45 protein-coding genes (1 of these 45 running past the window's edge) are annotated in these 57671 nt (G+C 36.8%); 16 read left to right on the top strand and 29 right to left on the bottom strand.

The window, feature by feature from the left end; translation table 11 throughout:
- Window positions 1–539, bottom strand: partial view of a 3-deoxy-8-phosphooctulonate synthase gene (kdsA, locus tag BLW28_RS05580; protein ID WP_073218601.1) — the 5' portion only. 280 nt of this gene lie to the left of the window's left edge; 539 of the gene's 819 nt are visible here — the first part of the coding sequence; its start codon is at window positions 537–539; its stop codon lies beyond the left edge, outside the window.
- 177 nt (window positions 540–716) lie between these two features.
- Between kdsA and typA the strand changes: the two genes are divergently transcribed.
- From typA to BLW28_RS05525, 11 genes are all read left to right on the top strand, one after another.
- The gene (typA, locus tag BLW28_RS05575) at window positions 717–2510 is read left to right on the top strand and encodes a translational GTPase TypA (RefSeq protein ID WP_073218598.1); all 1794 of its coding nucleotides are present in this window, start codon (window positions 717–719) and stop codon (window positions 2508–2510) included.
- A 162-nt stretch (window positions 2511–2672) separates the two neighbouring features.
- On the top strand, window positions 2673–2876 hold the full coding sequence (locus tag BLW28_RS05570; protein WP_073218595.1) for a hypothetical protein: 204 nt from the start codon (window positions 2673–2675) through the stop codon (window positions 2874–2876).
- Complete coding sequence (locus tag BLW28_RS05565) at window positions 2860–4245, top strand: nodulation protein NoeA (RefSeq protein WP_073218593.1); 1386 nt, start codon at window positions 2860–2862, stop codon at window positions 4243–4245. The genes BLW28_RS05570 and BLW28_RS05565 overlap by 17 nt, the downstream gene beginning before the upstream one ends.
- A 362-nt stretch (window positions 4246–4607) precedes the next feature.
- Window positions 4608–5165, top strand: a complete 558-nt coding sequence (locus BLW28_RS05560) for a LemA family protein (RefSeq protein WP_073218590.1) — start codon at window positions 4608–4610, stop codon at window positions 5163–5165.
- 24 nt (window positions 5166–5189) lie between these two features.
- Window positions 5190–6875, top strand: coding sequence for a DUF2207 domain-containing protein (locus BLW28_RS05555; RefSeq protein WP_073218586.1), 1686 nt, complete (start codon window positions 5190–5192; stop codon window positions 6873–6875).
- A 269-nt stretch (window positions 6876–7144) separates the two neighbouring features.
- On the top strand, window positions 7145–8764 hold the full coding sequence (locus tag BLW28_RS05550; protein ID WP_073218584.1) for a CTP synthase: 1620 nt from the start codon (window positions 7145–7147) through the stop codon (window positions 8762–8764).
- 210 nt (window positions 8765–8974) lie between these two features.
- On the top strand, window positions 8975–10861 hold the full coding sequence (gene yidC, locus BLW28_RS05545) for a membrane protein insertase YidC (protein WP_073218581.1): 1887 nt from the start codon (window positions 8975–8977) through the stop codon (window positions 10859–10861).
- Between the two features lie 163 nt (window positions 10862–11024).
- Complete coding sequence (locus BLW28_RS05540; RefSeq protein ID WP_073218578.1) at window positions 11025–11717, top strand: toxin-antitoxin system YwqK family antitoxin; 693 nt, start codon at window positions 11025–11027, stop codon at window positions 11715–11717.
- A gap of 161 nt (window positions 11718–11878) precedes the next feature.
- On the top strand, window positions 11879–13081 hold the full coding sequence (gene mnmA / locus BLW28_RS05535) for a tRNA 2-thiouridine(34) synthase MnmA (protein WP_073218575.1): 1203 nt from the start codon (window positions 11879–11881) through the stop codon (window positions 13079–13081).
- A gap of 9 nt (window positions 13082–13090) precedes the next feature.
- Window positions 13091–14719: a S8 family peptidase gene (locus tag BLW28_RS05530; protein ID WP_073218572.1), complete on the top strand. Its 1629-nt coding sequence runs from the start codon at window positions 13091–13093 to the stop codon at window positions 14717–14719.
- A complete protein-coding gene (locus BLW28_RS05525; protein WP_073218568.1) occupies window positions 14719–15660 on the top strand; it encodes an NAD(P)H-dependent flavin oxidoreductase in 942 nt (313 codons plus the stop codon). The genes BLW28_RS05530 and BLW28_RS05525 overlap by 1 nt, the downstream gene beginning before the upstream one ends.
- A gap of 134 nt (window positions 15661–15794) precedes the next feature.
- Here the strand turns inward: BLW28_RS05525 and BLW28_RS05520 are convergent, their stop codons facing one another.
- A complete protein-coding gene (locus tag BLW28_RS05520; protein ID WP_073218565.1) occupies window positions 15795–15986 on the bottom strand; it encodes a cold-shock protein in 192 nt (63 codons plus the stop codon).
- Window positions 15987–16361: 375 nt separating this feature from the next.
- Here BLW28_RS05520 and sucC point away from each other — a divergent pair, with 375 nt between their 5' ends.
- A complete protein-coding gene (gene sucC / locus BLW28_RS05515) occupies window positions 16362–17552 on the top strand; it encodes an ADP-forming succinate--CoA ligase subunit beta (RefSeq protein WP_073218562.1) in 1191 nt (396 codons plus the stop codon).
- Window positions 17553–17615: 63 nt separating this feature from the next.
- Window positions 17616–18011, top strand: coding sequence for a tellurite resistance TerB family protein (locus BLW28_RS05510; protein ID WP_073218557.1), 396 nt, complete (start codon window positions 17616–17618; stop codon window positions 18009–18011).
- Here the strand turns inward: BLW28_RS05510 and BLW28_RS05505 are convergent.
- Complete coding sequence (locus tag BLW28_RS05505; protein ID WP_073218554.1) at window positions 18008–19282, bottom strand: DUF2254 domain-containing protein; 1275 nt, start codon at window positions 19280–19282, stop codon at window positions 18008–18010. The genes BLW28_RS05510 and BLW28_RS05505 overlap by 4 nt on opposite strands.
- Window positions 19283–19484: 202 nt before the next feature.
- Between BLW28_RS05505 and BLW28_RS05500 the strand changes: the two genes are divergently transcribed.
- Window positions 19485–19919 carry an Hsp20/alpha crystallin family protein gene (locus BLW28_RS05500; RefSeq protein WP_073218551.1) on the top strand — a complete coding sequence of 145 codons (435 nt, stop codon included), beginning with the start codon at window positions 19485–19487 and terminating at the stop codon, window positions 19917–19919.
- A gap of 76 nt (window positions 19920–19995) precedes the next feature.
- Here BLW28_RS05500 and rluF read toward each other — a convergent pair whose 3' ends face one another.
- On the bottom strand, window positions 19996–20811 hold the full coding sequence (gene rluF / locus BLW28_RS05495) for a 23S rRNA pseudouridine(2604) synthase RluF (protein ID WP_083540717.1): 816 nt from the start codon (window positions 20809–20811) through the stop codon (window positions 19996–19998).
- A 116-nt stretch (window positions 20812–20927) separates the two neighbouring features.
- Between rluF and BLW28_RS05490 the strand changes: the two genes are divergently transcribed.
- The gene (locus tag BLW28_RS05490) at window positions 20928–22457 is read left to right on the top strand and encodes a GH3 family acyl-acid amido synthetase (protein ID WP_073218548.1); all 1530 of its coding nucleotides are present in this window, start codon (window positions 20928–20930) and stop codon (window positions 22455–22457) included.
- On the opposite strand, the gene BLW28_RS05485 is transcribed toward BLW28_RS05490, so the two are convergent.
- The 13 genes from BLW28_RS05485 to BLW28_RS05425 all read right to left on the bottom strand — a co-directional run bounded on the left by BLW28_RS05485 (window position 22458) and on the right by BLW28_RS05425 (window position 36808).
- Complete coding sequence (locus BLW28_RS05485) at window positions 22458–23060, bottom strand: hypothetical protein (protein ID WP_073218545.1); 603 nt, start codon at window positions 23058–23060, stop codon at window positions 22458–22460.
- Between the two features lie 118 nt (window positions 23061–23178).
- Window positions 23179–25176, bottom strand: coding sequence for an excinuclease ABC subunit UvrB (uvrB, locus tag BLW28_RS05480; protein ID WP_073218542.1), 1998 nt, complete (start codon window positions 25174–25176; stop codon window positions 23179–23181).
- A 251-nt stretch (window positions 25177–25427) separates the two neighbouring features.
- On the bottom strand, window positions 25428–25853 hold the full coding sequence (locus tag BLW28_RS05475; RefSeq protein ID WP_073218540.1) for a DUF5004 domain-containing protein: 426 nt from the start codon (window positions 25851–25853) through the stop codon (window positions 25428–25430).
- A gap of 82 nt (window positions 25854–25935) precedes the next feature.
- Complete coding sequence (locus BLW28_RS05470; protein WP_234946474.1) at window positions 25936–26469, bottom strand: hypothetical protein; 534 nt, start codon at window positions 26467–26469, stop codon at window positions 25936–25938.
- Window positions 26470–26785: 316 nt separating this feature from the next.
- Window positions 26786–27244 (bottom strand): hypothetical protein, encoded by a 459-nt coding sequence (locus BLW28_RS05465; protein WP_234946473.1) that lies wholly within the window; start codon window positions 27242–27244, stop codon window positions 26786–26788.
- Between the two features lie 127 nt (window positions 27245–27371).
- Window positions 27372–29228, bottom strand: a complete 1857-nt coding sequence (locus BLW28_RS05460; protein WP_073218537.1) for a MutS-related protein — start codon at window positions 29226–29228, stop codon at window positions 27372–27374.
- Window positions 29229–29582: 354 nt separating this feature from the next.
- A complete protein-coding gene (locus BLW28_RS05455) occupies window positions 29583–29765 on the bottom strand; it encodes a hypothetical protein (protein WP_073218534.1) in 183 nt (60 codons plus the stop codon).
- A gap of 202 nt (window positions 29766–29967) precedes the next feature.
- The gene (locus tag BLW28_RS05450; protein WP_143036842.1) at window positions 29968–30573 is read right to left on the bottom strand and encodes a hypothetical protein; all 606 of its coding nucleotides are present in this window, start codon (window positions 30571–30573) and stop codon (window positions 29968–29970) included.
- A gap of 75 nt (window positions 30574–30648) precedes the next feature.
- The gene (locus BLW28_RS05445; protein WP_073218529.1) at window positions 30649–31239 is read right to left on the bottom strand and encodes an HD domain-containing protein; all 591 of its coding nucleotides are present in this window, start codon (window positions 31237–31239) and stop codon (window positions 30649–30651) included.
- 206 nt (window positions 31240–31445) lie between these two features.
- Window positions 31446–32117, bottom strand: a complete 672-nt coding sequence (locus BLW28_RS05440; RefSeq protein WP_073218526.1) for a SanA/YdcF family protein — start codon at window positions 32115–32117, stop codon at window positions 31446–31448.
- An 87-nt stretch (window positions 32118–32204) separates the two neighbouring features.
- Window positions 32205–34631 (bottom strand): T9SS type B sorting domain-containing protein, encoded by a 2427-nt coding sequence (locus tag BLW28_RS05435; RefSeq protein WP_073218523.1) that lies wholly within the window; start codon window positions 34629–34631, stop codon window positions 32205–32207.
- A 439-nt stretch (window positions 34632–35070) separates the two neighbouring features.
- Entirely contained in the window at window positions 35071–35907 is an 837-nt protein-coding gene (locus BLW28_RS05430) for an ABC transporter permease (RefSeq protein WP_073218698.1), read from the bottom strand.
- 4 nt (window positions 35908–35911) lie between these two features.
- Window positions 35912–36808, bottom strand: a complete 897-nt coding sequence (locus tag BLW28_RS05425) for an ABC transporter ATP-binding protein (RefSeq protein ID WP_073218519.1) — start codon at window positions 36806–36808, stop codon at window positions 35912–35914.
- 262 nt (window positions 36809–37070) lie between these two features.
- On the opposite strand from BLW28_RS05425, the gene BLW28_RS05420 reads away from it, so the two are divergent.
- Window positions 37071–38003: a peptidylprolyl isomerase gene (locus BLW28_RS05420; protein WP_073218516.1), complete on the top strand. Its 933-nt coding sequence runs from the start codon at window positions 37071–37073 to the stop codon at window positions 38001–38003.
- A gap of 599 nt (window positions 38004–38602) precedes the next feature.
- Here BLW28_RS05420 and BLW28_RS05415 read toward each other — a convergent pair.
- From BLW28_RS05415 to BLW28_RS05360, 12 genes are all read right to left on the bottom strand, one after another.
- Entirely contained in the window at window positions 38603–39610 is a 1008-nt protein-coding gene (locus BLW28_RS05415) for a lipoate--protein ligase (protein ID WP_073218514.1), read from the bottom strand.
- A 119-nt stretch (window positions 39611–39729) separates the two neighbouring features.
- Window positions 39730–40401: an ATP-binding cassette domain-containing protein gene (locus tag BLW28_RS05410; RefSeq protein WP_073218512.1), complete on the bottom strand. Its 672-nt coding sequence runs from the start codon at window positions 40399–40401 to the stop codon at window positions 39730–39732.
- Window positions 40379–40687 (bottom strand): hypothetical protein, encoded by a 309-nt coding sequence (locus BLW28_RS05405; RefSeq protein WP_073218509.1) that lies wholly within the window; start codon window positions 40685–40687, stop codon window positions 40379–40381. Before BLW28_RS05405 ends, BLW28_RS05410 begins: the two co-directional genes overlap by 23 nt.
- 11 nt (window positions 40688–40698) lie before the next feature.
- Complete coding sequence (locus tag BLW28_RS05400; protein ID WP_073218507.1) at window positions 40699–43989, bottom strand: amidohydrolase family protein; 3291 nt, start codon at window positions 43987–43989, stop codon at window positions 40699–40701.
- 177 nt (window positions 43990–44166) lie between these two features.
- Complete coding sequence (locus BLW28_RS05395) at window positions 44167–45792, bottom strand: M1 family metallopeptidase (protein WP_073218506.1); 1626 nt, start codon at window positions 45790–45792, stop codon at window positions 44167–44169.
- Between the two features lie 10 nt (window positions 45793–45802).
- Window positions 45803–47155: a M28 family peptidase gene (locus tag BLW28_RS05390; protein WP_073218503.1), complete on the bottom strand. Its 1353-nt coding sequence runs from the start codon at window positions 47153–47155 to the stop codon at window positions 45803–45805.
- Between the two features lie 82 nt (window positions 47156–47237).
- Window positions 47238–48104: a TolB-like translocation protein gene (locus BLW28_RS05385; RefSeq protein ID WP_073218500.1), complete on the bottom strand. Its 867-nt coding sequence runs from the start codon at window positions 48102–48104 to the stop codon at window positions 47238–47240.
- 100 nt (window positions 48105–48204) lie between these two features.
- Window positions 48205–50673 (bottom strand): alpha-2-macroglobulin family protein, encoded by a 2469-nt coding sequence (locus tag BLW28_RS05380; protein WP_073218497.1) that lies wholly within the window; start codon window positions 50671–50673, stop codon window positions 48205–48207.
- Between the two features lie 335 nt (window positions 50674–51008).
- Window positions 51009–52811 (bottom strand): acyl-CoA dehydrogenase family protein, encoded by a 1803-nt coding sequence (locus BLW28_RS05375; RefSeq protein WP_073218494.1) that lies wholly within the window; start codon window positions 52809–52811, stop codon window positions 51009–51011.
- Between the two features lie 284 nt (window positions 52812–53095).
- Entirely contained in the window at window positions 53096–54292 is a 1197-nt protein-coding gene (locus BLW28_RS05370) for an acetyl-CoA C-acyltransferase (RefSeq protein WP_073218490.1), read from the bottom strand.
- Between the two features lie 89 nt (window positions 54293–54381).
- Window positions 54382–56790, bottom strand: a complete 2409-nt coding sequence (locus BLW28_RS05365) for a 3-hydroxyacyl-CoA dehydrogenase/enoyl-CoA hydratase family protein (protein WP_073218487.1) — start codon at window positions 56788–56790, stop codon at window positions 54382–54384.
- Window positions 56791–56844: 54 nt separating this feature from the next.
- A complete protein-coding gene (locus tag BLW28_RS05360; RefSeq protein WP_073218694.1) occupies window positions 56845–57285 on the bottom strand; it encodes a MarR family winged helix-turn-helix transcriptional regulator in 441 nt (146 codons plus the stop codon).
- Between the last annotated feature and the right edge of the window lie 386 nt (window positions 57286–57671).

The raw sequence follows: 57671 nt of genomic DNA, 5'->3' as shown, positions 1-57671 counted from the left end.
CTAAAATCTACAATCATGTCTTGATATCCAAACATAGTACCGCGATCTGTTACCAACACTTGTTCGTTGTTGCAATCGGTTACTTTGGTTACTGCGTGTTTCATGCTTTCTGGACTCATGAACTGTCCTTTTTTCAAGTTTACCACTTTTCCTGTTTTGGCGGCGGCAACTACTAAATCGGTTTGGCGAACCAAGAAAGCTGGTATTTGTAGCACATCTACATATTCGGCGGCTAATAATGCGTCGTTTACTTCATGAATATCAGTAACAGTGGGAACGTCAAAGGACTCAGAGACCTTTCGGAGGATTTTCAATGCTTTTTCGTCTCCAATCCCTGTAAAGCTATCGATTCTACTTCGATTTGCTTTTTTGAAACTTCCTTTAAAAACAAAAGGTATTTCAAGCTTATCAGTGATTTTTACAATCTTTTCGGCTATCTGCATCGCCATTTCTTCGCCTTCAATAGCGCATGGTCCTGCTAAAAGGAAAAAGTTGTTAGAGTTCGTGTGTTTTATTTTCGGAATTAATTCAAGTTTCATAATTTATTTTTAGGCAGCGTAAAGATAGTTATTTTACCATTCTATTTTAACTTCCAGTTTTTCTAGATAGTAACGTATAAAAAATTTCAAATTTTATTCAAAATAAAAATGACGACTTTTGTTTCTAATCCACTTAGAAACACTACTTTTGCACCCTCCAAAAAAAGGAGGGAATTTATGAAAATCAAAAATATCGCAATTATTGCCCACGTCGACCACGGTAAAACCACCTTGGTAGATAAAATTATGCACCACTGTAGTCTTTTTCGTGAAAACGAACAGTCTGGTGAACTTATCTTAGATAATAACGATCTAGAACGAGAGCGCGGAATTACTATTACTTCCAAGAATGTTTCTGTACAATATAAAGGAACAAAAATTAACATTATCGATACTCCTGGTCACGCCGATTTTGGTGGTGAAGTTGAACGGGTATTAAACATGGCCGATGGCGTTTTGCTATTGGTTGATGCCTTTGAAGGGCCAATGCCACAAACGCGTTTCGTGCTTCAAAAAGCAATAGATCTAGGTTTAAAACCTTGTGTAGTTGTTAATAAAGTCGATAAGGAAAACTGTACTCCAGATGAGGTACACGAATCTATTTTTGATTTAATGTTTGAATTGGGTGCCGAAGAATGGCAACTCGATTTCCCAGCGGTTTATGGTTCTGCAAAACAGAACTGGATGAGCACCGATTGGAGAAAACCAACCGATAGTATTGAACCATTATTAGATATGGTTTTAGAACATATTCCGTCTTTTAAAGTTGAAGAAGGATCATTACAAATGCTAATTACCTCATTAGACTTTTCATCTTTTACAGGAAGAATCGCTATTGGTCGTTTGCAAAGAGGAGTCCTGAAGGAAGGCTTGCAAGTAGCCCTTGTTAAAAGAGATGGGACTATTGTAAAAACTAAAATAAAAGAAATTCACACCTTTGAAGGAATGGGCCGTAAAAAAGTTACGGAAGTTCAACCGGGTGATATTTGTGCATTAGTAGGACTTGAAGGCTTTGAAATTGGCGATACCATTGCCGATCTTGAAAACCCAGAAGCGCTACAAACTATTTCTATTGATGAGCCTACAATGAGTATGCTTTTCACGATTAACGATTCTCCTTTCTTCGGTAAAGATGGAAAATTTGTTACATCGCGACATATTAAGGAAAGGCTTGAAAAGGAATTAGAGAAAAATCTTGCCTTGCGCATGCATCCAACAGATAGTGCTGATAAGTTTATGGTTTTTGGCCGTGGCGTTTTGCACCTTTCTGTTTTAATTGAAACTATGCGCCGTGAAGGTTACGAGCTTCAAATTGGTCAACCACAGGTAATTATCAAGGAAGTTGATGGTGTAAAATGTGAGCCAGTTGAAGAAATGACTATCGATCTGCCTGAAACCGTTAGTGGAACTGCCATTAATATGGTTACCATTCGTAAAGGCGAAATGATAAGCATGGAAGGTAAAGGAGACCGTATGGTTTGTAAATTTATAATCCCATCGCGTGGTATAATTGGTTTGCGTAATCAATTGCTTACTGCTACTGCAGGGGAAGCTATTATGACACACCGTTTTCTTGAGTATCAACCATTAAAAGGTGGAATTCCAGAAAGACAAAACGGATCTTTAGTTTCTATGGAAACGGGAACAGCAATTCCTTACTCTATTGATAAACTGCAGGATCGTGGACGTTTCTTCGTGCATCCAAACGAAGATATTTACGAAGGTCAAGTAATTGGAGAAAACTCGCGACAAGATGATATGACTGTAAATATCACTAAGACCAAGAAGCTTTCTAACGTACGTTCTTCGGGCGCAGATGATAAAGCTAAAATTATCCCTGCTATTAAATTTTCTTTGGAAGAAGCATTAGAGTATATCCAAAAGGACGAATATGTTGAGGTTACACCAAACCATTTACGCATTCGTAAAATATATTTAAAAGAAGTTGACCGTAAGCGAAACAAGTTATAATTGACATAAGGCTTTTTGACTTAAGACGTAGGACTAGGAAGTATTTTCTTAGTCTTACATCCTTTGTCATTTAAAACATTTTCATCATTCTGTCCTTTAAACTCGACGTTTTTTAGTTAATTTGCCACCGCCGATAGGTAAACGCGTATTAAAATAATAGATATGAATTTTCTTTATTTCGATCCAGGATTAGGAGCAATGTTGGTTCAAGCAATAGTGGCAGCTGCGGCTGGAATATTGCTTTTTTCAAAAGGGGTGATGTATAAGGTGAAATCTTTTTTCGGATTGGTAAAAGAAGAGGAAGATACTTACGATTCAATTGATTTTGATGAGCAAGACACCGAAAAAGATGATAGAAAAAACTAATACACACCAAGCTTCATTTCGAGATCCTTCTGGGTATGTGTTTCACGATGGTGATGTGCTTCGTAGGGCTATTAACCCTATTTATTTTCCACAATACAAAAAATTAAAGGAGTCTGGTTTTTTCAAAAATTTAATATCCAACGCACTTCTAATTCCGCACGAGGAGACTTCTGTTTCGGCTGAGCAAATTGTAATTACTCCAGAACCAATTCCGTTTATCACAAACCCGTACGAATGGAGTTTTGAACAATATAAACATGCTGCTTTACACACTTTAAAAATTCAGAAATATGCCCTTTCTAAAGGGTTTATATTGAAAGATGCTTCTGCCTACAATATTACATTTCACAAAGGAAAACCTGTATTTATCGACACACTGTCTTTCGATTTTTACGAAGAAGGCACCCCTTGGCGTGCATACAAACAGTTTGTCACCCACTTTTTAGGGCCATTAGCTTTAGCGAAATATCACGGCACCGAAGTTTTTAAGATGATGCAGACGCATATAGATGGAATTCCTGTAAAACTTATTTCATCATTACTTCCTACACGTACCAAATTAAGTTCGGTACTCTATCCAAACATACACTTGCTTGCAAAGATGGAAAGTAAGCATGGTGAGGATTACAAGGTCGAAACCAAAATTGCTTCACTTTCGAAAAAATCACAAGAAAATATTTTGGAGAGTCTTTTCGATTTCATAAAAGAGTTAAAACTAAAGGAAGTTAGCGAATGGGGTGATTACTACACCAAAACCAATTATGACGAAGCTGCTTTTGAAGCTAAAAAAAAGCTGGTTAAAGAGTGGATTAAACCTCTGAAACCGCAGAAATTAATTGATGTTGGTGGTAACGACGGCACATTTGCTCGCACTGTGATTGACAGCGTACCGGAGATTATTGTTACCGATATTGACAGCAATGCCGTGGATCACAACTACAAACAACTTCAGAAAAACAAGGAAACAAATATGTTGCCCTTTGTTTGTGATGTGCTGCAACCCGCACCTGGAGTTGGTTTTAACAACACGGAGCGGAATTCTTTAATCGAAAGATTGGTAAATTATCAACCAGACGTTACTATGGCTTTGGCGTTGATTCACCACATTACACTTTCAGGCAATGTTCCTTTTGATAAATCGGCTGAGTTTTTCGCTTCATTTTCCGAAACGCTCATCATAGAGTTCCCTACCCGTGAGGATTCTTGGGTGGGTTCATTATTACTTCGGAAGCGGGAGTTTATCAATCACTTCGATTTCTACAATGAAACGGAATTTGAGAACGGCTATTTGCAGTACTTCACCCTCGAGAAAAAGGAAGTAGTAAAAGGCACAAAACGCATACTCTATCTTTTAAAGAAAAGGGTGTAGCTATTCTTCATTTTTTTAATACTCAAAGTTTTTTAGTTCTATTTTTGGTTGATATTCTGTGTTTTCAATGCTTTTTTACAAGCTTAAAAACTCAGATTCCGATAATTTGATAGTGTGTTTCCACGTTTTTCTGTTAATTATCAATGCACTTTATACTTCAATTTGCTTTATAATTTTAAGTCGATAATTGAAAATATTATTTTAAACCCCGTTTTTTCTTAACGTCTTTTTATAGTATAAAGTACTTCTAATTCATCTTCAAAAACATCAATTCAAAAACAATAAAAATCACTACCTTAGTTCGTTATTTATTGGGTAATTTTATATAATCCAAAAACTACTAACCCTTAATTTTTGAAGCTATGTATTTACTGATTTTCCTCGCAATTGTTTTAGCATTGGGCTTTTTTCTTGTAAACATTTTCAACCGTTTTGCTAAAAATCGAAATCTCGTAAAGGATGCCTGGAGTAATATTGACGTTGCGCTGAAACGCAGATACGACCTGATTCCAAATCTTGTGGAAACCGTAAAAGGGTATGCCGCTCACGAAAAAACTACTTTGGAAAGTGTTATTAATGCTCGAAATGCTGCAATGGCTGTTCCTAGCGATGATATTAATGCGCAAATAAAAGCCGAAAACCAATTGCAACAAACGCTACGCAGTATTTTTGCATTGAGTGAAGCTTATCCAGATTTAAAGGCTAATTCCAACTTTTTGGATCTTCAACAAAAGCTTAATGAAATTGAAATTAACCTAGAGCGTAGTCGGCGCTATTACAACGGAACCGTTCGCGAAAATAATACCTATGGCGAAAGCTTTCCAGGTGTTGTGTTCGCTAGTATGTTTAAATATCAGCATTTCGACTTTTTTGAAACCGATGAGGCGAGTCGTGAAAATGTAAAGGTGAGTTTTGATTAACAAATTTCGATTGAATTATTTGAAATGAAAAACCTGATTCTTCTTCTATTAATGTTGTTGGGTATTCTGAAAGGATTTACCCAAGATTTCGAAGTGGATAGCGCCCAGGTTGATATCTTTATAAATGCCGATGGTTATTTTGATGTCGTAGAGAAATACGACCTTACTTTTACTGATTATAAACATGGAATTTATAGAAATATTCAGACTTCCTACGATTTAATAAACGAAGACGGAATTGAGGAGAATCGACGTATTAAAATAAGAAATGTCGAAGTTCCGAACTATAATTTTGAAGCCGACCCAGACTTTATTCAAAAACTCAGTGATTATTTGGAAATTAAAATAGGGGATAAGGATATTACGCTTATTGGCCCTCAGCATTATGAAATAAGATATAGGGTGTATGGTGCTTTTCTTTTTGAAAAAGATCAGGTTCTGTTTTATTGGAATGTAAAACCTGCCGACTGGAATACCGTTTTTAAACAATTAAACTTTACAATTCATGTACCCGAAAAGGTGAGTGTAAGTGACGATGATTTTTTCGTTTATTCAGGAGCTGTTGGTGAATCGGAAGAAAGTGATGAGTTTCAAATAAGTTACGGTAATGGCGTTTTTACAGTGGGTAGCCTTGACGGTTTCACTTCGTATAAAGGAGATAGCGTTACAGTTTTATTAAATCTTCCGCAGGGTGCTATAAAGGAAATTAAACCATTTTGGCCATTTTGGACAAATTATGGTTGGACGCTTATTCTCGCAACAATTTTGATTGTATTTTATAGAATTTGGGATAAGTATGGTAAGGACGATGATGTGGTAGCAACAATCAGTTATTTTCCACCAAGTGGGATAGATCCTGCCATGGCTGGTTTTTTAATTGATGACCGAGCAGATACTCCAGATTTAATAGCGTTAATTCCTTGTTGGGGTTCAAGGGGAATTATTAAAATGGAGCAAATTCCTAAAAACGGATGGTTTGGAAAAGATGATACCAAACTAACTATGCTTAAAACGCTACCTGCAGATTCCCCAGATTATGAAGAGCAGATTTTTAGAGGGCTTTTTGGAACTGAAGATGTTCCGGGAGTCGAGGTGCTTATCAGTAGCCTAAAGGATTCATTCTATACAACCATGAGTAGTGCCAAAGAAAAACTAAAGGACAAGGCACAGGTTTATTACGACCCAAAAGCGCGAAAGGTTAAGAATTATGTGACTATAGGCTTTTTACTCGGGAACGTTTTGTTGTTTTTTGTGTTTCTATTTACTTGGGGATTGATAGCGGCTATTGCTGTGGTTCCAGTAACTATTTTCTTGATGATTATGACCACTTATTTGGTTAAGAAAAACGCTATCGGGAACCGAGTGCTTTCAGATTTAAAAGGTTTTAAACAATTTATAAAAGTCGCTGAACAAAATAAGTTGAAGATGCTACTACAAGATAGTCCTAATTATTTTGAAACAACCATGGCTTATGCCGTTGCTTTTGGTTTATTCGACCAATGGGCAAAGAAGTTTGAATCGCTCAACTTGCAACCACCTAGTTGGTACACTTCCTCTACGGGTGCGTTTACAATGCACAATTTCGCAAATTCATTTTCAGGAGCCATGACGTCGGCTCAGTCTGTAATGGTTAGTTCGCCTTCGAGCAGCTCTTCGGGTGGCGGATCCTCCGGAGGTGGATTTGGCGGCGGTGGCGGCGGAAGTTGGTAGTGTTCTCAAGTAGAAATATTATTGTTTTTGCCTCAGAATTTTTTAGTGGATAATCTTATCTTTTCAAAAAAATAAATTTAGAGCTATATCGCTAAATTTGATAGCGATATTACAAAGTATAAGGTTCTGTTAGTGAGCTATAAAAGGATTTCATAACGCCCGAAACTTAATTTTTTGTTTCGGGGTCTTATTTTTAAATTTTCATCCTTTCCCTTCCACAATAAAATGTACCTTTGCACCCCGTATAGTCATTTTCAGTACACACATCCATGAATACTACAAAGTACATCTTCGTTACGGGCGGGGTTTCATCATCATTAGGTAAGGGAATCATTGCAGCGTCACTAGCCAAATTGCTACAAGCTAGAGGGTATCGCGTTACCATCCAAAAATTAGATCCATATATTAATGTAGATCCAGGCACCTTAAATCCTTATGAACATGGCGAATGTTATGTAACGGACGACGGGGCCGAAACCGACTTAGACTTGGGGCATTACGAGCGTTTTTTAAACATCACTACTTCTCAGGCAAATAGTGTTACTACTGGTAGGGTTTATCAAAGCGTTATTGAAAAAGAACGTCGCGGTGAGTTCTTAGGGAAAACAGTACAAGTAATTCCTCACATTACCAACGAGATAAAAGAACGAATTCAACTGCTCGGAAAAACGGGAGATTACGACATCGTAATTACCGAAATAGGAGGAACTGTTGGTGATATTGAATCTTTACCATACATAGAAGCTGTGCGACAAATGAAGTGGGAAATGGGCGATGATAATGCCCTTGTAATTCACCTTACGCTTATCCCGTATCTCGCGGCAGCTGGTGAATTGAAAACAAAACCAACGCAGCATTCCGTAAAAACTTTGATGGAAAGTGGAATACGCGCAGACATTTTGGTATGCAGAACAGAACACGAGCTTTCTCACGATCTTCGAAGAAAATTAGCATTGTTTTGCAATGTTAAAGAAGAAGCTGTAATTCAATCAATCGATGCATCAACAATTTATGATGTGCCGAATATGATGCTTGAAGAAGGATTGGATATTGTTACCCTTCAGAAATTAAATCTTAAAAATTACCTTGAACCCGATTTAAAACATTGGAACAATTTCCTTGATAGACATAAAAATCCAAAAGGAGAGGTTTGCATTGGTTTGATTGGGAAATATGTAGAATTGCAGGATAGTTATAAATCCATTTTAGAAGCCTTTATTCACGCAGGTGCTGAAAATGAAGTAAAGGTAAAAATAGAATTTATTCACTCCGAGCATATTAATGCTAAAACCATAGGAAAAAAACTTGCAAAATTAGATGGGATTTTGGTAGCACCAGGTTTCGGCGAACGAGGTGTTGAAGGTAAAATCGCTGCCGTGAAGTATGCGCGCGAAAACAATTTGCCTTTCTTAGGAATTTGTCTCGGAATGCAAATGGCAGTTATTGAATTTGCACGTGATGTTTTAAAGCTAAAAGATGCAAATAGTACTGAAATGGATTCTCAAACCAAGAATCCAATAATTAGTATAATGGAAGATCAAAAGAACATTACAGATATGGGCGGTACAATGCGCTTAGGGTCGTGGAAATGTGATTTAAAAGAAGGCAGTCTAGCAAAAAAGATTTATAAAACAGATACAATTGAAGAGCGCCACCGTCATCGATACGAGTTTAATAATGAATATCGCGAACAAATGGAGGAAGCAGGAATGATTGCAACTGGAATTAACCCAGACACAGGATTAATCGAAATTGTTGAAATTCCAAGTCATTCTTGGTTTATGGGGGTGCAATATCATCCAGAGTATAAAAGCACCGTCGCAAATCCTCATCCACTTTTTGTTGCATTTGTAAAAGCGGTACACGATCATTCGTTAGAAAGCCATTAGGACAATTTGGCGTAAGTAATAAAAAGGCGGGATTCTTGCAATTAGTTCCAAGTCTTTTTGCAAAGTCATAAGGGTGTTCTAAAAGGTCTCAAAATATTCTGCAAGGTTTTAAATAGCTTGTAGGTGTAATAAATAAATATTTTAAATCAAGCTTCCGAAACTACTTTCGGAGTTATTAAAAACAATCGCACATAAATTCGGCGACTGAATATGGAAAAGAAAAATTTCGACATTAACTCACTTTTAGGTTTTTTATTGATTGGTGGTATCTTAGTATGGATGCTTTATGCCAACCAACCTACCGAGGAAGAACTTCAGGAAAAAGCAAGAACTGAAGCTGCTGCAAAAGCGAATACAGAAGCTGCACAGGTTACAAATAATGATACCACTTTAGCACAGGGAATATCCGATTCTGTTGCTTCATTAAAATCAGGAGATTCACTCGCGCTGGATCAACTTAAGAATAGATTAGGATCTTTTGCTTATTCAGGAACGCTACCTTCAGCAAAAGATGATGTTACTGTTTTTGAAAACGATGTCCTTTTCTTAAAAGTTAGTAATAAAGGAGGGTATATCACTGAAGCTCGCTTAAAGAATATCACTAAATACGATTCTGTTCCGGTTTATCTGATTAAAGACGGAAATGCTTCATTAAACCTTCAGTTTACAGCAGAAAATAGAATTTTAAATACAGAAGAATTATACTTTCAACCAACGCTGAGTAAAAATGGTGAAGATAATGTGCTTACAATGAGGCTTAAAACTTCAGAAAATGCTTTTATCGAATACCGATATACGCTACATCCAGGTGAGTATATGATGGATTTTAGCATCAATAGCCAAGGATTAGACGGGGTTTTAAATACATCGCAACCAATGTATTTAGATTGGCAATTAAAAGGATATCGTCACGCAAAAAGTATTTCATACGAAAACCGATATACGCGTTTAACCTATGAATACGAAAACGGGAAACACTCTAAACTTTCACCATCTGGAGATGACCAAGAAGTAGAGAAAGATGTTACTTGGATGAACTTCCGTCAGCATTTCTTTAGTTCAATGCTACTTACAGATACTCCTTTCAAGGAAGTTGTTCTTAAATCTGAAGACCTTGTTCACGACGAAGAAATTGATACTGTTTACACCAAACGGTACGATGCAAGAATGCTCTTAGAGCCTAAAAACGGAGCTTTATCGTACAATATGAATATGTATTACGGTCCTTCCGATTACCAAATATTTAAAAAGTATGGTCGTAATCTTGATGAGGCTATGCCGCTAGGATGGGGTATCTTTGGAATGATAAACAAATATCTTATCATTCCACTTTTTGCTTTCCTATCAGACTTTTTACCTGCTGGAATTGCAATTATTGTACTTACCATTTTAATAAAACTCTTGCTTTCACCAGTCCAATACAAACAGTATTTGGCACAAGCTAAAATGAAGGTTCTCAAACCTGAAATGGACGCTATTAAGGAGAAGTACAAAGACAACAAAATCAAAATTCAGCAGGAAACTATGAAGTTGCAAAACTCTGCTGGTGCGAGTCCGCTTAAAGGATGCTTGCCGGCACTGCTTCAAATTCCTGTCTTTTACGCACTCTTTACGTTTTTCCCATCGGCTTTTGATTTACGTCAGAAAAGTTTCTTATGGGCGGACGATCTTTCTAGTTATGATACGATTTTAGAATTACCATTCCATATTCCATTTTATGGCGACCACGTAAGTTTGTTCCCGATTTTGGCTTCTATCGCTATTTTCATTTATATGATGATGACAACAGCACAAACCATGCAACAGCAACAACAGCCGGGAATGCCAAACATGAAATTTATAATGTATCTGTCACCGTTGTTTATGTTGGTGTTCTTCAATAACTATGCAAGTGGACTTTCGTTGTATTATTTTGTTTCTAACTTAATTACCATTGGTATTATGCTCGTGATTAAAAACTTCATTATAGATGAAGAAAAGATTCACGCAAAAATTCAAGTAAAGAAAGCACAACCTAGAAAACAGAACAAGTTTCAAAGAAAAATGGCCGAAATGATGGAGCAGGCTGAAGAGCAGAAAAGAGCAGGTAAAAAATAATTTTTGAATTAGCTTAACTTAAGTCATTTGTGAAATTGTCAGGAAATCATATATTAAGGTCCTGAATGTTGATCAGACTATGTTTTCAAAATTTCCTGTACGCCTTTTGGTGAAAATAGATTGTCAATTTCAGCGTTAATAGTGCAAGTAAACAATATACTCGATGAAACTAATTGCTTTTGTTTTTTTCTTAGGAATTACTTTGTTTCCCGTTGATGTTTTTTCACAGAATCAAGTTAATCAGCTAGACGATAATGGTAAGCCGCACGGTACTTGGAAGAAGTATTACGAAGGCACAGAGCAATTGCGATACGAAGGAAAATTTCATCACGGGAAGGAAATCGGCGAGTTTAAATTTTACTGTGAAGATTGTAAAAATCAGCCCGAAGCCATCAAGAAATTTAATCGAAACGATGATATAGCTGAGGTTAAGTTTTTTACCAAAAAGGGTAATGTCGTTAGTGAGGGCCAAATGAAGGGGAAAGACCGCATCGGCGAATGGATTACATATCATAAAAACTCCAAAATCCCAATGATTCGTGAAACCTATTCAAACGGAAAACTTCACGGAAAACAGACTATCTACTATTCGAACGGGAAAATCACGGAGGAGGTCAATTATAATAACGGACTTAAAGATGGAGCCAATATTTATTATTCTACAAAGGGAGTAGCAATCAAGAAGTTTCAGTATAAAGATGGTAACCTTCACGGTCCAGCTACTTATTACGATGGTCATGGAAACCTGATTATTGAGGGGGCTTACAAGGACAATAAAAAGCACGGACTTTGGAAGTACTATAAAAACGGAAAGGTAACTGTTGAAGAAACCTTTCCAAAAAAGAATAGAGAATAGTATTTTCAAATAGATTTTTCTTTTCCAGTTTATCTCATTTACCTAAAATTTAAATTTAGGAGAATCAGTTAGGTTTCTATTCACTGGAGTAATGCCAAAGTATTCCTGAACCTTGCATTGTGGCGTTTACAAGCCTTATCTTTGCACATTCTATATTTATTATGAAAAAACGAGTAGTTGTCGGACTTAGCGGTGGTGTAGATTCCAGCGTAGCAGCCTATCTTTTAAAGGAGCAAGGCTATGATGTTATTGGGCTTTTTATGAAGAATTGGCACGACGATACAGTTACCATTTCTAACGAGTGCCCTTGGTTGGAAGATAGTAACGATGCAATGTTGGTAGCCGAAAAACTCGGAATTCCATTTCAGACTGTCGATTTAAGCGAAGAATACAAAGAGCGCATAGTCGACTATATGTTTCGTGAATATCAAATGGGACGCACTCCAAATCCGGATGTACTTTGCAATCGGGAAATAAAGTTTGATGTTTTTATGAAAATTGCCTTAAGTCTTGGTGCAGATTTTGTGGCAACAGGCCATTATTGCCGCAAATCAACTTCTATAATAAACAAAAATGGACAGGATAAGAAGGTTTACCAACTTTTAGCTGGAAAAGATTCGAATAAAGATCAATCATACTTCCTCTGCCAGCTTTCTCAAGAGCAGCTTTCAAAAACCTTATTCCCAGTAGGTGAGTTACTAAAACCTGAAGTGCGAAAAATAGCACTGGAACAAGACTTGGTTACAGCCGAAAAACGCGATTCGCAAGGATTATGTTTTATAGGAAAAGTAAGGCTTCCTGAGTTTCTGCAGCAAAAACTGGCCCCTAAAGACGGAGTGATTATTGAAATTCCATCCGACCATCCGCACTACAATTTGGAAACGCCTTCATTCAATTCTGAAGCGGAACAGCTTGAGTTTCTTTCGGCAAAATATGTGTACTCAAAATCGGATGGAAAAGAGGTTGGGACACATCACGGAGCTCATTATTTTACCAAAGGCCAACGAAAAGGTTTAGCTGTTGGAGGCACTAAAGAGCCATTATTTGTAATCGATACAGATGTGGATGAAAATATTATTTACACAGGTCAAGGGAAAAGTCACCCTGGGTTATACAGGCGAGGGCTTTTTATAAAAACTGAAGAAATACATTGGGTTCGTGAAGATTTAGAGCTCGCCGAAAACGATACAATGGAGGTGATGGCCCGAATTCGATATAGACAGCCATTGGAAAAAGCAACTTTGTACCGCAGATTTTCCGGCCTTTACGTTATATTTGACAATCCACAATCTGCAATTACTGAAGGCCAATTTGCTGCTTGGTATCTAGACGAGGAATTGGTTGGAAGTGGCGTAATTTCCTAAATCTTACTTATGAAAAAAACATTCTTATTTTTTTTACTTATTAGTTCATCGTTTGTTTTTTCACAAGAAGAAGCGCTAGTGTTTTTTGCAGACAAGGAAAACGTGGCGGCATCTATAGCAAATCCAATCACCATTTTATCTCAAGAAGCGCTTGATCGAAAGTCGGCACAAGGGATTGAAATAGACGAACGTGACGTTCCGTTAAATGAGGCTTATAAAGCGCAGATAAACAGTATAGCTGGCATTACGGTTTTAGCAAAATCGAAATGGTTAAACGCTGTTTATGTCCGTGGTCCTTATGCAGCTATTGACAATCTATCAAATTTTTCTTTCGTAACCGAAGTTGAGTTTATGGATAAAAGTTTAAATCGAACTTTTCCTAGAATCGCACCTCGTGATAAATTTGAAATTGAAAATGAGCGAAGAGTCGATTATAATTATGGTTCTGCTTATAACCAAACAGATATGATTGGTGTAGATCAATTGCATCAAAGTGGTTATGATGGTGATGGAATTGTGGTTGCGTTCATGGACAATGGCTATCCAAACGTATTAAGTAATCCTGCTTACGCGCATATAAGAAACGAAGGTAGGTTATTGGGCTATTATGACTTTGTTGAACGTATTGAAAATCCAAATGGTTCTGGAAGTCATGGAGCTGCTACTTTAAGTGATGCAGCTGCAATATTAGAAAACCCGAACCCCGATCTTGCTTTTGTTGGTACTGCACCGAAAGCATCTTATTACCTTTTTGTCACTGAAGATGGTTATGGCGAAAGCCCAGTGGAAGAAGCATACTGGGTTGAAGCCTTGGAACGATCAGATAGTCTCGGGGTATATGTAACTAATACCTCGCTTGGATATCAAGATTTTGATAACCCAGCATACAATCATTTATACGAAGATTTAGACGGATTCACAACAATTGGCGCACGTGGCTCGAATGCTGCATTCGATAAAGGAATGATTAACGTGACCTCTGCCGGAAATGACGGAAATGGTTTCGGATACATCGGTAGTCCTGCCGATGCTCCTGGTTCATTTACTATTGGCGCAGTCGATTCAGCTGGAGATTATGTTGATTTTAGTTCCTATGGTCCAAATTATGCGGGTGTAATAAAGCCCGATGTAATGGCACAGGGACGAAGTGCGGCAATAGTAAACCAATATGGGCAAGTAGATTATTCAAACGGTACTTCATTTAGTTCGCCAATTATAGCGGGTGCGGTTGCTTCATTATGGCAAGCTGTTCCGAATTTGAAAAATGATGTTGTGATGCAAGCGATACGCGAATCAGCAGATCTTTACAACAATCCGTCTTACAATATGGGATATGGAATCCCCGATTTTGGGATTGCTTTAAACGCGTTATTGCAAATGAGTACAGATCAGCATTTGCAGGAAACATTGTTTGCGCTTTATCCAAATCCGGTAAGCTCAGAGATACACGTTTCTTTTCCTAAAAGTGTAAGTCAAGCCGAATTTTCATTGTATAATGTGTTAGGAGAACGTGTAATGCAAGCTATAATCAGTCAGCTGAAAAATAGTTTAGACGTCTCTCAACTGCCTTCAGGAATGTATATTGCTTCTATTACCTCGAACAACAAAACAACAAGCTTTAAAATAATAAAAGAATAGTGGAAAATAGAATTACGAAACTTTTCGGAATAAAATACCCAATCATTCAAGCTGGAATGATATGGAATAGCGGGTGGCGATTGGCAAGTGCTGTGTCAAATGAAGGTGGTTTAGGGATTCTTGGCGCAGGCTCTATGTATCCTGAAGTGCTTCGGGAACACATTCAGAAGTGTCAAAAGGCAACCGACAAACCTTTCGGAGTAAACGTCCCGATGTTATACCCCAATCTTGAAGAAATTATAGATATAATTATTGCGGAAGGAGTTAAAATTGTTTTCACTTCGGCTGGAAATCCAAAAACTTATACCTCTAAACTTAAAGAACGCGGAATAGTTGTAGTTCATGTTGTGAGCAGTGTAAAATTCGCGTTAAAAGCACAAGAAGCTGGAGTTGATGCAGTTGTTGCAGAAGGATTTGAGGCTGGTGGCCATAACGGAAGAGAAGAAACTACAACTTTCACTTTAATTCCGATGGTAAAGGAGCAGTTAGATATTCCATTGATTGCTGCAGGCGGAATTGCTACAGGTGAAGGAATGCTGGCCGCAATGGTTTTAGGAGCAGATGGAGTGCAAGTAGGAAGTCGTTTTGTCGCTTCCGAAGAAAGTTCTGCTCACAAGGCTTTCAAGGAAGAAGTGGTTGCTGCGAAAGAAGGAGATACCAAGCTAACTTTAAAAGAATTAACGCCAGTTCGATTGTTGAAAAATCCATTTTACGAAAGTGTATTAGAGCTTTACAAAACAAATCCAACCAAAGAAGATTTAATAAAACACTTGGGTCGCGCTCGTGCTAAGCGAGGAATGTTCGAAGGGGATTTAGTCGATGGCGAATTGGAAATTGGTCAAATAGCGGGCTTAATTCACGATATTAAACCTGCTGCTCAAATTTTGAAAGATATGGTGAAAGAGTTCGAAAATGCTAAAAGAAATGTTTCGAAGTTATAAGTAGTCCATATTATAAAAACTAAAAAAATCGCTTCTGCTTTATGTTAGAAGCGATTTTTGTTTAACCGAAAATATTTGTGCATAAAAAAAGCCTCCCAAAATGAGAGGCTTTGTCATAAAAAGTGATGCGTATATTAAAGTACTTTTACATTAACCGCGTTTAATCCTTTTTTGCCTTCTTGAAGATCAAATTCTACTTCATCCCCTTCGCGAACTTCGTCGATTAGGCCTGAAACGTGTACAAAATGTTCTTTGTTGGTTCCTTCTTCAGTAATAAAACCAAATCCTTTGGTATCGTTGAAGAATTTTACTGTTCCTTTGTTCATTGTAATTAATTAAAAAATTTATATAAGTTGCAAATATAGTGTTATTAATGACAACTATCGGAGTTTTGTCATTTATTTTATAATAAAAGTCATAAGTCGTATAATTAAAACATTCTCAATTTTTTTGTCGGTACGAAGAATAGGTGCTCAAAGTGTTTTGAATTACTCGATTTAAATAGCTGAAACAATTTGTAGACTAGTAAATACACTCAGTTCAACTTTCACGCTATATTGTAAATAACCAAATTCAAAGAATATTGAATAGAGATTGAATACATTACTTTAAAAACAGTAGCGGATTCTTACAACATTTGTTATTTTTGCATTCCATAATCAAATCTGCTTTTAAGAAGGGCAGAATTCAAAACAGTTACTATGAATTTACACGAATATCAGGGAAAGGAAATATTGAACAGTTTTGGTGTTGAAATACAGCGCGGAATTGTCGCAACCACACCACAAGAAGCTGTTGAGGCAGCTAAAAAACTTACAGAAGACACCGGAACAGGGTGGCACGTAATTAAAGCACAAGTTCATGCGGGAGGCCGTGGAAAAGGTGGCGGTGTAAAACTTGCTAAAAACCTGCAAGAAGTTGAAGATATTTCAGGTAAAATCATTGGAATGAACCTTGTTACTCCTCAGACAAGTGCTGAAGGAAAAAAAGTTCACCAAGTTTTAGTTGCTGAAGATGTTTACTATCCTGGCGATAGCGAGCCAGAGGAATACTATATGGGTGTATTGCTTAACCGTTCTACCGGGCGCAACATGATTATGTACTCTACTGAAGGAGGAATGGATATTGAAACAGTAGCAGAAGAAACTCCACATTTAATTTTTACGGAAGAAATTGACCCTGCTGTTGGCTTACTTGGTTTTCAAGCCAGAAGAATCGCTTTTAATCTTGGCCTTAGTGGAAAAGCTTTTAAGGAGATGACGAAATTCGTTTCAGCACTTTACAAAGCGTATAGCGAGTCAGACTCTTCATTGTTTGAAATCAACCCAGTGTTAAAAACAAGTGATGATAGAATAATCGCCGTTGATGCTAAAGTAAGTATCGATGATAACGCGTTATACCGTCATAAAGACTACGTTGCAATGCGTGATAAACGTGAAGAAAACCCAATAGAGGTTGAAGCTGGGGAAAAAGGCTTGAACTATGTAGATTTGGACGGAAACGTAGGGTGTATGGTGAATGGTGCCGGACTTGCAATGGCTACAATGGATCTTATTAAACAAGCAGGTGGTGAGCCAGCAAACTTCCTAGATGTTGGTGGAACTGCAGATGCTGAAAGAGTAGAAGCTGCTTTTCATCTAATTCTTAAAGATCCAAACGTAAAAGCTATTTTAGTGAATATTTTTGGAGGAATTGTTCGTTGCGACCGTGTAGCGCAGGGAATTGTAGATGCGTACAAAAATATGGGAACCATTAACGTGCCAATTATTGTTCGTTTACAAGGTACAAACGCAGACATCGCAAAAGAACTTATTGATAGCAGTGGACTAGATGTTCAGAGCGCTATTGAATTTCAAGAGGCGGCCGATAAAGTTAAAGCGGTACTCGCTTAAAATTTTTATAACTTTTATAAAAGCCCTTCGCAATTTGCAAGGGCTTTTTTATGAAATCATTTTATGGAAAAGAATCCGAAATCTTTATTGAGCGATCTAATTACCATGGTCAAAGCCGATGGTAAGATTAAGCGTTCCGAAATGCAACTGATTCTTAAATTGGCAAAGCGTTTGGGCATTCCTGAAAATGAAGTTTCTGAAATTTTTGAGCATCCCCAGCCAACTCAAGCCTTATATAGCGAAGTAGATCGAATTACACATTTTTACAGGTTGGCCTTAGTAATGCAAGTCGATCAAGAAACTCACGAAGCCGAGATTGGCGCATTAAAAAACTTTGGTCTTAAAATGGGAATTCGACCCGTCGTTGCCGATCAAATTATAAACATTATGAATGAATATAAAAACAGCGCTGTTCCGGCAGAAGAGTTGCTTAATATTTTTAAAATTTATTATAATTAAGCTTTTAATATTTTAGATATAGCCAATATATCTCTCTCGCATTCTAAAGATTTTCGCGTCTCATTAATCATTGTTTGTATCTCCTCGTTTATTGATGCGTGATAACTTTCTTCTACAGCAGGCTGATTTCTTAAATAATTCAACATCCATAATATTTTTTGAACCATTATAGGGTCGTGTTTGCAATAGGTGCGCAACGATGACATTACGTTATAGGTTAATTCGTTAAAGCGCACGGTTGCAATTCGTAATAGAATTTTATTGTTCTGGGTTATAATCGTTTGATCACCTTTAAGCATGCGCAAGGCAAAAAGTTCTGTTAGGTAATCTATTGCATTAATTGCAGTACCGGGGTCATTAATTCCTGGCGACATAGCTTTCACTGCAATTTCGGTAATTTGTTTAAAAGCTAGAATGTAATTGTCTTCAACCAATTCACCTTTCGAAAAACTGATATTCGATATCACTTGTTCTACTACTTCCTTGTCGAGTTTCTTTTCCGATTTCAGAAAAACGGCATTCGATAAAGCGAACAAACCTTTCGGAATAGTAATGTATATTTTTGTATGCTCTCTTTCACAGATATCTAGAATGTTATTTATGGCAATATTCTGAATATAACCGCTGTGACCCACCTTGTATTTATGCCAGTTTTCTGTATCTGGAAACGATAAAGGAACTTCTTTTTTAGAATCGATTAAATGTTTTAAACGCTTTCTAGAGTCGGAAAATATAGTATCAAGAATATTATTTATTTGAATACTTTGAGATATGTTGTGGATAAAGTAAATGAACGCGACCAGACAGGTAATCGTAAATAAAATCCCTAAAAGCACGGAAACTCCGGGTAACGTGTATTTCTTTTCACTTGGTTCAATGGAAAATAAAGTGAAAATAATATAAAGAATTGAAGCAAGGTAAACCCCAAGGATAAGTTGATGTCGTTTATCGCTAATTAGGCCAGGAAGTAGGCGAGGGGAGTAATTACTTGAAGCCTGACTTAAAAGCAGCATTACCATCGAAAAGCTAAATACCATTAGCGAGATTAAGCCGCCAAGGCAAGCGCTCAAAACGGTTAGGGCGGTATCTCCGTCTTCTACCATCAATTGTGGTAGTAAGTCCATTACCTTTCTTGATATGCCTTGCTGTTCAAGATACATCATTAACAAGGCGAATAGAAAGCCTGAAAAAGCAAAAAGAGTTGGATAGAAAGCTATTTTGCTTTGTATTGTATTAAAGAAATCAAAAATCCTGACAAAGAATGTTTTCATAAGTATGTTTAACGTGTTTTAAAAGTAATTAATGATTCTCGCTTTTAATAAAAAAACAAGTTAAATGGTGTATTAAAACAGTTTTAGACAAAACGACAGTAATTAATCCGTAAATTAAGACAAATAGTCAGTAAATATCGAATGGAACCTTTTTTGATTAATTACAATCGAAAATAGTTATAAACACAAACAATATTTAGATATGAAAACAGTTAATAAGAATAACCTTTGGTTGCCGGCACTCTTTGATAATTTCTTTTTGGAGAATAGATTAGATGCTCATAATAATTATGAAACATTTAGCATTCCAGCAGTAAATATCATCGAAAATTCTTCTAATTTTGCGCTCGAAATTGCAGCCCCTGGATTGGGGAAGGAAGATTTCAAAATTGAAGTTGAGGAAGATATGTTAAAAATATCTGCGGAAAAGGCGACTCAAACGGAAACAGAAGAAAATACAGATTCTCATTTTAGAAAAAGAGAATTTAATTACGAAAGTTTTAAACGTTCTTTCAGATTACCTGATACTATTGAAACAGATAACATTCAGGCAAAATACGAGAATGGGGTACTTAATGTAACCCTTCCCAAAATGGAAGAAAAGAAAGTATTGAAGAAAATGGTTGAGATTTCATAATTGAAATTTAATTTGGTTAGTTAGTTGAAATGACCGCGGGCTACTCAATCGGCACGCGGTTTTTTCATGGCCTTAGTTAATCTCTTCTTCTTCTCTTTCCTCCAGTGCTTTGCGCTCCGTGTTTTTTAGGGATAATGGCTCTAGGGGTTGCTTCTTTATGCAACGTCTTTGGAAGTCCGTCACTGTCTTTAACAGAATCCTTTAAGGTTTTTAATTCTTCTTCAGTTAGGTCTCTCCATTCACCAATGGGAAGGTTGCCTAATGTTAAATTCATTATTCTAATTCGCTGTAAGGCTACTACTTCATAGCCTAAATATTCACACATACGTCTAATTTGTCTGTTCAGTCCTTGCACTAGGATTATTCTAAATTCAAACCTGCTCAACCGCTCTACTTCACAACGCTTGGTTACAGTATCTAAAATTGGAATTCCTGAACCCATTCGTTTTACAAATTCGTCTGTTACGGGGCGGTCTACCTTTACTATATATTCCTTTTCGTGTTTATTTCCAGCGCGTAGGATTTTATTTACAATATCGCCATCGTTGGTAAGCAATAATAGTCCATCGCTCGGTTTATCTAACCTTCCAACAGGAAAAATACGTTCAGGGTGTTTTACAAAATCTACCACATTATCGTCAAAACGTGTGTCTGTAGTACACGTTATACCCACGGGTTTGTTTAGCATAATGTAAACAAGGTTGTCGTTTTCGGTTAGCAATTTGCCATCCACACGTATTTCATCATTTGGCATAACGCGGTCTCCAAGTGCTGCTTTTTTCCCGTTAATAGTAACGCGTCCTTTTTCAATCAATGTGTCTGCCTCTCTTCTTGAGCAATAGCCAGTTGCGCCAATAGCTTTATTTAAACGTGTAGATTCAGGATGGTTCATTTTTATTTTTTTGCAAAGATACAGTTATGCGTGCCATAAGAAAAAGGTTAAATTTCAATTAAATAATTCTATCATATTTTTCAAAAGCCGTAAATTCATCAAAAACTAATTTAACAATGGCAATACTCGGCTCAATCATCAAAACAGCAATCGATCTTAGAGGTGCGTTGGTTTCAGAAAAATCACCAATCGAATCGCAAAATGAAGTTTTAACTAACTTATTAGAAAAGGCAAAGGACACTGCATTTGGTAAGTATTACGGATTTTCTAAAATTCTTGAAGCAGACGATATTGAAAAGGAATTTAAACAAAAGGTGCCTTATTTTGATTATCACCAAATGGAAGCAGAGTGGTGGAACAAAACCCAAGAAGGGCTTGAAGACATTAGCTGGCCTGGAAATCCTACATATTTTGCGAGAAGTAGCGGTACAACAGGAAAAACCTCAAAGCGTATTCCTGTAACCGATGATATGGTTGAGGCGATACGTACTACCGGAATAAAGCAAGTGGGAGCATTGGCTAACTTTGATGTCCCTTCCGATTTTTTTGAAAAGGAAATTATGATGTTAGGAAGTAGCACCAATTTGGAAGCGCAAAATCAGTTTTTAGAAGGTGAAATTAGCGGAATTAGTGCCAGCAACATTCCTTTTTGGTTTCGAGGCTTTTATAAACCAGGCGAAGAAATTGCACTTATGGAAGACTGGGATGAAAAAGTTGAAACCATTGCTAAGCGTGCCCGAGAGTGGGATATTGGGGCGTTAAGTGGTATTCCGTCTTGGATGGAGTTAATGCTGAAAAAAGTAATAGAATATCACGACGCTAACACCATTCACGATATATGGCCAAACCTACAAGTGTATACCTCTGGTGGAGTCGCGTTTCAACCTTATGAAAAGAGCTTTAATCAGTTACTAGCGCATCCTATTACTATTATTGATACGTATCTGGCTTCAGAAGGATTTTTGGCGTTTCAAAATAGACCCGACACTACTTCGATGAAATTGGTAACCGACAACGGAATTTATTTCGAGTTTGTTCCTTTTAAGCCAGAATATATAAACGAAGATGGCTCACTTTCGCAAGACGCACCCTCGCTTTCTTTGGCGGAAGTTGAAAAGGATGTTGATTATGTTCTAATTATTAGCACGGTTTCTGGTGCATGGCGGTATTTAATTGGCGATACTGTTGCTTTTACCGATGTTGAAAAAGCAGAAATCAAAATTACGGGTCGCACTAAATTCTTTTTGAATGTTGTAGGGTCGCAACTTTCTGTTAATAAAATGGAAGTGGCACTTCGCGAAATGGAGGAGAAATTTGATATAGAGATTCCCGAATTTACCCTTGCTGCAGTTAAAATAGACGATGCGTTTCATCATCATTGGTATTTGGGAACAGAAACAGAAGTTAATAATGAAGAATTAGCCAAAGCCCTCGATGAAGCTTTAAAAGATGCTAATAAAAATTACGCCGTAGCACGTTCAAAAGCTTTAAAAGGGGTTAAAGTAAGTGTGGTAGATCCAACTGTTTTTCACGAGTGGAGTGGAAAAAACAAAAAGAAAGGCGGGCAAGTAAAAATGGAAAAAGTTATGGACGAGGAGAAGTTTGCCGATTGGGAAGCTTTTGTAAAAGAGTTTAATGGTAAGTAATCAACTATTACTGTCCACAACGTCTATCTCTTCTTCTACCTTGTTTTCGTTAATGAGTTCCATAACTTCTTCTGGTGAAATGTAAAGTCTCCGAATTCGACTTTTATATTTTTCAGAAAGGTTGGCGTTATCTAAAATGAAGTTCTTGGTTTTTAAAATATAATCCCCCATTCCGTGTGCAATCGCGAAGGTATCGGCTGTACGTTCAATTTTTTTGATACTTGATGATGAGAAGAGGTATTTTGCTCCAAGTATCATCAAGCCAACATTCGAGCGATGTTGATAGTCCATTACATGACCTAATTCGTGACCAATCCAACCTATCAAGACATCAGAGGGAATATCTTTTATCGTGAAGTTTTCATCTTCAATTTTAATTTTACGGCTAATAAAAATAATGTACTTCCTAAATTCTTTATGTCTGAATAAACTTCCAAAATGAGGTTGTGCCTGCATTGTGGACTTTTTTATGTCGTCCTTAAATTTAAATTCGATAGAAGTATCCCATAATTCGGGGAAAAAAGAAAGTGCTACAAGTGCTTCTTTTTTTATGTCTTCAGGAATAATTTTATTGTCTAAATTAATGTTTTGAGCTGATACCATAGAAATGTTAAAGTACAAAATTAGTATTGTGAAGCACGTTAATAACTTTGTAAAATTTGACATTCCTATAAATTAAGATTTATTGAATTCGCAGTTTTAAATAAAATAGTTTTAACTGCTAAATCTCTTCCATTTGTTTTTGAAAAGATTTTATTTTATCTCGAAGTTTGGCAGCCGTCATAAAGTCTAAATCTTTAGCAGCTTTTTCCATAGCTTTTCGAGTATCACGAATTTTTTGTTCGATTTGTGGTTTTGTTAAATAGGCAACCTCCGATTCTGCAGCTAACGACTCGGCTTGTTCAAATGAATAGGCTTCTTGTTTAGACTTGGCCAGGGAATTATGAAATGATTTTTTAATTGCCGTTGGTGTAATTCCGTGTTTCTTATTATAAGCAATCTGTTTTTCACGACGATATTCGGTTGCATCGATTGTGGCTTGCATGCTATTTGTTATTTTATCAGCATACATTATTGCTTTTCCGTTTAAGTTTCGTGCTGCTCGACCCACTGTTTGGGTAAGGGAGCGTTGACTTCTTAAAAACCCTTCTTTATCGGCATCGAGAATGGCAACTAGCGAAACCTCAGGTAAATCAAGTCCTTCGCGTAAAAGGTTTACACCTACAAGCACATCAAATAATCCTAGACGTAAATCTTGCATAATTTCAACCCTTTCTAAGGTATCTACATCACTATGAATATATCGGCAGCGAATTTGCACCCGACTCATGTATTTTGTGAGTTCTTCGGCCATTCTTTTTGTTAAAGTGGTTACTAGTACACGTTCGTCTTTTTCAATACGCAATTGAATTTCTTCTAACAAATCGTCAATCTGATTTAAACTTGGCCGAACTTCGATAATTGGGTCTAGCAAACCTGTCGGACGAATAATTTGTTCTACATAAACGCCACCGCTTTTTTCCAATTCGTAATCGGCTGGTGTCGCACTAACATACAGCACTTGATTCTGCAAAGCTTCAAATTCATCCATCTTTAACGGGCGGTTATCCATAGCTGCTGGTAAACGGAATCCGTATTCAACGAGGTTCTCTTTTCGAGACCTATCGCCACCGTACATTGCGCCAACTTGTGAAACAGTTACGTGGCTTTCGTCAACAACCATTAAATAATCGTCTGGAAAATAGTCTAATAAACAGAAGGGGCGCGTACCCGGTAATCTTCGGTCTAAATAACGCGAGTAGTTTTCAATACCACTGCAATACCCGAGTTCGCGAATCATTTCAAGGTCAAAATTGGTTCGTTCGTCCAGGCGTTTTGCTTCTAAATATTTTCCTATTTCCTTAAAATATTCAACCTGAGCAACCAAGTCATCTTGTATTTCCCTTATTGCACCCTGAAGTACGTCAGGAGAAGTTACAAACATATTTGCTGGGTAAATATTTAGACGGTCGTATTTGGCGATTATCGAATTGTTCAAAGGATCAAAAACTTCGATTTCTTCAATTTCATCTCCAAAGAAATGTATACGGAAAGGATCATCAGAATATCCAGGAAATACATCCACAGTATCACCTTTTATGCGAAAATTACCATGTTTAAATTCGGCTTCAGTACGCGAATACAGACTTTGAACTAACCTGTGAAGTAGCTTGGTACGTGAAATTATCTGTCCTGTCTCTAAACTAATTACGTTTTTTTGAAATTCAATTGGGTTTCCAATACCGTAGATACAAGAAACAGAAGAAACTACGAGTACATCTCGCCTGCCTGAAAGTAGGGAAGAGGTAGTGCTAAGACGCATTTTCTCGATTTCTTCATTTATCGATAAATCTTTTTCTATATACGTGCCGCTGCTGGGAATAAATGCTTCTGGTTGATAATAATCGTAGTACGAAACAAAATATTCTACCGCATTTTCTGGAAATAGGTTCTTAAACTCTGAATAAAGTTGCGCTGCCAACGTTTTATTGTGCGCCAAGACCAAAGTAGGTTTTTGCACACGTTCCACAACGTTAGCAACGGTAAAGGTTTTTCCCGAACCGGTAACGCCTAAAAGTGTTTGATATTTTTCTCCAGAATCGAGACCTGCAACTAAGGCTTCTATAGCCTGCGGTTGGTCTCCTGTTGGTTGGAATTCAGAGGCTATTTTGAATTTCATATTTTCTTTTCAATGCGTTGCAAAAGTACTGAAAAATAGTGAGAAGGTTTGTGTGCCACAAATACACGTATTGTTTTTTATGATGAGCAGTGAATCCTTGTTTTTTTGTGATTATAAATTGAGAAAGGAAGGTGAGCACAAACGATTCGCTTGCGAAAATGAGTATTTGGATTATTTTCTAGTCTAAGAAATAGTAAAGACATTCCTTAGAAGAAAGTAAAAGCGTTTAATAAGAAGGTTTTAAAATGCGTTTAGTTTACTTTTTCATACTTTAAACCTGGACCATCGCAATAATTCCAAGTACTTGAAAATACTGAGATAGATTGAAGTATCATTTTTTCTCTTGAATTTGAAAAACAAGATCCTACTATATCACTTTGCATACTATAATTTAGTTCTAAAATTGTATTACTTAATGAATCGTTTAAAGTGTAGGTTCCAGACGCTTCGGCTATAGCTCCATTTGCATCTCTTGTTTTTGTAAACGATCCATCAGAATTTAATATGTAGTTTTCTTGCCATTCCATTTCCGCGCCTGTGGTTGTGGTGTTAGGCAGGCTAGTACTCATCTCGACTAGTTTCCAACTTCCTGCTAATTCTTCATTGGGAGTGGAAGCGTCATCGCTGTTACATGCGTAGAGGATTCCAACAATTAAAAAAAGGACTATTTTTTTCATGATTAATGTTTTTTCAAGGATACCAAAAGCCTTAAATGGTTGCGTTAGAGTATCTTAAATTTTAAAATTTAACAAACGAGAATCAAGACAGTCGTGAAACATTTTTCATTTTTCTTATCCAATAAATTATATATAGAGTTCCGATAACGGTGGGAAGCGTCCAAGCAAGTAAGCTGCCAATTCCAATACCTGCAATAATAAAAGCTGTGATTGATGCGATTAATGCACCAATCATTTTTCCTATGTGAGCGATTACCCAAGCATTCTTTGGTTTTGCAGAATTATTATAAAATTGAAAATCCTGAAGGGTAAGAAATAATCCGAAACCTCCAAAAAATAGAAATAAAATATTAAAATATGAGCCTTTTAGTATCCCGTAAAACCCAATTAAAATCATTGCAGCAGAAAAGATAAGCATGCTGCCAGAAATTATTTTGTCTCTCCAATCGGCTTTTACTTTAGATTTAAAAGTTAAGGCTCTATTTCCTGCTAAAACTAGATATATAGTAAATAATCCGATTAAGAATAAAAACAGATTTTCGTGATTTGGCATCCAAGAAATGGGAATCGAGATCAGCGAGCTGCTTATCATTGCAATAGAGAACAGTTTTCCCATTCTCTTGTGAGGCTTACTTCCCTTTTTTTGCTATTACGCTTCCAATTCCTGTGATTAATCCTATTCCGCCAAAGAATGCGTGAATGTAAATCAAAATCTTTATCGTTTCTTCCATCTGTTTTTAGCTGAGTTTAACGATTTAAAATTCAGATTATAATGTTGTTTTCAGAAGTTTAAATTGCCGAATTGTTGTTATTTTATGATGAGCTGTTATAAAGCTAAAACTGTTATCTGTATTTTGAATATTAGTTGCATTTTCAATAAAAAAAGGCTTTCTGTTTTATTAGAAAGCCTATAAACCAAGTTTTTAAAATATTTAATTTCGTTTAAAAATCAATACGTCGGTTCCGCCATTTCCACCACTTATATCTATCAGTGATATAGTAGTTGAATTTGCGGTAGTAATATCCCAATCATCGTTTAAATCTTCAAAATCATTACTTTCTGGTACTGGGAAAAAGATATTGAAATGATCATTGCTCGAGCTACTGCTACTGCCACTTGTTACTGACCAGGTGCCGGCAACTGTATTGTCGCCTTTTACAGCAATTACAGAACCATCTGTATTAAAAGTAAATGCGTATCCTGTAAAATCTGATGTTTCATCAACACCAGAGTCGATGAATGATGATATTCGCCAATTTCCATTTTTGGCAATTTCAGTTACCTCATCGGCAGTTGGAGTATTGTCATTATTGTTAGAATCATCATTTTTTTGACAAGAAACCAATATTAGCATTCCTGCAATTAATAGTGAGAAGAGTTTAGTTTTCATAAGTTTTGTTTAGGTTTTATTAAAACGTATGTGTGTAATTATTATTATAGACTGTGCTTTTAATTTTTTTAACCTCAAGTTTATTTTTGCAATTTCAGAAAAATTTACGGAATAAATTTCTTGTGGATTATGTGTCAATTTCACTATCTGAAACAGTAGCAATAATTTGTATTCCACTTTGCTTCATAAGTTCGCTAGCATTAAAATCATTACAGATACTTGGATCAAGCGTATAGCTGAAAGTCATTATATCGTCTTTAATTTCACTATTAAAACTATAATTGGTGACCAGTTTTTTGCTCCCAGCCAGTTTTGCAAGTTCAATGTCGTGGGTTGCAATAATTCCTGAAGTTTTCTCCTTGCTTATTTGATTTATAAACGAAAAACCGCCTCTATGTCTGTCTTCAGAGTTGGTGCCTTTGAACATTTCATCCAACAGGAAATAGACATTGTCATTGCTTTCTATCAGTTTCAGCATTTTTTCTATTCTACTCAATTCAGCATAAAAAGAAGAGATTCCTTTCTTCAAATTATCTTCTGTTCGCATACTTGAAAACAGTTGAAGTTTAGAAACCTGTCCGTTTTTTGCACAACAAGGAGCTCCCGCCAATGCAAGAACGATGTTTACTCCCACAGCTCTTAAAAAAGTACTTTTCCCCGCCATATTAGAACCGGTTATCATTACAACATCCCCGTGTTCTTCGGAATGAAAATCATTGCAAACTCGTTTATCACCATTAATTAAAGGATGCCCAAACGCCTCAAAATGGACATAGTTGTTTTTGTCTGTGATTTCTGGAAATGTAAAAGTTGGATTTGAATAACAAAATCCTGCGAGACTATTGATTACTTCAAATTCACTAACTACTTCTGCCCATTGTTTTAAGAATGCCTTGTTTTTTATCTTCCATTCTTCTGTTCCAATTATCATGTGAATATCGAGTAGCAAAAAACTATTTAATATTGGGTAGTATGGATTTCCGCCTATTGGCATCTTTTTAATGGGGCGTTGTTGAGAGAATTCAAGTAAGCTGCTCAGTCTTTTAATTTCATCGTGTGCCGAATGTTTGCCATCGCTTAATTGAGATTGTAAATCATTAAGCTTTTTTGACTTGAAACTTTCGTTTTCAATCTTTTTGATAAGGGCTTGATATCCTTTTAAGGTTGAAAGATTTTTACTTGAAGTTTCAGCGATACCTTCCGCTAGGTTTTTTATCTTTTTTAAAATTATAAAATTGATAATCAGAATAGTGATCATAAAAGATAAATAAATCAACAGATTTATTGAATCCAAGTTAGCGTAGAAGAAGTAAGCGCTACTCAAAAAAAGAACTGGAAGGATTATTGAAACTACTTTGTATTTTAGTCTGTTTTTGAGCAAAACAACTGGCGCTTCTACCCATTCTAGCAATTTATAGTAATCACTTTTTTTATTTTCAAAGTGCATTCCCAGCGCCTGTAAATCTTGCCGCCATTCTAATTTTTCAGTAAGTGCTTTTATGGCTTGTTGTCTGTCTTGTATTTCATTATTCGAAGCAGGTTCAGAGAGCCATTTTGATAAGAGAATCATTCCTGATTCGGTGGTTGTTCTGTTAACCAATTGAAAAATAGAGTGTTCTTCAAAAATGTCTAAATCAGAGGTGTAGGGGTGGTTTTTATCGATAAATCGATCTCCGGAATCAAATTCCTCCAAATTGCAGTGCGTTCTTTGGATTTCGGATTCATTTATTTTTTTCAGAAATGAAGTGTGTTTTCGCTGATAAGCTATTTTGTTATAATGTGTGATTACAACGCCAAATGCTATCATTAAAACGGGCAGAATAATGAAAAGAGGAGTAAACAGCTTAATGCTTACTAGGTAAATTAGAATGACAATTGCAGCGATGAAAATAGCTAACCTGAGAAACGAGAGCCGTTTTAATGCTTTACTTAGCTTGAGTAATTTGGCATCAAACGTTTTTATATTATCGCTATAAACTTTCATCAATTTTTGTGTTTAAAATATCGCGTACTATTTAAACACTGCGATAGTTACTCTTTGTAGTAGTATATAGCGAGGATGTTTAAGGCTTTGTTGCGGTTTTTCAAGATACGGATTTTTGGATTAGGCAGATATATTTTATGAAATTAAACTATTTCAAAATATATTAAACTCCAAAAGGACAACCCGATAATAATGGATTTTATGCAAGACAGCGTTGTAACTAATTGCCAAAGGGCTAGTGGCTTGATATTACGAAGTTATTTGATTCGTGTTTTTTAATTTGCTATTATTTCAAAAAGTTTTTTTGAAATCCATAAAGCGTTAGTTTTCTTTCCAAATCGCACGTATTGGTAGTCATGTTTCTCTTGTTCCAATGCTATAAATTGCACCAAAATAGGTTTCGTCAAGGTTTTCTAAAATTAATTTTGGACCTTCCCTTTTCATTTGATTGCTGATGTTTGGAATAGTTGGAATATGTAAATCCTTATTAAAAAAAGGCTTTATAATTTCGTTATTCCATTGTACATTAAATTCCAAATAGTTTCAATTGGTGTAAAGAGCGATTAAGAAAGTGGTTTGCGAACCGCCTTATATAGCCTGTTCTTATTTTTTATCGGGAAGACCCGCTGGGTTTAACCTGAGAGGAGCCAAAAGTTACGATGTTGTGAGAGGTGCGTTAAGCTCCTATTTACGGGCGGAGCCGTTAACTCAATTGACTATGGTTATACTATAAGTTATATTAAAAAAATAATCCTATGGAATTTAAATTTTTATGTCTTTGTTTATCAGCAAATGATTTTCCTGCATTTGTATCAAGTTTTGACAAATCTGATTGTCCATTGTAGTTTATACCAATTCCTACTTTTTGGTCAATTTTAAAGCCAAAACCAACACCAAGCTGAACTCCAAAATTCCAGCCTTCATAAACATCACTTTCTCCAAAACCAATATATTCCAATCGGTCTTTAGTTATGGTTTGGGCGTAAGGTCCGATATTTCCGATTAAAAATAGTCTTTCAGATATATCTTGATTTAAGGTAAACAAAAATGGAATTTTCAATAATTCCCTTTCTGCATAAAAAGGGCCCGTTTTATTAAATCCGCTACCGCTTAATTGTGAATATCCAATTCCCGAAGCAATACCATATTTTCCCCAAATTTTATAATTGAATAAAATTTCTCCAGTATTTACATTTAAATCATATCGAGCTTGAATATCAGTTTTTACTTTTGTAAAACCGAGACCTCCGAAGGCAATGACTTCAAATTTTGACTTTTCAGGGTTATCTTGCCCGTGGACAAGATTGATACTAAACAGAAAAGATAAGGCTAGAATTATATTCATTCTTTTCATAAAACTCTCATTATTTAATTTATTTGTATTTGCTCAAATTTGTTTTATACATTTTTGGCAACAGTATTATTTCGCTAATATGCCTTTCGCAACACTTTCATCAATTAGTTTTTCGGCATAATTCCATAACTCTTTCGAGCCGTTTTCAATTACTTTTTTCTTGTCATAAACAGTTTGATATTTCACTCCAAATTCTTTCCACGTCCCTCCATCGTTTGAAGTATTCTGTAATAAAGGTTCAAGTCTGTCCATTGATTTTGCGAATTTCGCTTCGTTAGAATTACCGTCTTCAAATTCAGTCCAAATTTGGATAAATTCCTCTGCTTGACTTTTTGGTAACATCCCAAAAATCCGTTCCGCACATTTCATTTCTTCTGCGGTGTTATCGTGATTTTTATTTTGGTCGTACAAAAAAGTATCGCCAGCATCAATTTCAACTATGTCGTGAATTAAGACCATTTTTATGACCTTCAATAAGTCAATTTCACAATCCGAATGTTCGATTAAAACAATTGCCATCATCGCCAAATGCCAACTATGTTCTGCATCATTTTCGCGTCTGTCGCTATTAAATAATTTTGTCCGTCTTTGAATATATTTTATTTTATCAATTTCTTGTATAAAATCAATTTGCTTTAATAAATTCTCGTTTTTCATTTAGATTACGATTTTTTTATATTGTTGCCAACATAGATATAATACCCCTGCTATTAAAGCTAGGTCGTTTATATTTCATAAGTACGCAAACCCATAGTCGTCTTCCAACTATAAACAAAGCCTTTGTTTTCCGAACCAGCCAAACTTAGCATTTAAAAGACTATTTGCAGGAATAAAGACATAAAAGACAGCTCAACCAAATAGAACTAGTTACTTTCGGCGCAATCTTGAACTTGATTAATTCCGATAGGGACTTTCTCTCCATAAAACCTGGGTTGCACATTGAAAGCGATATCTATAAAAGCTTTTGTTCGGGCAAAATATTCTCTGAATTTTACTTTTAAACCATGGGTGCCTTCCATATCCTTGGCGTTAAAACCGATGGCATTTATTCCTTTACTTTCGGCAATATAAATGGCACGTTCATTTTGAAATTGTTGTGAAATAATAGTGATTTCTGTTTGTTCAAAAATTTCTTTTGATCGAATTACCGAATCTAATGTTCTAAATCCCGCATAATCTAAATAAATCACTTCGGCAGGAACACCTCTTTTAATTAGTTCTTTTTTAAATGTCATTGGCTCGTTGTAATAAACAGAACTGTTGTCGCCACTAACTAAAATATACTCTATTTTGCCACTTTTATAAAGTTCGACCGCAGCATCAATACGATATTTAAAATAAAGATTAATGCCGCCAGATTTGTAATATTTTGCCGTGCCGAGCAGCAGGCCCACCTTGTTTTTCTTTATTTCGGAAGTGTTGAAATATGTTTTGTTTTTGGCTATTCGAGCAATGGAGTAATTGGAAATAACTAGTAATAAGAACACTGCTACAAACAGAGATATAAGCCCGTAAATCAGTTTCTTTTTGTTCATAATTATGAAAAGAAAAATGATGCTAGTTAGTACTAAGAAATAAATGTAAAGCTACGGAATGTGTCTGTGGTAATTAGAAATTAAGTCTTAATAATTGATATATATCCAACTAATAAATGGTTCTGGGTATTTTGGGTCGTTAAGAAATAAAACGTAATAGTATGTGCCCACCGGAACCAAATTACCCTTAAAAATAAGTCCTTTTGTCGCAATACCATCCCAGAATCCATCTTGGTTACGGCCAGAGTGGATTAAATTTCCGTTGCGTGAATAGATTTCTAATTCAAAGTTTTCGTAAATATTCAATAGGTTGCTGATTTCGAACACATCGTTAATTCCATCTCCATTGGGCGAAAATCCTTGTGGAATAAATGGTGCACATTTCTCTGTTTGAATAAGAAAAGAAGTGGTTGCAAAACAGATTTCGTTTTCGAGTCGCACATAAATAATTTGAAGGTTGGCACCGTTTTGATACGCTATGGGAGTGCCGATAGCATTTGAATTTGTAATTGCATCTTCTAAAGTTGTAAAATATTGAACCGTTCCGTCGAGCCCATTTCTGATTAAATCATCTTGTACGCTGAGGTCGAAAGTGGCGGTATTAAAACCTTCGTCGCATTTTAAAAGATTGGGCAAATTGGGAATGGGAGGGATGCTTTCAAACGAAATACTTCCAGAAAAACTGTTGTTGTCTTCTCGTAATTCTTCCACTGTTCCATTGCCGTTAAGGTCGTCGTCCACTACCGCAGTAAGTACAAAAGTATCTAGTAAATCGTTTGGGAGTAGGAGTTCTACCTCATTGCTTTCACTACCGCCAATTGGAATGCTATTTCTTGTAAAGGAACGTCCAAGAGGAACGTCATCTGCATAGAAAGCTATGGAAGTATTAGCAGGTAATGGACCAGTAGCCTCTAAATTATAAACTGTAAAAGGCAATAATAATGCACGGTCCCTACACGCTGTAATTTCTGGAAAATCTATTGTAGCATCAGGTAGCGGACACGTATTTACGGTAACGGTAAAACTCTCGGTCAGAAAGCAATAAGGATTTGCTACGCGTATAAAAATAGTTTGTGGATTTTCGGTATTCTGAAAGTTTTCTGGATTGGGAATAGGGTTGAGGTTGTTTTCCGCATCGTCTTGTGTAAGGTGAAAGCTAAGCTCATATATGGGGTCAATTTCTGAAGTAGCTTCTGTAAGGTCGAAATATTCAATGCCAATTACATCACAAGTTTCCAAGTCTTGAATTCCGGCAATTACTGGATTCAAAAATAAAATGATTGGGATTTCATCTTCGTTATTGTTTTCATTAGATTCAGAAACGATTCCTGTTCCGTTTCCAGTATCATCCACAACAGCTTTCAGTATAAAATCTTCACCAACACTATTCGGAACTGTGAAAACAATCGATCCGGTTTCTTCTCCATTAATCGGAATATCTGCGATTGTAGCGGTTTGTGCGATTCGGGTTTCATCTGCATAAAAGACAATTGGCGTACCCGAAGGTAAAATGGCAGTGCTATTAATATTATAAACCGTATAGTCTATGGAGAGCTCCCGATTACCACATTCCATTGCTCCAAGAATGGTATCTACGGAAATGGTAGCATCGGGTAATTCGGTATTCAGCACTGTAATTATATTATTTATCATTACAAAATCCTGCCCGCTAGTAAGCTGAATATTAGCCGATGTATCACCTGTATTTACGTAATTTGAAATCGAATAAAAGTCGATATCCATATTGTGAAGTGTATCGCTACCCGTAAAGCTATTGGTACCATTAAAAGCATTATCGGTTGGATTTAGAGGTGGGTTGCTTAAAATATTCCCGTTTATCCTGAGCGATTCATTAACCGAAATTTCTCTATCGCCTTCCCAAGCTAGAAAACCAATTTTAGCGCCTTCTGTTTCTAGCACCAATAGGTTATCTATTGTTATTTCTAAAGTTACATTGTTTCGATTTACACTTTCCAAACCGTCAAAAACATTCACTTGATTCAATGGGAGTGAAGGATCTTCATAAATAACGGTAACTGCCCAACCACCAAAATTAAGACCTGAAGCGCAATAATCTGGGATAACAGTTGTAAGGTCTAATTCTGAAACAGCATAATAACCGTTTCCAATACTTCGCATTTCATCTGTGACGTCTGCAAAACCCGAGAAAAAACTATATTCAGTATCACCTTGGGTATATAGAAGATTAAATGTGCGTTCTGCCGAAAGTGGAACTTGATTAAACGAAATTTCAAAATCTCCAGGTCCCGATCCTGCCCAATACAAATAAGCAGCGACAATTTCCTGCTGTGGTTCCAAATTAAAGTACGCTCCGCTGGTAGTTAAAATAGTGCAATCGCTATTAGAACCGTTTTCTGCAATATTTAGAGTGTTTCCAAAGTCGATGTAATCATAATGTCCGTTAAATTGCTGGTATAATGAAATGTCTTGCGACAAGGCAACATTATAAATAAAGAGAATGATAATGTAAAGAAGGCGCTTTAAAGAAAACATAGCGATTTGATTGTCTGATAAATATAGACAAAATCAATTGTAAAAGTAGGATTTTCGGCTTTTTTTGGCCAAATGGTTACAATTGCCTCTTTTAATGAGAGCAATTCAAAATGTGTTGGCATCGTGAGTATTCAGGAAGAAATTTAGCTATAGGCAATGCCAATCTACTTGTTTCCCCGAGCTGAACACGGGGTTTTACAATGCAAGGTTGAATAACCAAGGTTTTTTAGCCCGGGGTTAAGGAAATTAAAGCGAACCTTGCTTTAGCCGAATACCTTTACAATTCTTAATCGCACAAATCGAATGAGATTAATTAACGTTAGCTAAAGTTTGTAAACTCGGATTCTTCGGAGTGATGGCTTTATGTCCTAAACTACATAAATTTATCTTACGTTCAGTCGAAGTAATTAAGTGATTTTTCGAGTAAGAGCTTTTCTGTTTAAAGATCTCTCCTTTTGAGAATCGCATACGACCAATACATGAAAAGTCCTGTCCATATTAACACTATCAACATATTTAGAAAACCGACTTCGTATGTTTTCGAAAAATTCTCACCCAATTGAGTTGCTGCAGATTGAATAGCACCCAATCTGCTGAAAGGTTCTTTAATAAGATTCGCCATTGCGTTAAGTGGAAATATCCTTGATACGTGATCAGCAATCTCACTATCCTTAAAAATTTGCCATTTCATTAAACCATAGGCCAACCATTCAACTATTTGCCAAATAATCAGAAACCCGAGCGCAAAAGCAGATCGTTTTACCAAAATACCTAAGAATAAACAGAATGAAAAGAAAGCGACTAACTTTAAAAAATAGGCACCTATATATTGTAGTCCACTGAAGATTATCCCTATTTCTTTATAATCAGAAAACAATAATCCCAAAATCAGAGAAACAAAAAAGATAAAAATTGTTGAAACTGCTGCAAAGAGCAACACAGTGAAAAATTTGGATAGAATAAATTCCTTTTTACTCAAACCGTCAATAAGGTTTTGTTTGAGGGTTCTGTAGCTGTATTCGTTACTGACCATTGAAACGATTACAATGGCCAAAAATAACTTCAAAATGGCGGCAATATAGGTGTTAAAGTGCCAGATATATGGAAAATTGAAAATTCCCTGGTCAGCTACCCGAAAATGGAAATCACCAAAGTTAAATTCAATTGAAGAAATAAGCGCAATAAAAGTAATGAGCACAAAGTAAATTATGGAAATGACCTTTGCAGCACGATTATATCGAAGCTTGTGGAGTTCTATATTTAATAATCGCAACATCTGTTTATTTTTGTTTTGTGAGTTCAAGAAATTGTTCTTCTAGACTTTCTTTGCGTTTTACAAAATGCGAAAGGACGATTCCTTTTTGAAAAAGAAATTCATTCACTTCCGACGGATCCATGGGTTGCTTTAAATACGCAATCAAATATTCTCCTTGTCGTTTAAAGGAGCCGAAAGCAGGGTTTTGTTCAAGCGCTTGTTTAAGTGCCTCCATATCGTTACTCTGCATTGTTAAAAACCCGTGACTGGCGTTCATTCCATCCACTAAGCCTGAATAAAGACTCACGCCTTTTCGGAGAATAACTACGTGGCTACACACTTTTTCAACTTCATCTAATAGATGTGAAGCTAGTAATATGGTAGTTCCCTGTGAAGCAATTTTTTTAATAATCTCCCGAATTTGATGAATTCCCTGCGGATCGAGTCCGTTAGTAGGTTCATCTAAAATTAAAATTTCAGGATTGTTCAATAGGGCAGAAGCAATTGCCAAACGCTGTTTCATGCCAAGTGAAAAGGAGCTGAACTTACTGTCTTTCCTATCTAATAAACCTACGAGTTCTAGTTTTTCTGAAATTCTTTCTTCAGTTACTTGTTTAATTTTACAGACTAACTGCAGGTTTTGCACGGCAGTCATATACGGATAGAAGTTTGGGTGCTCTATAATAGCTCCTACTTTCTTTAAAGCATCGTGCGTTGAGGTGTTGCCGTCGAACCAGTGAAAATGACCTTCGGTTTTGTTTACCACATTCAGCACAATTCCCAAAGTGGTACTTTTCCCACTGCCGTTTGGTCCTAAAATTCCATAGACGTTTCCTTTTTCAATAGTAAACGAAAGGTTGTCTACAGCTGTAAGCGACCCGTATTTTTTTGTGAGGTTTGAAATGGTTAGAATATGCGACACAGTAGTTTTTTAATTGGTTAAAGGTTTAAACAAGGCAATTTAATTAAAACTTATTTTAATGTATAAGGTTTTAGTTTCTAGCAGTTGTTTAGTTTTTAAAGAGTTTCAACGAAATACCATATCAACCCAATAACCATTAACGCTGTTGCTTGTCGTTAGTATGACGAATTGGTTTATATTTTGTTACATTTTTTCAATTCTGAATTTTCGATTCCAAATCCTTAATTAAGTAACTTTGCACTCAAATTTTAAAACAAAAGCAATGCAAGACGGAATTTACGCAAAAATTACAACTGAGAAAGGAGAGGTCTTAATAAAACTTACCTATGATAAAACCCCAGGGACGGTTGGAAATTTTGTAGCCCTAGCTGAAGGGAACTTGGAAAACAAAGCAAAACCGCAAGGGACTCCTTATTATGACGGTTTAAAATTTCACCGTGTAATCGCCGATTTTATGGTGCAAGGAGGTGATCCAAACGGAACAGGATCTGGCGGGCCAGGTTACAATTTTGAAGATGAATTTCATTCAGACCTTCGCCATGATGCCCCAGGCGTGCTTTCTATGGCAAATGCAGGTCCTGCTACTAATGGAAGTCAGTTTTTTATTACACACGTTGCAACACCTTGGTTGGATGACAAGCATACTGTATTTGGAAATGTAATAGAAGGGCAGGAAGTGGTTGATTCTATCGCAGAAGGAAATACAATGCAAAAGGTTGAAATTATCCGAGTAGGTGAGGAGGCTGAAAAGTGGAATGCTGTAGAAGCTTTCAGAAGTTTTACAGGTGAACGTGAACAGCGCATCGCTAAAATGAAAAAACAAGCTGAAGAAGAGCTAAGGAAAATATCTGATGGTTTTGATCGTACAGATAGCGGACTTCTATATAAAATAATCAATAAAGGGAGCGGTGCAAAAGCGGAAAAAGGAAAAACTGTTTCAGTTCATTACAAAGGTTCTCTTACTAATGGAGATGTGTTTGATTCTTCGTACAAAAGAAAACAGCCAATCGAATTTCCTTTAGGTCGTGGTCAAGTTATAGAAGGATGGGATGAAGGCATACAATTATTGCAGGTTGGCGATAAAGCTCGCTTTGTTATTCCTTCACATCTTGGTTATGGTGAACGTGGCGCAGGTGGGGTAATCCCTCCAAATGCAACTTTGATTTTTGATGTAGAGTTGATGGCGGTTAAGTAGGTTTAACGAGGGAGTTCTGTAAATTATTGGTGTATTCAACTGAATATTGAACCACTTAATTTAATTTTTAACTAAAAAGAGGGATCCAATTTAAGATTCCTCTTTTGTTTAAAACATCTATTTCTTTTAAAGATATAACACCAATCAATTATTGTTGAAGAATGGCGTTAAATTGAAGTTATGAAAATGTTCCAATAATTAAGTTTGAAGTAAAGAGTTTGATTGTCCGCAACATATCATAATGCTGTAAATTGTGACATTATAACAACTTTTATATGTAGTCTCAAATAGTAAATGCTTTTTTTATTCTGCGTTAATCACCGTAATCTGTGTGATATCTTTCGCATTCTCAGATTTTTGGTTCCCGCTGATCTCGCAGATACTCGCAGACTTTTTTACTTGTATGGCAAAAAGCGGATACACAATAAAGAATTTATTAATTTCAACTTTCCTTGTTTTTATTTTTAAAAAGAAAACCCAATGGAAGACAAAAAAGTAGAAATAGAAACTTTCCCGATATAAATCCGTAAATCGTTATAGCCGCAGCGATAATCATAATCGTTATTTTGTATTCAGTTTTCACGGTAGTTAGAGACGTATTATTCTATTTCATCTTCACCATAAATCAACTCAATAAAATCGTCTTTTGAAATATCGCCGAAATACTCATTCAGGGAAATGTCTTTCAATAAATTAGTGATATCGGATTTTTCGTAACGGGTTCCTTCTACTATTTTTTCGAGGGTTTCAACAGGTTCTTTTCCGAAGAAATCTCCAAATATTTTAAAGTCTTTAATAGTTCCTTTTTCGACAAAAATTCGGAGATCTATTTCTCCAATAGGAAATCTTCGGGTGCGTTGAATGTTGAATTTAGGAGAACGCCCGTAATTCCATTCCCAAGTGTCGTATTTTTCTTCTTTTAATTGATGAACAGCTTTCCACTCTTCAGGCGTTAGATGATAGGTTTCAAAAGGCTCGCTTTCGTCATAAAGTCCTTCTAATAAAAGACTTCGGAATTCTTCAATCTTCAAGGGAGTTTTTAGATATTCTGAAATGTTCGCAACTCGACTTCTAACAGATTTATGGCCTTTGGACTGAATCTTACTCATTTTAACGTTTAGGGCGTTTACAACTTCACCCAAGTCAGTATCTAATAAGAGTGTGCCGTGGCTAACCATTCGTTTTCCAGTAGAAAACTGTGCTGTTCCAGAGATTTTCTTTTCATCGACTTCAATGTCGTTTCTACCTTTTAACTCAGCATCCAGCCCCAAGCTTTTTAAAACCTTAATAACAGGAGCGGTAAATTTTTTGAAATTATTCAAACTCTTTACATCGTGATTGGTAATAAAGCTAAAGTTTAAATTCCCGAAGTCGTGATATACAGCGCCTCCGCCCGAAACTCTGCGCACAACGTGGATGTTGTTTTCTTCCACATAGTTTTGATTAACTTCTTCCAACGTATTCTGGTTGCGGCCAATTATAATGGAAGGTTCGTTGATGTAGAATAATAAGTAATCCGAATCTGCGCTGAAATTTCGCAGGGCATATTCCTCTAAAGCAAGGTTTAGCTTTGGGTTGGTGATGCCTTCGTTCTCTAGAAAAATCATATAACACTGTTTTCAACAAAGATAATAAACCTTCGCGCGACAAGTTTTGAAATTTGCTTTAAAGATTGTTTTATTCAGTGTGTAAGTCGAATTAATATTTAATTCAAACTCTCTGATTCTTAAATAGATTTTTTGCTTAAATATCCATGTTTCCGTAGTTCATTTTCGGAAGTGATTGGGTAGTTTTTTCCGTCTTTTAGCAACAAATTTTGGGTGCTTATTTCAAAAACATCTTTATAATAGTGGTCGGTGATGATAATTCCTTTCCTTGTTTTTAATTCCGTTAAGGTCTTTTTTATCTGCGTTTTATAAATCGGTTCGATCATTGAAAAAGGTTCGTCCAACATTAAAAAAGGATGGTCTAGGTTTGCCAAGAGTATCACTTCAAGATAGCGGACTTGCCCGAGTGAGAGCTCACCAACTTTTTTTGATGTATAGCTCGCAATGTATGGGTCGTAAAACACCTTATCTTGTTTTTGCTCTTCAGAAGAATAAATCGGAATGAGATCGCGAACCTTTATGTTTTTCGGTAAATAGGAATCTTGAGGCAGGTAGGCAATTTGTTTTTTCGAAATGTTTTCGGAAGGGTTAAAAAATATGTCGTTTATTGAATTACTGATCGAACCTTTCTGAAGTGTTCCAAATATCATTTTCAGCAAAGAGGACTTTCCAGAGCCGTTCCTTCCAAATATTCCCAATATTTCTTCAGTTTCCAACGAAAATGAGACTTCCGTTAGCACTTCTTTGTCGCCAAAGCTAATGGAAGCGTTATGTAATTTGAATATCGCCAATTATGAAACTTATAAAAATGATTAGCAATGAAAAGACGGGAATCCCAATGAAAAGGTTGATTAAAAAGGAGGCTCTAAGTAGCTTCCACTTGGTGAGTCCGAGGTTAAAATAAAAATAGTATTGATTACTGTAAAAGAACTGAAACCCCAAAAAACCGATAAACAACCCGAAAGTAGCGAAAATTACAAATCCCCAATACATCCCCAAAAAAGCAATCCCAATAATTGAAAATGCCGCGACAAACGGAAAAATGGTTTTGTAGAATTGCCAGTGGGCTCTATACATTTTACCTCAAATTAATGGCAACTACAACCTCCATCCATAAAACCTTGTGTTTCTTGATGCCATGGAAAGGCTTGATTGTACTTCTCCATTTCCCAGAAAAATGGAAGGCGTTCTTTTGGGGTGTTGCCAATTTCATTCATCGTTTCGGCATCGTATAACCGACCATTTATCATTACCATTTTTATGGAGAGCGTATTTTCAATATTTTCTAACGGGTTTTCATCCATCACAATTAAATCGGCAAGCTTTCCAGTTTTTAATGAACCAATGTCTTCCCCAGCACCTATATATTCGGCAGAATTAATCGTGGCGGCTTTTAGCGCTTCCAAATTGCTCATCCCACCCTGTTGTAGCATCCAGGTTTCCCAATGTGCACCCAAACCCTGTAACTGGCCGTGAGCACCCATATTTACTTTAACACCAGCGTCCTGTAGAGACTTTACGGTTCGGGAAACCAATTTATGACCGTTGTCGTATTCTTCCGCAGGAACTTTTATTCTATGTCTTGAACGACTATCTATAACACTACGCGGCGTAAACGTTAGTAGTTTTTCATTTTCCCATACATTGTCTCTTTCATAAAAATAAACTTCCCCGTTCATTCCACCGTAATTTACAATAAGCGTGGGAGTGTATCCAGAATTACTTTTGCCCCAAACCTCAAGGATATCTTTGTAAACGGGTGCAACAGGAATGTTGTGTTCGACGCCAGTATGACCATCAATAACTTGGGTTATGTTGTGATAAAAAGTGGATCCTCCTTCTGGTACAACATTTATTTCTAACTCTCGGGCGGCTTGTAGTACTTGCTGACGTTGATCTCTTCGTGGTTGATTGTAGCTTTTCACACTTTTTGCGCCAAAGGCTTTTGTGCGACGAATGCTGCTTCTTGCATCTTCTAAATTGTTGATAACAGCTTTAAAATCGCCATCAGCACCATATAAAATAAATCCGGTGGAAAACAATCTCGGTCCTACCAACTGCCCACTTTTTTGAAGTTCGGAAAGTGTGAAAACGGTCTCAGTATTAGCAGAAGGATCGTGAGATGTGGTTACACCAAACGCTAAATTCGCCATAAAAGGCCAGTATTGTTGCGAAGGCAATCCATAACGGAAGGCACCAACGTGCGCATGCGCATCAACCATTCCAGGCATTATTGTTTTTCCCGCTGCTGAATAAACTTTAGCATCAGATGGAACAGAAACTTTATTAGCTTCTCCAATAGCTTCAATTTTGCTACCGTTAATAACGATGGTTCCGTTTTCAATTACGTTATCACCTTCCATTGTAATAATTCGTGCATTGGTAAACGCAATTCGTCCATTGGGTTTGTCTACGGCTGCTTGTAGGTCTATTTTCGTGCCAACCAAAGTTACTTCTGGCACTTTCTCTGGCGAACCAGTTAAAAATGTAAACCTGTTTTTAAGCTCATTGCTGAAATATTCATCGCCTAAAGTCCACATTATTTCTTGGCTATTTGGAGACCAATGGATACTTATTCCGGCATCCTTGGCGAGCTGGGAAACGGGCAAAGCCTTGGTTTTGTCATCTAAATTTATAGTTTGGCCGTTTAATAACAAAGGAGCCACAAACAGTTTGTGAAGATTCGTAAAAGCAACCCACTCGTTGTCTGGACTTGGAACTAACCTATTCGCATATTTTGAAGTAAGATGCGTTTTTTCGTCTTTTCCAATAAGGTTTACGCTTATCAGTTTCTTCTCAATAGCCCCAAAATAGGTTCCTCCAGTTTGTAGGAAAATTCGTTTGCCATCTTTGCTAAACATCGGGTATTCGCCTTTGTCAATTACGAAAGTTTCATTGCTACCGTTGGCATTCATAATATAAATACCGTCATTCTTGGTAAATGTAAATCCCTGATCTGTATTTCCACTTTCTTTTCTAAACGTTATTTGCGTTCCGTTTGGAGAGAAAGATGGCGTTCTATAAATTCCTTTTTTGGAAGTCAATTTTATAGGATTTCCACCATTCGCTGAAATTTTATAAATAGCGCCTTTTTGGGTGTCGTTCCAAGTAACGTAAACTATTTCGGCACCGTTGGGAGAAAAAGTGGGCTCGAACTCAAAGTCGTTGCTGTTTGTTAATCGCTGAGGTTTGCCATTCGGCAGCTCTTTTCTATACAAATGCCCCAACGCGCTAAAAACAACACTTTTTCCATCCGGCGAAGTAACGGTGTGGCGTATCATTTTTGGCGTAAAAGTTTCAGTTTCTATTTTATTGTTAAAATGAACAGTTTCGGCTAAATCAATTTTAACATTTGCGGTAAAAGGGATGTTGGTTACCGCTAAAGAGTTTACATCAATTTTATTGATTTTTCCACGACTCCAAAAAATGATTTCGTTGTTATTTGGCATCCAATTAAAATTGGGATAAACACCAAAAATTGCCCAGGCCTCCTGTTGGTCTTTGTCTAATTGGTCGTAAATTGGCCATTCTTCACCAGTTTCCAGGTTCTGAATGTAGAGCACACTTTTTGTGCGAACCCGTTTTACGAAAGCCAGTTTTTTTCCGTCTCTTGAAACTGTAGGTCTTGCGGCACCACCTGGCCCGCCTGTAATGGTTTCAGTTTTTCCTGTTTCAAAATCATATCTTTTTATAACGTATATCTGGCTGTTTGGATCTTTGTTGTATTGAAAATAACCGCCAGGATACATATCTTCACTATAATAAAGGTATTTTCCGTCAGGCGAAACAAAGGGTTCGTTTACATCCTGTTGATCGTTTTTCTTTTTGGTAAGTTGAATTCCCGTTCCTCCAGATTTATGATATTGCCACATTTCCCCAGCACCCAAACTTCTGCCAGAAGTGAAATGCTTTCTTGCAATTAAATAACTGCCATCTGCACTCCAAACAGCATTGTTCAAGAGTCTAAAATTTTCTTTGGTAACTTGTTTTGCATCACTTCCATCAACATTCATTACCCAAATATTGTCGCCTCCACCTGCGTCACTTGTAAATGAAATTTTAGTGCCATCGGGACTAAATCTCGGCTGTATTTCAAAAGGGATTCCAGTTCTGATTGCTGTTGCGGTGCCGCCAGTAATAGGCATCGTATAAATATCACCAAGCATATCAAAAGCTATGGTTTTGCCATCTGGGCTAACATCTAGGTTCATCCAAGTACCTTCGTTTGTTGTAAATGAATGTGTTTTATAGTTGAAATCTTTTCCAGGATTAGCAACTTCCCATTTTGACTCTTCTTTTTTTATGTCTTTTTTGTTTTTCTTTTGGCCATAAAAGGAAACTGAGATAAAAAGACATAGTAGAAATGGAAAAATTTTCATATTTAAAGTATTTGATAATTAGGGGCTTGGTTTATATACGCTTTACGCAAATTTACTGTTTCTGAAATTCTTATAACTTTGAATTCTTGTTGTTTCAATTTTACTAGCCAATATAGATAACTTTTTCGGCTAAAAGGAGTGGAGTTTTCTAAATTATTTAAAGCAGTCGAGCTTCTATTACATTAGTTTTTCAGAATCCACATAAAAATCTTTTTTGATTTCAAATGTTTCAATCGGTTTGGGTGTTTCTAAGGTTTTCCACGTTGCAGTGGGGTAAATCCATTTTTCTTTTCCGTTGATGATTGCTATTACGGGCATGTCAAAGTTTTCGACGATGTTCACATATCTAAATTTTAATTCCTTTCCATTTACTTCATATTCAACTTTTGGAATATCGGTGGTTCGTAAATATTGATTCCAAAATTCGGTGAGATCTATTTTACTTTCTTTAGAAATATATTCTTCTACCTGTTTTGTTGTAACAGTTTGATGGTAGAATGTTTTGTTGAGTCCGCGTAGGATCTTGCGCCATTTTTTATCGTTTTCTATCAACTGACGAACGGTGTGCAATACATTGGCGCCTTTGTAATAAATGTCGTTACTACCACGGCTGTTCACGTTATAATCGCCAATAATGGGCCTGTCGTTTAAAATGTTTTTTCTAAGGCCGATTACATATTCCGAAGACGCTTTTTTTCCGAAGTAATAATCTACATATAGGTTTTCCGAATAGCAGGTAAATCCCTCATGAATCCACATATCTGCAACGTCTTTATTCGTGATGTTGTTGGCAAACCATTCATGACCACTTTCGTGTATAATGATAAAATCGAATTTCATTCCCCAACCTGAACCGGAAAGATCTCGCCCCAAATATCCATTTTTAAATCCATTGCCGTAGGTAACACTACTTTGGTGCTCCATACCTAAATAGGGCGCTTCCACGATTTTGAAACCGTCTTCATAAAAAGGGTAGGGGCCAAACCAATGTTCAAAAGCCTCAATCATCATTGGCACTTGCTTGAATTGTTTTTTTCCTTTTGCTTCATTTTCCCGTAACACGTAATAGTCAATATTCAGCGGGCCTTTTTCACCTTTGAAAGTTTCTTTCCAATGCATGTAATCGCCGATATTCATGTTTACGCCATACGTGTTTATTGGGTTTAACACATTCCACACCCACGTTTTGGAGTTTTCATTTTCAATCACTTTCAGGAGTCTTCCATTGCCTACATTCATTAAGTTTTTTGGTGTTGTAACGGAAACGGTTACTCCGTTGTCTGGTTCATCGGCGGGATGGTCTTTTAATGGCCACCAAACGCTAGCGCCAATGCCTTGATTGGAAGTGGCTATAAAATCCTTGCCGTTGTTGTCTGTAGTCCAAGTAAAACCTCCATCCCATGGTGGGCGTCTTGCAACCTTCGGCTTTCCAGAGAAGAAGAGCGTTATATTTTGTTCTTCTCCAAGTTCTTGTGGTTGTTGGAGTTCTAGAAAGTGCGCATTACCTTCTGAAGTAAAAGAAATATCTTGCCCGTTTTGGATTGCTTTATCAATCCTCATAGGTGCTTGAAGATCAATTTGCATAATGTTATGCGGTTTGGTGACTTTATACGTAATTGTATTGCTGCCTTCAATGGTTTTTTCTGAAGGGTTTACGGTTACTTTTAAATCGTAATGCGTTACATCCCACCAAGCACGTTCTGGAGTTATGCTGCCGCGAAGGGTATCGGCTCGGGTGAATTCTTGAGAAAACACAGAGAAGTTAAGAAGCAATAGAACGAGTATGCAGACTTTTTCTTTCATAGTTATAATTTTATCTAAATACCGAATTAGGGAAAACTACAACGCTCTCGAATCCATTTTCACCAACGGAAGCCACTCCAAAGAACGAGTTGTCGATTACGATTCCTTCAAGGGTAAATTCCGAAATATTTCCCACATAGCGGCTGTGATCCCAAGTGGGGGAGGTGGTGTCTCGCCAATATATTTTATAGCCAATAGCACCGTTTACCTTTTCCCATTTCAATTTTGCAGAAGCTTCTACAACTCCTCCAATCGACACGTTTTTTGGTTCGGGTGGCGCCCAGGCCAGACTTGCTAGGTTTATAGCATTGACGGCAGTTAGTTTTGCTGCGTAATCGAAATTCACGAATTCAAGTTTATCTCCGTATTCAATTCCGTTTTCAGTTCGTATATCTTGGTGTTGCTGGTTGTAATTCTCGTGCGCTTCCATGATGCGAATTCCAGCCCAACCTACATCATTAAAAGGACGATGATGCCCACCACGGCCAAAACGATCCAATCGATAGATCATCATTGGGTTCATTTCAGGCATGTATTTACTTGTGGTTTTATATACATAACGTGCGAGCTGTCGGGAAATGCCATCTACTTCTCCACCATAAAATCGCCTCAGTTGTCTTTCCTTTTCGGTTTCAGTAGGAGGGACGGGTTCGGAAAAAATTCTAAAATCACGATTACTGATTACGCCGTTTACGCCTTTAATATTCCCAATCATATCATTGTTGAAAACGCCGATGATTTCCCAACCCTTGTTTTTGGCGTATTCGGCAAACCCTTTTCCTCCGTAGAGACCTTGCTCTTCGCCACTTAATCCTAAATAGATAATGCTGTTTTCAAATTTATACTTTGATAAAACCCTTGCAGCTTCAAGGGTTCCTGCCATTCCGCTAGCGTTGTCATTGGCTCCTGGGGCATCTTTTGTAAAATCATTGCCATCGCTGTTTCGAGAGTCAATGTCTCCGCTCATAATAATGAAGCGATTGGGGTATTTGCTTCCCCTTTGAACTGCAGCAACATTCACAATCCAAGTGTCCCTAGGAATACGTGGATTGCCTTCTGCCTTTACCAAATCTTTTTGATAAAAAACATTCAAACAATTTCCACAGTTTTTTGAGGTGGTTTCAAACTCAGCTTTTATCCATCTTCGAGCGGCACCAATGCCTCGAGTGTTGCTGATGGTATCGCTGAATGTATTTCGCGTTCCGAAATTTGACAGAATGGTGATGTATTTTTCTATTCTTTCAGAAGAAACGGAATTGATGATCTCGTAAATCTTACTATCGGGAATCTCAATTTTTTGAGGGTTTTGGGAAAATGAAAAAATACTGAATATTGAGAATAGGAATATTGGCAACTGTTTCATTGAGGGGAATTTTGCTTAAAAATACCAAAAAACTAACTAAGACCTACAGGGTTTTAATAACCTTGCAGATCAATTTCTCTTTTTAGAGTTCGTCCGCAACCAAGGCCAGTTTTTTTCCATTTGGACTGATTGCCAAACGCGTAATATTTCGGACTCCGTATTCATCTAAGGAAGCAACTTTGTTCCATTCGGGAATTCCTAGGGTGTCGTACATATATAGTTTACTTCCTTTTCCGGTAAGTACTTGTGTATCGTTCATCCAAACGTAATCTTGGGTGTTAAAAGGTAATTCGCAGATAAAAAAGCTGTCATTGGAAGCCATATCCAAAACGTATAAATCTAAATTATGGTCTTCGTTAATTAGGGTGTATGACATGGAATTGGAGTTTGGAACTTTCTGTAATGATCTACCTGCATTTTGAAATAAAGTATCTGCCGATTTTGTTTTTAAATCGATCATCACCAAATCCATTTGTGAACCAGAAAGAACGGTAGCAAGGATTTTTTCATCATTGTAAAAAGCAAAATAGGCAACTTCTAAATTTTCAATTATTTTGGAAGAAGTACCGGTTTTTGTATTGTATTTGTAGAGTCTTTGTTTGCCATCTTTATCTAGTCTAACTGCCGCCAAATCATTACTTGATGGAAATTTCTGGGGAGAGTATTCGCTGCCTTCAGATTCTTTATTTGCCCACTTTTTTACTTGGGAAGTGCAACTGTATTCCGAAATATCTGTTTGACCATTATTGTTTCCCGCAAAAACAAGGGTTTCATTTGAAATAAAAGAGGGTTGATTGTCGTAACCTTTGTTGTTGGAAACATTTCGAGCGTTTAGTAATTCAAGGCCTTCATAAGCAAGGGCGACATCAAAAACATAGACTTCTGTGTTGTTTTGAGCAAAAATAAGCCCATTGCATAGCATAAAAAATAAGACGAGTACGTTTTTCATTGAATAAGGGTTTTGCCTCAAAAATAGCAAACTTTGAGCCAAAGGGAACTATACTGCACAATACAACTTCATTAGTTTTCTGAAAACGTAGTATTTTGGATTATTCAACTTCTAAGAATGTTGTTTGATAAATTGGAACTCCAGTTTCGGTTATTCCTTCCATTTCTACAAAGTAGCTTCCTTTTTCATCACTTGTAAAGAAGGATGCCGAAGCGTTGCGGTGTTTATTGACAATTATTTTTGGATTCCAATATAAGGTAATTCGTTGGTCTTGTCGGATCGGGCCTTTTTGTTCCGAAGCATAGTCGGGTGAGAAAAATTCGCGCGCACTATAAAACCCATTGCTTTTAAAGTTGATAGAACCTGCTTTGCTATTTTTTATTGAGTTTCCACCTCTTCTAGAGCCTTTTTTTGTGTAAATGGCAATAACTCCTTGTGCTTCCAGAGCATATCCAGCCGAGGCATGTCCTGTGTTTCTGATGTCGATAAAATCTATATCGGCTTGTGAAACAGTTCTAGCTATTTCTAAAGTAACTTTTATATTATCCAAAAAGAAAGCGGGTTTCATGCCTCGAAGGTTGATTTCAAAATCTTGTGAAGTTTCAGCATTTCCTTTTTTCCCGATTCTAATTCCTGGAACATTTGATATTAATCCCATGAAATCACTAGCTCCGTGATTTCCAAATTCACCTACAATTATGCGATGTGAAGGTTGGAACGATCGGGTTCGTTTGTTTCTCTCCATCTCAACTTTTTCTTCTTCGGTTTTCACCTTTGCCGAAAGTAGTACTTCATCTAACATTTCACCTTTTTCATCGAACTTATAGTTGGAGATTACATTTGTGCGGCTTTTATGTCGATACGATTCGGCATACGTAATCTGTTGTTTAAAAGGTGTTATTATTCGGTCTCGTATAATACCAGGTCGCTCAATAGAAGGAGTGAGTATAATATTGGTATTGTTAAAGTCTGGATTTTGGGAAGAAATATTGTCTCCAGCTTGAATGAACACATCGATGGTGTCGTTAAAAACAAAGGGTCCGTACGAAAAACACCCGTTTTTGTCTGTTGGTTGAGATTCTTGGTAGAAACCATCTGTACGGAAGGTGAGTTTGGTTTCGCTTGTTTTATTGTTATACGGAGCTTTTAAATTTCGTGTATTTCCGTTGAAATAAATGCCGTCTTCTGCTTCAAAATTTTGGATTGTTCCTTCTTCTAAAAACTCTTGCCAAATAAATCTACGCCATCCGTGGGTCATCATCGTTAAATCTAATAGTTGATTCTTTTTCGAAACTTCTTCTGGTAAGAAAAAATAGTTAGGCGATTTGATTGTTCCTCTTAAATCTGAATTCAGTAATAGCCACGTTTTTATATTCCCTGCGTTTTGGTTGTGCTTCACCAATGTTGCATCTGTTACTGAAATAGAAACGGTACTAGGCACCACTGTTCCCCATTTATCTTTTACTTCTACCCCAACGTTTACGCGTTCTCGTGTTCCTACAGTTGATGGAAAGAGTTTTACTGAAGGGGAAATAGCTTCTTTTTTGTGGATGTAAACCAATCGTTCTGCAACAGGTTTTTCTGAATTATCGAAAAGAACAATGTTTAGAACTCCGTCGATTAATTCTCTTTTCGGAATTTTTAATGACATTGAGTTGGTGCTTTTCTCTTGAATGAAATCAAAAACGGTTAAACCACGTTGATGCCCTAGGATTAAGACATTTTTTAATCCTTCTTTTTTATTGGTGCGAACATTAATTGAAACATCAGTTTCTGAAACTGATGTATTCATAACGTAACCTGTTTCTAACGGAATAGGCAAGGGATAAACAACGCTTTCATCGCCAGAGCTCACAACGGCTTGATATTCTTTTCCCTGCTCTGGAGTTAGCTGAAATGACCCTAAACCGAATTCCATTGTATTAAATTCTGTGATTCTATTGCCTTGGGTGTCTTCAATTGTTCCTACTATAGGATTCGTTCTTAAATCTGCATTTTGTATTTTCACTGCTACTCTGTTGTTGAGCCCAGTTACTAAATAACCACCTTCTGGATAAAACCCTAAATCTGGAAATTCGTCTTCGATTGAATCATTTTCTGCATCCTCTTTTTTGTCGCCTGCATAGAGCGATAGAATAGGGATTTCTTTCTTAAAAAAGAACTCTCTAGATTGGTTTCGCATATAATTAGTATAAGCACGTAAAAGATAATTGCCATCTGGAAGATCCATCGGCAATGCAAAATCTCCTTTCGCACTAACTGACTCTGTAAATATTTTTTGTTCTTTAATTATACTGTCTCGTTCGTTTATGAGTTCAACATAAATCACGCTACTTTTTAAGCTTGTTGTGTGCGTTACTCCATTTAGTAAGTATGCGCTAAACCAAATGTTTTCACCGGCAGTATAGTAAGGCTTGTCTGTTTGAATATATATTTTCTCAGGATATTTTATAGTGCTGTAATCTGTTAGTTTATGAATGATGGAGTTTTTTAAACTATACGGATCGCTATAAGAAAATGCCAAAAGCAAACAAGAAATTAATAGGAGAGGAGGAAGTATTTTTTTCATACTTAAATACACTTTGAAACTTGTGAAAGTAAAGCGTATTCCTTCAAGTTTATGGGACTATACGCTAGGGGTTAAATTAGCAATTATTTTGAAGATAAAAAGCTATTTCTATTATTATTCCAAGCGATGGGTATCTAAGCTGAAGTGTTTGAAGAATTCGTGAATACGAAATCTATAGTAGTAATTAATATTTAATTTCGAAAGGAAAACTCATTAAAAAACCTCACAAGTTTCCTTCCTTATGCTAAAGCTACAGCGGATGAAGAAACCTGTGAGGCCTGATATTTATGAATTAAGTTAAAACCTACAAGGTTTTTGAAATCTTGCAGGATAAATTAAAACGGATACTTATTTTCCGAAATTACTTTTTCTGCAATAGTTTTACGCAGTTGACCAATATTTGGCATATTTTGATATTTGGTAAAACGTCTCAGTCCCATTAACATGGCACGTTGTTCATCACCTTCAGAGAAGGAAAGGATTGCTTCTTTAGCCTTCACAGTAATAATATCTACAGCATGGTAAAGGTATAATTGCGACATTGCAATTTGTTCTTTTTGAGTATCCTCACCAAAGCGTTTGGCGTTCTTTTCAGTACGTAAAATTGCACTTTCAGCCATATAGATTTCAATTAAGATATCTGCAGCAGCCAATAGGGTTTGTTGGTGCTCTTCAAGCTCAGTTCCGTATTTTTGAACGGCGCTTCCTGCAACCATTAAGAATGCTTTTTTTAGCTTCGCAATCATTGCCTTTTCTTCAGACAGTAATTCTGAGTAATCTGGAGTGTCGAAAGATGGAATTCCCATCAATTCACTTGCTACTTCTTGTGCAGGATTCAACAGGTCTACGTGACCTTTCATTGCTTTTTTAACAAGCATTCCAACTGAAAGCATTCTGTTAATTTCATTTGTTCCTTCGTAGATACGAGTAATTCGAGCATCTCTCCATGCAGATTCCATAGGTGCTTCGGCACTGTAACCCATTCCACCGTAAATCTGAATTCCTTCATCTGTACAATGTTGAATATCTTCGGAAACTGCTACTTTTAAAATAGAGCATTCAATAGCATATTCTTCTACGCCTTTTAACTCTGCTTCTTGATGGCTATTACCAGCTTCAATACGAAGTGCAATTCTATCTTCAACATTTTTAGCTGCTCTATATGAAGCACTTTCGTCTACATAGGCATTGGTTGCCATTTCAGCTAATTTAAGCTTAATAGCTCCAAAAGATGAAATTGGCACATCAAATTGTATTCTTTCATTGGCGTATTCTACAGCTTTTGAAATCACTCTACGTTGCCCATCAAGACCTGCAGCAGCAAGTTTAATACGACCTACGTTCAGTGCATTCATCGCTATTTTGAAACCTTCGCCTCTTTCGCCTAGCATGTTTTCTACAGGAACTTTAGTGTCACTAAAGAAAACCTGACGGGTAGAGGAGGAGTGAATACCTAATTTCTTTTCTTCTTCACCAAAAGAGATTCCATTAGATGAGTCGTTTTCTACGATAAACCCAGTAATATTTTTGTCGTCTTCAATTCGTGCAAAAACGATGAAAGTATTGCAAAAGCCTGCATTAGAAATCCACATTTTTTGTCCGCTAATAGCATATGTTTTTCCATCTTCAGAAAGCACAGCTTTTGTTTTTCCGCTATTAGCATCACTACCTGCTCCTGGTTCAGTAAGAGCATAGGCACCAAACCATTCGCCTGTTGCTAATTTTGGTACGTATTTTTTCTTTTGTTCTTCGGTACCATAAAGGGTGATTGGCATTGTTCCAATTCCTGTATGAGCACCAAATGCTGTAGCTACCGAACCACTGGCGCCTGAAATATAGTCGCATACTAACATGGTAGTAACGAAGCCCATTCCTAGTCCCCCATATTCTTCAGGAACGGCAACTCCAAGAAGTCCCATTTCACCTGCTTTGCGCATAACCTCTTCGGTAAGTGCGTAATCGTGCTGCTCAAAGCGTTCTTTCATTGGCCAGATTTCGCGATCTACAAATTCCTTCACAGAATCGCGCATCATTTTTTGTTCTTCCGTAAAATCTTCTGGCGTGAAGACGTCTTCGGCTTTTGTTTCTTTTACTAAAAATTGGCCTCCGCGAAGAAGGTCTTTACTTTTTGCTTCCATAATTTTAATATTGAATTGATCTACGACGTAAAAGCTCTTGCTTTTTTGACCTACGACTAAAACCTTTCGGTTTTGATTTACGACGTTCGACTTGGTTTATATGTTTATTGCTATTTTATTTGTTTTGCACTGAAAAAAGCTTTCGCTTTTTTGACCTACGACTAAAACCTTTCGGTTTTGACTTACGACATACGACTTGGTTTATATGCTAACAATTTAAGTCTAAGTCGTAGGTCGTAAGTCAATTTGCACCAGCAAATTTGTCGTAAGTCTTCTTCACGAGATTATTTCAAAAACTCAAAAATCCCAGCAGCTCCTTGTCCGGTTCCTACACACATAGTTACCATTCCGTATTTGTTTTTTAAATCACGCTTGCGCATTTCATCAAAAAGTTGAACCGAAAGTTTTGCGCCAGTACAACCTAATGGGTGACCTAAGGCAATTGCGCCACCGTTTGGATTCACGATTTCTTTGTCTAAATCGAGTCCGCGAATAACAGCTAATGATTGAGAAGCAAAAGCTTCGTTTAATTCGATTAGCTCTAACTGGTCTTGCTTTAATCCTGCTTGCTTCAGTGCTTTTGGAATTGCATATAATGGTCCAATACCCATAATGCTGGGTTCAACACCAACTGCGGTATAACTCACCATTCTGGCAATTGGCTCAAGATTTAATTCTTTTACCATTTCTTCGCTCATTATTACTGCGAACGCAGCTCCATCGCTCATTTGTGACGAATTTCCTGCAGTAACGCTTCCGCCATTAGCAAATACGGGACGCAATTTTGATAACGCTTCTACATTAGTGCCTTTTCTTGGGCCTTCGTCTTTTTTAACGGTGTATGTTTCTGTTACTTTTTTTCCAGAATCATTAACATAGGTGTGTTCCACATCAATAGGAACAATTTGCTCGTCAAAACGGCCTTCATCTTGCGCCTTTAAAGCACGGATCTGGCTTATGTAAGCGAATTCATCTTGGTCTTCGCGGGAAACGTTGTATTTTTTTGCAACAGCTTCTGCAGTTAGTCCCATATTCCAATAGTAATCTTCATTCCCGTCTTTGGCAACTTGATAATCTGGTACTGGTTTGTAACCGCCCATCGGGATGTAGCTCATGCTTTCGGCACCACCTGCGATAATACATTCTGCCATTCCGCTTTGGATTTTTGCTGTTGCAATAGCGATTGTTTCTAAACCAGAGGCACAATAACGGTTTACCGTCATTCCTGGAACATCAACGGTGTCTAGTCCCATTATTGAAATCAATCTACCTACGTTAAGGCCTTGTTCGGCTTCTGGCATTGCGTTACCAACAATTACATCATCAATTCGTTTTGTGTCGAGTTGCGGTAATTCTTTCATTATATATTTAATGGTTTCCGCGGCCAGTTCATCCGGTCTTTTAAAACGGAAAACTCCGCGAGGCGCTTTGCCCACTGCGGTTCTGTATGCTTTTACTATATATGCGGTTCTTTGTTTCATAATTTGTTTTTTTAGAGAAGAGAGTAGAGAATAAAGAAATTAGATCTGTAGCTTCTCTGTTCTTTTATCTCTGTTCTTTATTCTTTTTTCTAATTTCTCAAAGGTTTCCCTTTCTGAATCATATGTTGAAGTCTTTCTAAGGTTTTTCTTTCACCAGTTAAACTTAAAAAAGCTTCTCTTTCAAGATCTAATAAGTATTGTTCGCTTACGTAGCTCGCTTCACTTAAATCGCCACCTGCCATAACATAAGCAAGTTTGTTCGCTATCTTTTTATCGTGTTCGCTAATGTAGTTTCCGGCTTGCATTTGGTCGGTTCCAACTAAGAACATTCCTAAAGCTTGTTTTCCTAAAACCTTAATATCTGTTCGTTGAATTGGTTTTGTATAGCCTTGATCTGCCATAAAGCGCGCAGTCGCTTTAGCTACAGCAATCTGTCTGTTTTGGTTTACAACTACTATATCTTTTCCTTTCTGAAGTATTCCAGTATCGTATGCTTCGTAAGCTGAAGTAGATACCTTCGCCATACCGATAGTCAAGAAATGATCTTGAAGACGGTTAAGTTCAACATCGTCTTTTTTGAAAGTATCGCTAGCTCTAAGTGCCATTTCTTTAGAACCTCCACCGCCAGGAATAACCCCAACGCCAAATTCAACCAAACCAATGTAACTTTCGGCTGCTGCAACTACTCTGTCTGCGTGTAGTGTGAATTCGCATCCACCACCTAACGTCATCCCGTGAGGGGCAACTACTACTGGAATAGAAGAGTATCGAAGACGCATGCTTGTATCTTGGAAATACTTAACTGCAGCATTTAATTCGTCGTATTCTTGCTCAACGGCCATCATGAAAATCATTCCGATGTTAGCTCCAACTGAGAAGTTTTTTCCTTGATTGGCAATTACTAAACCGTCGAAATCTTTTTCAGCAATATCTATTGCTTTATTAATACCAGCTAAAACATCGCCACCTATAGCGTTCATTTTACTAGTGAATTCCACATTTAAAATACCATCGCCAAGGTCTTCAACTACAACCCCGCTATTTTTGAAAACTTCTGAGGTCTTACGAATGTTGTCTAGAATAATAAATGAATCCTGCCCAGGAACTTTTAGGTGTTTTTTCTGAGGGATATCGTAGTAATATGTATTCCCTTCTTTTACGGTATAGAAAGAATCTACCCCAGCTTCAAGCATTTCGTTTACCCAAGCTGCTGGTTCTTTTCCTAAATCTTTAATTAATTCAATTCCTTTTTTAACGCCAACGGCATCCCAAATTTCGAAAGGACCATTATCCCAACCAAATCCAGCTTTCATTGCATCATCGATCTTGTATAGCTCGTCGGTTATTTCAGGAATTCTTTTTGAAACGTAGGCGAACATTGCACCGAAGTTTTTTCTGTAGAATTCGCCTGCGTTGTCTTCACCGGCAATAAGAATTGGAAAACGATCTGTTACAGTCCCTACCGATTTGGTTTTTTCTAAAGTAGCAAAAGATGCTTTTTTACTTTTCTTATATTCTAAGGTGTCGAGGTCTAACGAAAGAATTTCACTACTACCATCATCGTTCTTTACTTTTTTGTAGAATCCTTGGCCGCTTTTGCTTCCAAGCCATTTATTTTCCATCATGGTGTCGATAAACCCTGGAATTTGGAAAACTCCGTGTTCTTCGTCTTCAGGAACATTTTCGTGAATACCTTTTGCAACGTGAACTAGCGTGTCAAGACCAACAACGTCAACAGTTCTGAATGTAGCCGATTTTGGACGACCAATTACTGGGCCTGTTAATTTATCAACTTCTTCAACGGTAAGTCCCATTTCCTTTACTTGGTGAAAGAGACTTTGAATTCCGAAGATTCCAATTCTGTTTCCTATAAAAGCAGGGGTGTCTTTTGCAACAACAGTTGTTTTTCCAAGGAATTTTTCGCCGTAACCATTTAAGAATTCCAATACTTCAGGTGAAGTTTTAGGCCCTGGAATGATTTCAAAAAGTTTTAAGTAACGTGGTGGGTTAAAGAAGTGGGTGCCGCAGAAATGCTTTTGGAAATCTTCACTACGTCCTTCGCTCATAAACTTAATAGGAATACCTGAAGTGTTTGAAGTAATTAGGGTTCCTGGTTTTCTGTGTTTGTCAAGATTTTCAAAAACTTGTTTTTTAATGTCAAGACGTTCTACAACTACTTCAATAATCCAATCGGCAGTGTTTACTTTAGAGATGTCATCTTCTAAGTTTCCCGTAGTAATACGTTTTGCAAAATCTTTATGATAGAGTGGGGCAGGGTTGCTTTTAATGGCTTTCTGTAAATCTGTGTTTACAATTCTATTCCTCACCACTTTATCTTCAAGGGTAAGCCCTTTCTTTTTCTCGGCATCGTTTAATTCGCGCGGAACAATATCTAACAATAGCACTTCCACGCCAATATTAGCGAAATGACAGGCTATCCCGCTTCCCATAATTCCGGAACCGATTACCGCTACTTTGTTAATTCTTCTTTTTGACATATTTTTTAATTTTTGAACCTGCCCGGCTAGCAGGCGGATTATGAATTCTGAATTTTATTCTGAGTCGTAAATTTGCTTAGAATTAATCAACTCGTTGATTGTATGTGCTACTTTCCGAAAAATCTGCAATTCTTCTGCAGAAACGTTTTTTTGAACGGCTTCGTCAAAACCTAACACGACTTTTTTGGAGAAATCGCGCATTTCTTTTCCAAAAGGTGTTAAGTGAATAAGCACTCCTCGGCCATCTTCTGGATTAGGCTTACGTTCTATTAAACCTTTTGTCTCCATTGATTTCAAAGTTCTTGAAAGGCTTGTCGCCTCCATTCCCATTTTTGGCCCCAGGGCTGTAGATGGCGTTCCTATTTCTGGATCAATGCTAATAAGAGCGAATCCAGTAGCCATTGTACTTCCTTTCTTTCCTGCTTCTTCATTGTACATTTTTGTTACATTCATCCAAGTGGAACGCAATATGTAATCTATGGTTTTCTCTTTTATTTTTTCTTGCATTGAGGGTGTTGAAAAAAAATATAATACCAAAGATACAAAAAATTTATTATGCACGCATAGTAAATTAAAAATAGTTTTGGGAATTCTATATATAATGGCTTTAGTTTGATGGTGCTATAGAAAGAAATGAAATCTCGATTTGAAGTAGGGGTAGAAATTTTTTATACAACCCAAATAAAGGTTGGGATGTGAATTATCCTATGAGCAAAGTAAATTGAGTCGCAGTTTAGCAAAATAGGGAATTGTGATTTTTCTTTTTAAAAAATTTATTTCGAAACCACGGCTCAACACAAAAAGTTGTGGAGTAACTAAAATTGAGGGAACTTTGAAATAAAGATTTTCGATGTCCTCAGATTCATTATTAGCGATAGCCA

Origin of the sequence: Aequorivita viscosa (genome assembly GCF_900106795.1) — a bacterium.
In the GTDB taxonomy this organism is placed as follows: domain Bacteria; phylum Bacteroidota; class Bacteroidia; order Flavobacteriales; family Flavobacteriaceae; genus Aequorivita; species Aequorivita viscosa.
Note: the sequence above shows the minus strand (reverse complement) of the source record. Positions and strands in the feature narration are given on the sequence as shown.

Bases quoted from the DNA above. Each gene is read 5' to 3' on its own strand.
- BLW28_RS05445 (WP_073218529.1), bottom strand. From the start codon at position 31,239: ATGAAAAACGAGAATTTATTAAAGCAAATTGATTTTATACAAGAAATT.
- BLW28_RS05550 (WP_073218584.1), top strand. From the start codon at position 7,145: ATGAATACTACAAAGTACATCTTCGTTACGGGCGGGGTTTCATCATCA.
- BLW28_RS05505 (WP_073218554.1), bottom strand. From the start codon at position 19,282: ATGAAAACATTCTTTGTCAGGATTTTTGATTTCTTTAATACAATACAA.
- rluF (WP_083540717.1), bottom strand. From the start codon at position 20,811: ATGAACCATCCTGAATCTACACGTTTAAATAAAGCTATTGGCGCAACT.
- BLW28_RS05470 (WP_234946474.1), bottom strand. From the start codon at position 26,469: ATGGGAAAACTGTTCTCTATTGCAATGATAAGCAGCTCGCTGATCTCG.
- BLW28_RS05555 (WP_073218586.1), top strand. From the start codon at position 5,190: ATGAAAAACCTGATTCTTCTTCTATTAATGTTGTTGGGTATTCTGAAA.
- BLW28_RS05365 (WP_073218487.1), bottom strand. From the start codon at position 56,790: ATGTCAAAAAGAAGAATTAACAAAGTAGCGGTAATCGGTTCCGGAATT.
- yidC (WP_073218581.1), top strand. From the start codon at position 8,975: ATGGAAAAGAAAAATTTCGACATTAACTCACTTTTAGGTTTTTTATTG.
- BLW28_RS05395 (WP_073218506.1), bottom strand. From the start codon at position 45,792: ATGAAAGAAAAAGTCTGCATACTCGTTCTATTGCTTCTTAACTTCTCT.
- BLW28_RS05400 (WP_073218507.1), bottom strand. From the start codon at position 43,989: ATGAAAATTTTTCCATTTCTACTATGTCTTTTTATCTCAGTTTCCTTT.
- BLW28_RS05465 (WP_234946473.1), bottom strand. From the start codon at position 27,244: ATGAAAACTAAACTCTTCTCACTATTAATTGCAGGAATGCTAATATTG.
- mnmA (WP_073218575.1), top strand. From the start codon at position 11,879: ATGAAAAAACGAGTAGTTGTCGGACTTAGCGGTGGTGTAGATTCCAGC.
- BLW28_RS05540 (WP_073218578.1), top strand. From the start codon at position 11,025: ATGAAACTAATTGCTTTTGTTTTTTTCTTAGGAATTACTTTGTTTCCC.
- BLW28_RS05405 (WP_073218509.1), bottom strand. From the start codon at position 40,687: ATGTATAGAGCCCACTGGCAATTCTACAAAACCATTTTTCCGTTTGTC.
- BLW28_RS05485 (WP_073218545.1), bottom strand. From the start codon at position 23,060: ATGGTATCAGCTCAAAACATTAATTTAGACAATAAAATTATTCCTGAA.
- BLW28_RS05440 (WP_073218526.1), bottom strand. From the start codon at position 32,117: ATGAACAAAAAGAAACTGATTTACGGGCTTATATCTCTGTTTGTAGCA.
- BLW28_RS05435 (WP_073218523.1), bottom strand. From the start codon at position 34,631: ATGTTTTCTTTAAAGCGCCTTCTTTACATTATCATTCTCTTTATTTAT.
- BLW28_RS05500 (WP_073218551.1), top strand. From the start codon at position 19,485: ATGAAAACAGTTAATAAGAATAACCTTTGGTTGCCGGCACTCTTTGAT.
- BLW28_RS05430 (WP_073218698.1), bottom strand. From the start codon at position 35,907: ATGTTGCGATTATTAAATATAGAACTCCACAAGCTTCGATATAATCGT.
- BLW28_RS05385 (WP_073218500.1), bottom strand. From the start codon at position 48,104: ATGAAAAACGTACTCGTCTTATTTTTTATGCTATGCAATGGGCTTATT.
- BLW28_RS05390 (WP_073218503.1), bottom strand. From the start codon at position 47,155: ATGAAACAGTTGCCAATATTCCTATTCTCAATATTCAGTATTTTTTCA.
- BLW28_RS05450 (WP_143036842.1), bottom strand. From the start codon at position 30,573: ATGAATATAATTCTAGCCTTATCTTTTCTGTTTAGTATCAATCTTGTC.
- BLW28_RS05370 (WP_073218490.1), bottom strand. From the start codon at position 54,292: ATGAAACAAAGAACCGCATATATAGTAAAAGCATACAGAACCGCAGTG.
- BLW28_RS05530 (WP_073218572.1), top strand. From the start codon at position 13,091: ATGAAAAAAACATTCTTATTTTTTTTACTTATTAGTTCATCGTTTGTT.
- BLW28_RS05510 (WP_073218557.1), top strand. From the start codon at position 17,616: ATGGAAAAGAATCCGAAATCTTTATTGAGCGATCTAATTACCATGGTC.
- uvrB (WP_073218542.1), bottom strand. From the start codon at position 25,176: ATGAAATTCAAAATAGCCTCTGAATTCCAACCAACAGGAGACCAACCG.
- sucC (WP_073218562.1), top strand. From the start codon at position 16,362: ATGAATTTACACGAATATCAGGGAAAGGAAATATTGAACAGTTTTGGT.
- BLW28_RS05570 (WP_073218595.1), top strand. From the start codon at position 2,673: ATGAATTTTCTTTATTTCGATCCAGGATTAGGAGCAATGTTGGTTCAA.
- BLW28_RS05460 (WP_073218537.1), bottom strand. From the start codon at position 29,228: ATGAAAGTTTATAGCGATAATATAAAAACGTTTGATGCCAAATTACTC.
- BLW28_RS05380 (WP_073218497.1), bottom strand. From the start codon at position 50,673: ATGAAAAAAATACTTCCTCCTCTCCTATTAATTTCTTGTTTGCTTTTG.
- BLW28_RS05375 (WP_073218494.1), bottom strand. From the start codon at position 52,811: ATGGAAGCAAAAAGTAAAGACCTTCTTCGCGGAGGCCAATTTTTAGTA.
- BLW28_RS05415 (WP_073218514.1), bottom strand. From the start codon at position 39,610: ATGATTTTTCTAGAGAACGAAGGCATCACCAACCCAAAGCTAAACCTT.
- BLW28_RS05420 (WP_073218516.1), top strand. From the start codon at position 37,071: ATGCAAGACGGAATTTACGCAAAAATTACAACTGAGAAAGGAGAGGTC.
- BLW28_RS05490 (WP_073218548.1), top strand. From the start codon at position 20,928: ATGGCAATACTCGGCTCAATCATCAAAACAGCAATCGATCTTAGAGGT.
- typA (WP_073218598.1), top strand. From the start codon at position 717: ATGAAAATCAAAAATATCGCAATTATTGCCCACGTCGACCACGGTAAA.
- BLW28_RS05520 (WP_073218565.1), bottom strand. From the start codon at position 15,986: ATGAACAAAGGAACAGTAAAATTCTTCAACGATACCAAAGGATTTGGT.
- BLW28_RS05565 (WP_073218593.1), top strand. From the start codon at position 2,860: ATGATAGAAAAAACTAATACACACCAAGCTTCATTTCGAGATCCTTCT.
- BLW28_RS05560 (WP_073218590.1), top strand. From the start codon at position 4,608: ATGTATTTACTGATTTTCCTCGCAATTGTTTTAGCATTGGGCTTTTTT.
- BLW28_RS05475 (WP_073218540.1), bottom strand. From the start codon at position 25,853: ATGAAAAAAATAGTCCTTTTTTTAATTGTTGGAATCCTCTACGCATGT.